Origin of the sequence: Streptomyces sp. NPDC059398, from assembly GCF_042751845.1 — a bacterium.
Lineage (GTDB): Bacteria > Actinomycetota > Actinomycetes > Streptomycetales > Streptomycetaceae > Streptomyces.
On the sequence record NZ_JBHYWP010000007.1, the window covers coordinates 66,327 to 107,318 of the forward strand.

The 40,992-nt window shown below is 70.9% G+C and carries 34 protein-coding genes; 23 read left to right on the top strand and 11 right to left on the bottom strand.

Annotation, left to right across the window (positions count from 1 at the left end; all coding sequences use genetic code 11):
• From ACFXBC_RS04770 to ACFXBC_RS04780, 3 genes are all read right to left on the bottom strand, one after another.
• Positions 1 to 903: saccharopine dehydrogenase family protein (locus tag ACFXBC_RS04770; RefSeq protein ID WP_385018689.1), on the bottom strand; the 903-nt coding region annotated here is incomplete at its 3' end.
• Positions 904 to 1,039: 136 nt separating this feature from the next.
• Positions 1,040 to 1,489 carry a hypothetical protein gene (locus ACFXBC_RS04775; protein WP_385018691.1) on the bottom strand — a complete coding sequence of 150 codons (450 nt, stop codon included), beginning with the start codon at positions 1,487 to 1,489 and terminating at the stop codon, positions 1,040 to 1,042.
• 15 nt (positions 1,490 to 1,504) lie between these two features.
• Complete coding sequence (locus ACFXBC_RS04780; protein ID WP_385018693.1) at positions 1,505 to 2,245, bottom strand: hypothetical protein; 741 nt, start codon at positions 2,243 to 2,245, stop codon at positions 1,505 to 1,507.
• A gap of 170 nt (positions 2,246 to 2,415) precedes the next feature.
• Here ACFXBC_RS04780 and ACFXBC_RS04785 point away from each other — a divergent pair, with 170 nt between their 5' ends.
• The 5 genes from ACFXBC_RS04785 to ACFXBC_RS04805 all read left to right on the top strand — a co-directional run bounded on the left by ACFXBC_RS04785 (position 2,416) and on the right by ACFXBC_RS04805 (position 7,851).
• Positions 2,416 to 3,135, top strand: coding sequence for a Crp/Fnr family transcriptional regulator (locus ACFXBC_RS04785; protein ID WP_385018695.1), 720 nt, complete (start codon positions 2,416 to 2,418; stop codon positions 3,133 to 3,135).
• A 201-nt stretch (positions 3,136 to 3,336) separates the two neighbouring features.
• Complete coding sequence (locus ACFXBC_RS04790) at positions 3,337 to 5,934, top strand: ATP-binding protein (protein WP_385018697.1); 2,598 nt, start codon at positions 3,337 to 3,339, stop codon at positions 5,932 to 5,934.
• Positions 5,935 to 5,945: 11 nt separating this feature from the next.
• Positions 5,946 to 6,251 (top strand): hypothetical protein, encoded by a 306-nt coding sequence (locus tag ACFXBC_RS04795; protein WP_385018699.1) that lies wholly within the window; start codon positions 5,946 to 5,948, stop codon positions 6,249 to 6,251.
• A gap of 137 nt (positions 6,252 to 6,388) precedes the next feature.
• Complete coding sequence (locus ACFXBC_RS04800) at positions 6,389 to 7,237, top strand: oxidoreductase (protein ID WP_385018701.1); 849 nt, start codon at positions 6,389 to 6,391, stop codon at positions 7,235 to 7,237.
• Positions 7,237 to 7,851, top strand: a complete 615-nt coding sequence (locus ACFXBC_RS04805; protein WP_385018703.1) for a TetR/AcrR family transcriptional regulator — start codon at positions 7,237 to 7,239, stop codon at positions 7,849 to 7,851. The genes ACFXBC_RS04800 and ACFXBC_RS04805 overlap by 1 nt, the downstream gene beginning before the upstream one ends.
• Before the next feature lie 41 nt (positions 7,852 to 7,892).
• On the opposite strand, the gene ACFXBC_RS04810 is transcribed toward ACFXBC_RS04805, so the two are convergent.
• From ACFXBC_RS04810 to ACFXBC_RS04820, 3 genes are all read right to left on the bottom strand, one after another.
• Positions 7,893 to 8,855, bottom strand: coding sequence for an SDR family NAD(P)-dependent oxidoreductase (locus ACFXBC_RS04810; protein ID WP_385018705.1), 963 nt, complete (start codon positions 8,853 to 8,855; stop codon positions 7,893 to 7,895).
• Positions 8,852 to 9,370 (bottom strand): nuclear transport factor 2 family protein, encoded by a 519-nt coding sequence (locus ACFXBC_RS04815; protein ID WP_385018707.1) that lies wholly within the window; start codon positions 9,368 to 9,370, stop codon positions 8,852 to 8,854. Before ACFXBC_RS04815 ends, ACFXBC_RS04810 begins: the two co-directional genes overlap by 4 nt.
• A gap of 177 nt (positions 9,371 to 9,547) precedes the next feature.
• Complete coding sequence (locus tag ACFXBC_RS04820; protein WP_385018709.1) at positions 9,548 to 10,129, bottom strand: TetR/AcrR family transcriptional regulator; 582 nt, start codon at positions 10,127 to 10,129, stop codon at positions 9,548 to 9,550.
• A gap of 162 nt (positions 10,130 to 10,291) precedes the next feature.
• On the opposite strand from ACFXBC_RS04820, the gene ACFXBC_RS04825 reads away from it, so the two are divergent.
• On the top strand, positions 10,292 to 11,431 hold the full coding sequence (locus ACFXBC_RS04825; protein ID WP_385018711.1) for a serine hydrolase domain-containing protein: 1,140 nt from the start codon (positions 10,292 to 10,294) through the stop codon (positions 11,429 to 11,431).
• A gap of 118 nt (positions 11,432 to 11,549) precedes the next feature.
• On the opposite strand, the gene ACFXBC_RS04830 is transcribed toward ACFXBC_RS04825, so the two are convergent.
• Positions 11,550 to 12,374 carry a C40 family peptidase gene (locus tag ACFXBC_RS04830; protein ID WP_385018713.1) on the bottom strand — a complete coding sequence of 275 codons (825 nt, stop codon included), beginning with the start codon at positions 12,372 to 12,374 and terminating at the stop codon, positions 11,550 to 11,552.
• Between the two features lie 877 nt (positions 12,375 to 13,251).
• Here ACFXBC_RS04830 and ACFXBC_RS04835 point away from each other — a divergent pair.
• The 15 genes from ACFXBC_RS04835 to recQ all read left to right on the top strand — a co-directional run bounded on the left by ACFXBC_RS04835 (position 13,252) and on the right by recQ (position 31,640).
• On the top strand, positions 13,252 to 13,611 hold the full coding sequence (locus ACFXBC_RS04835) for an NADH-quinone oxidoreductase subunit A (protein ID WP_385018715.1): 360 nt from the start codon (positions 13,252 to 13,254) through the stop codon (positions 13,609 to 13,611).
• Positions 13,612 to 13,629: 18 nt separating this feature from the next.
• Complete coding sequence (locus tag ACFXBC_RS04840) at positions 13,630 to 14,184, top strand: NuoB/complex I 20 kDa subunit family protein (RefSeq protein ID WP_385018717.1); 555 nt, start codon at positions 13,630 to 13,632, stop codon at positions 14,182 to 14,184.
• Entirely contained in the window at positions 14,181 to 14,903 is a 723-nt protein-coding gene (locus ACFXBC_RS04845; protein WP_385018719.1) for an NADH-quinone oxidoreductase subunit C, read from the top strand. Before ACFXBC_RS04840 ends, ACFXBC_RS04845 begins: the two co-directional genes overlap by 4 nt.
• The gene (locus tag ACFXBC_RS04850) at positions 14,903 to 16,246 is read left to right on the top strand and encodes an NADH-quinone oxidoreductase subunit D (protein WP_385018721.1); all 1,344 of its coding nucleotides are present in this window, start codon (positions 14,903 to 14,905) and stop codon (positions 16,244 to 16,246) included. Before ACFXBC_RS04845 ends, ACFXBC_RS04850 begins: the two co-directional genes overlap by 1 nt.
• A complete protein-coding gene (gene nuoE, locus ACFXBC_RS04855; protein ID WP_385018722.1) occupies positions 16,243 to 17,115 on the top strand; it encodes an NADH-quinone oxidoreductase subunit NuoE in 873 nt (290 codons plus the stop codon). Before ACFXBC_RS04850 ends, nuoE begins: the two co-directional genes overlap by 4 nt.
• The gene (gene nuoF, locus ACFXBC_RS04860; RefSeq protein WP_385018724.1) at positions 17,115 to 18,500 is read left to right on the top strand and encodes an NADH-quinone oxidoreductase subunit NuoF; all 1,386 of its coding nucleotides are present in this window, start codon (positions 17,115 to 17,117) and stop codon (positions 18,498 to 18,500) included. Before nuoE ends, nuoF begins: the two co-directional genes overlap by 1 nt.
• Entirely contained in the window at positions 18,497 to 21,013 is a 2,517-nt protein-coding gene (locus ACFXBC_RS04865) for an NADH-quinone oxidoreductase subunit G (protein WP_385018726.1), read from the top strand. The genes nuoF and ACFXBC_RS04865 overlap by 4 nt, the downstream gene beginning before the upstream one ends.
• A 35-nt stretch (positions 21,014 to 21,048) precedes the next feature.
• Positions 21,049 to 22,380 carry an NADH-quinone oxidoreductase subunit NuoH gene (gene nuoH / locus ACFXBC_RS04870; protein ID WP_385018775.1) on the top strand — a complete coding sequence of 444 codons (1,332 nt, stop codon included), beginning with the start codon at positions 21,049 to 21,051 and terminating at the stop codon, positions 22,378 to 22,380.
• Positions 22,373 to 23,014, top strand: a complete 642-nt coding sequence (gene nuoI, locus ACFXBC_RS04875) for an NADH-quinone oxidoreductase subunit NuoI (RefSeq protein ID WP_385018728.1) — start codon at positions 22,373 to 22,375, stop codon at positions 23,012 to 23,014. Before nuoH ends, nuoI begins: the two co-directional genes overlap by 8 nt.
• A complete protein-coding gene (locus ACFXBC_RS04880) occupies positions 23,011 to 23,874 on the top strand; it encodes an NADH-quinone oxidoreductase subunit J (RefSeq protein WP_385018730.1) in 864 nt (287 codons plus the stop codon). The genes nuoI and ACFXBC_RS04880 overlap by 4 nt, the downstream gene beginning before the upstream one ends.
• On the top strand, positions 23,871 to 24,170 hold the full coding sequence (gene nuoK, locus ACFXBC_RS04885; protein ID WP_129773108.1) for an NADH-quinone oxidoreductase subunit NuoK: 300 nt from the start codon (positions 23,871 to 23,873) through the stop codon (positions 24,168 to 24,170). The genes ACFXBC_RS04880 and nuoK overlap by 4 nt, the downstream gene beginning before the upstream one ends.
• Before the next feature lie 14 nt (positions 24,171 to 24,184).
• Complete coding sequence (nuoL, locus tag ACFXBC_RS04890) at positions 24,185 to 26,080, top strand: NADH-quinone oxidoreductase subunit L (protein WP_385018732.1); 1,896 nt, start codon at positions 24,185 to 24,187, stop codon at positions 26,078 to 26,080.
• A gap of 5 nt (positions 26,081 to 26,085) precedes the next feature.
• Entirely contained in the window at positions 26,086 to 27,657 is a 1,572-nt protein-coding gene (locus ACFXBC_RS04895) for an NADH-quinone oxidoreductase subunit M (RefSeq protein WP_385018734.1), read from the top strand.
• The gene (gene nuoN, locus ACFXBC_RS04900; RefSeq protein WP_385018736.1) at positions 27,654 to 29,306 is read left to right on the top strand and encodes an NADH-quinone oxidoreductase subunit NuoN; all 1,653 of its coding nucleotides are present in this window, start codon (positions 27,654 to 27,656) and stop codon (positions 29,304 to 29,306) included. The genes ACFXBC_RS04895 and nuoN overlap by 4 nt, the downstream gene beginning before the upstream one ends.
• 171 nt (positions 29,307 to 29,477) lie before the next feature.
• A complete protein-coding gene (recQ, locus tag ACFXBC_RS04905) occupies positions 29,478 to 31,640 on the top strand; it encodes a DNA helicase RecQ (RefSeq protein WP_385018739.1) in 2,163 nt (720 codons plus the stop codon).
• A gap of 276 nt (positions 31,641 to 31,916) precedes the next feature.
• On the opposite strand, the gene ACFXBC_RS04910 is transcribed toward recQ, so the two are convergent.
• The 4 genes from ACFXBC_RS04910 to ACFXBC_RS04925 form a co-directional block, all read right to left on the bottom strand.
• Positions 31,917 to 32,561 carry a GPP34 family phosphoprotein gene (locus tag ACFXBC_RS04910; protein ID WP_385018741.1) on the bottom strand — a complete coding sequence of 215 codons (645 nt, stop codon included), beginning with the start codon at positions 32,559 to 32,561 and terminating at the stop codon, positions 31,917 to 31,919.
• A complete protein-coding gene (gene fahA, locus ACFXBC_RS04915) occupies positions 32,558 to 33,784 on the bottom strand; it encodes a fumarylacetoacetase (RefSeq protein WP_385018743.1) in 1,227 nt (408 codons plus the stop codon). Before fahA ends, ACFXBC_RS04910 begins: the two co-directional genes overlap by 4 nt.
• A 514-nt stretch (positions 33,785 to 34,298) precedes the next feature.
• Positions 34,299 to 36,296, bottom strand: coding sequence for a CocE/NonD family hydrolase (locus ACFXBC_RS04920; RefSeq protein WP_385018745.1), 1,998 nt, complete (start codon positions 36,294 to 36,296; stop codon positions 34,299 to 34,301).
• A gap of 12 nt (positions 36,297 to 36,308) precedes the next feature.
• Positions 36,309 to 37,823, bottom strand: coding sequence for a peptide MFS transporter (locus tag ACFXBC_RS04925; protein WP_385018747.1), 1,515 nt, complete (start codon positions 37,821 to 37,823; stop codon positions 36,309 to 36,311).
• Between the two features lie 177 nt (positions 37,824 to 38,000).
• On the opposite strand from ACFXBC_RS04925, the gene ACFXBC_RS04930 reads away from it, so the two are divergent.
• Together ACFXBC_RS04930 and ACFXBC_RS04935 are read left to right on the top strand one after the other, a co-directional pair.
• On the top strand, positions 38,001 to 39,011 hold the full coding sequence (locus ACFXBC_RS04930) for a polyprenyl synthetase family protein (RefSeq protein ID WP_385018749.1): 1,011 nt from the start codon (positions 38,001 to 38,003) through the stop codon (positions 39,009 to 39,011).
• 443 nt (positions 39,012 to 39,454) lie between these two features.
• Positions 39,455 to 40,777, top strand: a complete 1,323-nt coding sequence (locus tag ACFXBC_RS04935; protein WP_385018751.1) for an outer membrane lipoprotein carrier protein LolA — start codon at positions 39,455 to 39,457, stop codon at positions 40,775 to 40,777.
• Positions 40,778 to 40,992: the final 215 nt, after the last annotated feature.

Below are 40,992 nucleotides of genomic sequence, written 5' to 3' on the forward strand. Positions count from 1 at the left end.
GCGGTCGCGGGGGGCGCGGGGGGCTGCGCGCCCGCGCGGGGGGGGGGGGGGTGGGGGGGCGGCCGCCACCCCGGCCACCCCGGCCAGCGCGCCCAGAGCGACCGGCAGCCGCCGGACCGCCGCGTAATGGCGGTAGCGGAAGTCCGGGCCGTACGTGTCGAGGGCGGCGGCCGAGCGGGCCACGACCTGCGGGTCGATGGTGGGCAGCGGGAGGGCCCAGGCGCCGACCTCGGGGGCGAACCTCGCCCCGACCGGCGTGGAGACGCGGCGGTCCGACGGCCGGGGCTCGACCGCACGGCGGTCACGCGCCGCGCGGACCGTCTGCCGTCCCCGGGAGAGCGCGGTGAGAGTGGAGGCGAGTGTTCCGCCGGACGGAGCGGCACTGGTGCGTACGAAACCGTCGACGCGCAGCGGCACGCCCTGCGGCAGCTGCCCGACCGTGAACTGCACACCGAGGTCGTGCGGAACGGAGTCGAAGCCGCAGGCGTGCACCAGCCGGGCTCCGGTCTCCAGGGCGCGGGCGTGGTGCCGGACGTAGGCGGTGTCGACGAACTCCGGCTCGCCCGCGAGGTCGACGTAGTCGGTCCCGGCGTCGGCGCAGGCGGCGACCACCCCCATGCCGTGGTCGATGTACGGGCCGACCGTCGTGGCGAGGACCCGGGTGGAGTACGCGAGTTCCCTCACGGTGGCGGGGTCGTGGACGTCCACATGGAGCAGGGGGACATCGGCCGCCGATGGCACGGTCTCCGCGATCCGGCTCCGCAGTCCGCGCAGAGCCTCGGCGTTGCGTCCGGCCAGTGCCCAGCGACAGTCGCCGGGGGCGTTGCGGGCCAGGTACTCGGCGGTCAGGGCGCCGACGAAGCCGGTCGCACCGACGAGGACGATGTCGTATGTACGGTCCATGGGCTCGCGCTCTCCTCAGCTTGCGGTTACCCAACGGTAAGGACCGGGTGGGGGCGCGACAAGCAGGCGGCTCACGACACCGGCAGGACCAGGCGGCTCACGGGGGCCCTGGTGTGTCACCGGGGTCCGGGCGGGCTCACCGGGGTCCTGGTGTGTCGCCTCGCCCCGGCCAGTGCACGGGCTGGTCGCCGCCCTGGACGGCGAAGACCGTGCCGGAGCCGTGGGCGGTGTTGGTCTGTTCGAGGTGTGCGTGGGCGGTCTCCCGGTGGCCGTCCGGCAGCGTGCGCCGTACCTCGTCCACCAGACGCGCGAGTGGCTCACGGCAGGACGGCTCGCTGCGGAGCAGGGCGTCCAGTTCCCTCGCCCACGAGCCGAGGACGGCCTGCCGTGCGGCGTCGCGCGCCGCGGCCCCCTCGATGAGCGCGGCGTGGCTGTCGAGCCGGGCCGTGATCTCCCGGCGCCGTCGGCCGGAGCGGCGGAACAGGTCGGTGAAGCCGTCGCGCACGGTCTGCCACAGGTCCGTGGTCATCGCGGTGACCAGGGTGGCCGCTCCGGCTGCCGCGAGTGTGGCCAGTTCGTCCTCCACGCCACTCCCCTTTCCTCACTCGGGTGTGCGTCCGCTGATGTGCTGGTTTCCGTTCTGGGTGGCGTAGACGACGCCGTGCCCCGAAGCCTTGTTGACCATCTTCGACAGACCGGCCGGGCGCTCCCGCGGTTGCGGCTCGACGGCCCGGCCCGGGGCAGCCGCTCCCCCCGTCGGAGCGGTTGCCCCGGGCAGATGCAGCCAGGCGTTCGCCGTGTACTCCTTCTCCGTGACGTCGACCTGCCGGAAGGACTCGGGGTCGATGCCCGGGTAGCCGTGCCGCACCGTCTCGTCGTAGAAGTGCTGGGAGACGAGGAGCGACGCGGGCACCGAGCCGGGCGCCCCGGCCAGGGCCTCCCGGGCGGGGCGGGCGTCGAGCAGCCGGGCGAGCACCTCCAGCGGCCCCCCGGCGACCCCGGCCCGTCCGAGCCACACATCACCGGCGTGCAGCGCCACCCTGAGGCGGATCCGTGTCGGGGCGGCGGCCGTCCGGTTGTGCGCGTGCAGCCGGACCACCAGTTCGTGGAAGAGCGGGTGGATCAGCCGGGACTTCGGCACGCACGCCGGGGCGACGATCCGGAGGCCGTCCCCGAGGTCGTCGACCCGGCACTCCCGCCAGTCGATTCCGCTCTCCTCCAACGCCTCCTGAAGGGTGATCAGAAGGACCTCGCGGATACGCAGCAGGGCCACGTCGCCCCGGCCCCCCGAGCGTTCGATGTCCACCGCCACCATGGGCCGGTACTCCAGTACTGCGTCCATACGTTGCGTTCCTCCCGGTGCCGCCGGCCCTGCCGGTCCTGCCGCGTCCCCCACTGTGCACCAGGCGTACGCCGGAGATCCCGTACCAGGAGGGGATGTGCTCAATCCGTATGCGCACCGGGGGTGTTGAGTGCCATGACTGGCGCTGCGCCCGGGTGCACACTGGTGCCGTGGTGAATCCTGCGGAGCGGCGGGCCGGGCGGAGACCGCGTGAGGCATGGGCCTGGCCGGCGGCGAGCGTGCTCGGGGGACTCCCGCAGGCCGCGCGCGAACGGCTGCTCGCGCTGGGGGCCCTCGCGCGCTACCCGGGCGGGCGGGTGCTGATCCGTGAAGCGGAGGAGAGCACGTTCCTGCTGATCCTGCTCGACGGGGTGGTCAAGGCGACCGGGCGCACCAACGACCACCGGGACGCTCTCCTGGCCGCCCGGATGGGGGGCGACCTGGTCGGCGAGTTCGCCGCGGTCGACGGGCGGCCACGGTCCGCGACGGTGACGACCTGCGGGCCGGTCATCGCCCGTGTCGTGACCCGGGCCGACTTCCTGGACTGTATGCGCCAGGACCGGCGGATCGCCCAGGCGGTCAATGAGTCGATCGTCGCGAAACTTCGGGTCGCGACGGGCCACCGTATCGACTTCACCGGCTGCGACGCCCCGACCCGGCTGGCCCGGGTGCTCCACCAGATCACCATGACCTACGGGGAGCGCACCGGCGCGGGCGCCGTCATCCGCTGGCCGATCACCCAGCCCGAACTGGCCACCCTCGCCGGTGCGGCGGAGCCCACCGTGCAGAAGGCGCTGCGAAGGCTCCGTGAAGCAGGTGTGGTGTCCACCGGTTACCGGACCTTCCGGGTTGAGAATCTCGCAGAGCTACGTCAACTCGCCTTCTCCTGAAGCCCGTACGGCGGCCTGAGTGTTCGGCGGAAAGCCGTCATAGGACGGTATCCGGGCGGCGGCAGGTCCTTAGCGTGACAGCGGTGACGGCCTTGGCCTCAGGGTGAGGTGAGGGCGGTGGACGAGAGTGACGGCAGCGGCAGCGGCAGCGGACGGCCGGGCACAACAGCGGGCGCAACAGCGGGTGCAATAGGGGGAGCGATGCCAGACACGGATCCGGACAGGGATGACAACACGCCGCCTGACAACACGCCGACTGGCCACACGTCGGCACCCGGCCGGCCGGGCGGGACGCACCGGATCGACATCGGCGGCAGCGTCACCGGCTCCGTGATCGCGGGCAACCACAACGTCGTCGTCGACGCGCAGCAGGGCTCGCAGGTCACCGTGCTGCTGGGTCCCGAACGGCCCCGCCCCGAGCGCAGGGAGCGGGCCGAAGTGCTGCCCCGGAGCCTGCCGGAACCGGTGGGCCGGGAGGAGGCGGCGCGGGCGCTGGCGGCGGCGGTCCTGGCCGGAGGACCGGTGCAGCTCTGGGGGCCGCCCGGGGTCGGCAAGACCACGCTGCTGCGGCACGCCGCGCGGCTGCTGCCGCCCGGCCCGGACGGGACGGTGTTCCTGGGCGGTGCCGACCGAGATATCGAGGACCTCGCCCAGGACGTGTTCGAGGCCTGCTACGAGGCCCCGGGATACGCGCCGAACCGGGCCGAACTGCGGCGGCTGATGGCCGGGGTGCGGGTGACGGTCTACGTGGACGACGCCGACCTGACCTCCGATCAGCTCCTGGAGCTGATGGATCTGGCCCCGCAGGCGGCCTTCGTCTTCGCCAGTGCGGAGCGGACGTTGTGGAGTGGCGGCACGGCGCTGGAGCTGTGCGGGCTGTCAGAGACAGACGGACTCGCCCTCCTGGAGCGGGAGTTGGGCGTCCCGCTGCCGGATGCGGACCGGGAGACCGCCGCCTCCCTGTGCCGGGCCGCCGGTGGTCTGCCGCTCCCTCTGCTGCGGGCGGCTGCCGTGGCGCGCTCCGGTCCGGAGGGCGGGGTCAGGCTCCCGCGTGTGGGTGAAGTGGCAGACCTGCTACCGGCGTTGCTCGGCCGGCTGGCCGGTGATGAGCCGGTGATGGCGGTGCTCCATCTGCTCGCGACCTTCGACGGGGCCGAGGTCGCTGCCGTACATGTGGGGGCGCTGACGGAGGTGGCGGAGCCCGGTGCGGTGTGCGACCGGCTGGTGGGCCTGGGGCTGGCGCGTCTCGGGGAGTACGGCTACGCCTCCGTGGCCGACACGGTGCCGGTGGTGCGCCAGCGGTTCGCCGCACCGTTCCCGGCCGACCGGCTGTGCGACCACTTCACGCGGTGGGCGGCGCTCCGGGAGACCACGCCGCAGGAACTGGCCGCCCACGGCGGGGTGCTGGCGAAGGTGGCCGAGGTGGCCGAGTCGGCGGGCCGCCCGGATCTGGCGGTGCGGCTGGCACGGGCCACGTCGCCGGGGCTGGCGCGTTCGCTCCGCTTCGGGGCGTGGGGGCGGCTGCTCGGCCGTGGCTGGGTGGCGTCGCGCGCCGCGGGCGACCGTCAGGCCGAGGCGTACTTCCTCCATGAGGAGGCCGTCCGGGCCCTGTTGACCGGCAAGCGGGTCGTGTACGCGGCGCTGCTGGCCCATGCGGCGTGGCTCGGCCATGAGCTGGCCGCCGGGGCGGGGAGCGGTGCCGGGGCAGGGGCCGGTGCCGGCGGTGGTGTGGGCGGTGCGGGTGTGGGGGCTGGCGGTGCCGGTGGTGGTGCGGGTGCTGGTGGTGGCGTGGGCGGTGCCGGTGGAGGAGTGGGCGCAGGAGCGGGTGCGGGGGCGCACGGGAGCGGTGCGGCGGCCGGGGTGGGGGGCCACGCGGGTGGTGCGGCCGGAGGAGTGGGCGCGCACGCGGGTGGCGGGCCGCCCTCCTTCGACGTCCACCACTACATGGGGCAGCACGGCTTCGGGTCGGCCCACTCCGGTGCGTCCGCCGGTCATGGCGCCCTGGCCCAGCCGTCGGTGGGCTCGGGGGGCGGCTCCTGGGGCGGGGCCCCCGGGCACGGGGCCGCGTCGGCGGCCCCGGGGCACGGAGGTACGACTGCGGCCTCGGGCCACGGCGGCGGTACCGCGTCGGGGCTCACCGGCCACGGCGGCGCGTCCGGTGCCACCGCTCACGCGGCGGGTGCTGGGGGCGGTTCCTGGGGCGGCGCCACGACAGCGTCGTCCGGTGCCACGACAGCGACGACGGCGGCGACGACGACAGCGGCGGCGGGAGCGGCCGGCGCGGGCATGAGCACCCTGGCCGTGACCATCGTCTCGTTGGTCGCCGCCTGTGCGCTGGTCGCAGGTGTGGGTTACGCCGTCAGCTCGCCGAGTTCCCCCCACGGGCAGTCGCGATCGGGCGACGCGCGCAACGGGGCGCTGCCGATCCCGTCGTTCTCCCTCCCGTCGGAGCTGACGGACACCTCGACGCCCACGGCCGACCCCTTCGCGCGCCCGGCGGGGTGCAAAGAGGAGACCGACGCCAAGCAGAGGTACTCCGGGACCATGGCGAAGGCACCGGTCACGAACCCGGGTGCCGATGAGGCGTGGGCCGCATCCACGGAACAGCTCTCCAAGGACCTGGCGGCAGCATCCGAGCTGGCGACCGACTCGTCGGTCAAGTCGGCGCTCCAGAAGGAGTCTTCCGACGAAGCGTCTCTCTCCCGTGCGATCACCCGTCATGACCAGGCGGCCCTGGACCAGTACGTGGACGCCACTGGCGACGACGACTCCGCGGTGACCGATCTCTGCTACTCGTAGGAGCCCCCACCGTGCCACCCTCACCACCGCAGCCGCAGCGCTCGTCGGGCGACGAGTTCACCGTCCGGATCGGCGGCGACGTGTCCGGCCCTGTCGTCGTAGGCCACGACAACCACGTCGAAGTGCACCACCCCGCCCCCGCGGCGCCACCCGTACCGGAACCGGCCCCCGCGACATCGACCCAGACCAATACGGCGAAGGGGCACGGCACGGTCTACGCCGTCACCAACGGCGACATGCACATTCACCAGGAACAGGAACAGGAACAGGCTCGGAATCGGGCTCGGGATCGGGATCAGACGGCCGAACGCCCCTGAGCGCCGTCTTCCTCCCCGGCCGGACTCCCGGCGACGCGGCATGAATCAACAGCGCGGCGATAAAAACCTGCACTGTGTAGACTTTCTGCTGAGGGAGCGGTCCCGCTCCTCGCCGTACCCGTCCCGGAGGGCGACACATGGAGAAGCAGAACTGGTTCATCACCGGCGTCAGCACCGGCCTCGGGCGCGCCTTCGCCGAGGCCGCCCTGGCCGCCGGGCACACCGTCGTCGGCACCGTCCGCGCGGAGAAGGATCTGCGGGCCTTCGAGGCGCTCGGACCCGGCCGCGCGCACGGCCGCCTGCTGGACGTGACCGACGACGAAGCCGTCTCCGGCGTGATCACGGAGGTGGAGCGGAGCGTCGGCCCCCTGGATGTCGTCATCGCCAACGCCGGTTACGGAGTGGAGGGCACCTTCGAGGAGACCCCGCCGGCCGAGGTACGGCGGCAGTTCGAGGTCAACGTGTTCGGCGCGGTGGCCACCCTGCGAGCGGCGCTGCCCGCTATGCGCAGGCGCCGCCGCGGGCATCTGATGGCCGTCACCTCCATGGGCGGGCTCATGGCCGTACCCGGTATGTCGGCCTACTGCGGCAGCAAGTTCGCCCTGGAAGGCATCCTGGAGGCGCTGGGCAAGGAGGTCGCCCAGTTCGGGATCCATGTCACAGCGATCGAGCCCGGCTCCTTCCGTACCGACTGGGCCGGACGGTCCATGACCCGCGCCGAGCGCACCGTCGACGACTACGACGAGCTGTTCACCCCCATCCGGGAGGCGCGGCGGAAGGCCAGCGGGAATCAGCTGGGCGACCCCGCCAAGGCCGGGGAAGCGGTCGTACGCATCACGTCGGCCGAGCACCCACCGGCCCACCTGGTCCTGGGCTCGGACGCGCTGCGCCTGGTCGCCGCCGCGCGTCAGGCGGTGGACGAGGACATCCGCGCCTGGGAGGCACTGTCCCGTACGACCGACTTCGCCGAAGGCGCTCAGCTCTGATGCCCGGTCACGACCCGGTACGCGGCCGCCGCGCCACCGAACGCAAGGGCGATGTCCGGGAGCGGGCCATCCTCGACACCTGCGAAGCCCTGCTGGCGCGGAAGGGCTACGACGCCATGACCGTCGGCGACATCGCCCAGGGCGCGGGCATCACCCGGGGCGCCCTGTACTTCTACTTCGGCTCCAAGCAGGAAGTGGTCGCGGCACTCGTGGCCCGGACCGTCGAGCATCTGTGGGAGCGGTCCAGGGCTGCCGCAGAGGCCGACGAACCGCGCCAGGCCATCGCGGCGGCCATGCGGCGTACGGTCGAGCTGTGGAACGACCACGGCCTGGTCATGCGCACGGCGATCGACCTGTCGTTGACGGTGCCGGAGATCGGGGAGCTGTGGAACCACACGGCGGACCTGTTCATCGCGGCCATCACCGCCGTCCTGGAACGAGCAGGCGTCGAGCCGGGGAGCGGACCGGAACAGGCGGCGGCGATGGCGGGCGCGCTGTGCTGGATGATCGAGCGGACCTTCTACCACGCCTCGCGGGAGTCCTCGGAGAAGGTGCGCGAGGCCGCCGCGACCTGCGCACACATCTGGCTGACCAGCGCCGGTCTGACCGGTTGAGGCGGGCCGTCAGTACGAGGGGCTGCCTCAACCGCCTGCCGTCAGTACAAGGGGCCGCCGCCGAAGGCCGCACGGTGTGAGGCGGCGCGTCGGCCGTCGGGCTCGGTCACCCCGTACTCCTCGGCGAGTTCTGCGACCACATACGTGTGCCCGCTGCGCTCCGGCAGCCGGCTGTCGTCCGCGAGGCGGGCGACGACCGTGCCGATGAACTCGGGCGATTCGGCGTCCGCCAGCCGGAACCCGGCCACCTCCCGCACTCCGGCCTCGACCAGCCCGTCCGTACGGACCAGGCCGGGCCAGAGGGAGAGCGCCGACACCCCCGTCGCGCGCAGCTCGTGCGCCATGTCGGCGGCCATCTTGTCCAGACCCGCCTTGGAGATGCCGTAGGGCACCGAGTGCAGCGGGGCCCGGGCGCCGAACGAGGAGATGTTGACGATCAGTCCGCTGCCGCGGGCCACCATGTGACGGGCCGCGTGCACCGATGCGACGTAGTGGGCGCGCAGCCCGATGCCGACCAGCGGTTCCCAGTCGGAGACGGGGCGGGTCCAGAACGGCTCGTCGAACCCGGCCATACCGTCGGGTGCCGCCCACACGTTGTTGACCAGCAGGTCAAGTCGGCCTCGTGTGCCCGTGATCCGCGCGACGAGTGCCTCGACCTGTGAGTCGTCACCGTGGTCGCAGCGCAGACCGATTCCCTCGCCGCCGGCCTCTGTCACCCGGCGGACGGTCTCCGCCTGCGGGCTGCCGGGGCCCGGCCCGCCCCGGCCGGTGACGTAGACGGTCCAGCCGTGGGCGCCGAGCGCGGTGGCGATACCCCGGCCGACGCCCTTGCCGGTGCCGGTGACCAGCGCGACGCGCTGGGCGGTGTTCCCGCTCTTCGCGGTCTCCGCGGCCGCACCGCTCTTCGCGGTCTCCCCGGCCGCACCGGTCTCCGCGGCCGCACCGGTCTCCGCGGCCGCACCGGTCTCCGCGGTCTCCCCGGCCGCACCGGTCTCCCTGGTCACTGAAACCCTCCCTGGTCGACGGCGTACCCCTGGGGCAGCGGGCGGCTGAGCGACCACAGGGTGCGGAAGTGATGCCTGGCCAGGCGCCATACGCCGTCCTCGACGACGTAACGGTCGTCGTACTCACCGCACATCACCCGCTCGGTCCCCTCGGCGAGGTCGAGCTGCCGGAAGCGCAGCGTCCAGCGGCCGCTGGCCTCGGTGGATGAGTGGAAGGTGATCCGCGGATGCAGACCGTGGTGCATGTCCAGGACGGTGTGGCCCTCGCTGCCACGGGCCAGCGCGATCCGGCTGAAGAGGGTGACGAGGTCGTCGACCGTGGCGAAGGAGCCCAGTTCGCCGTAGTCGATGTCGGCGCCCTCACGGACGAAACAGGCGCGGAACCCCTCGGGGTCCTTGTGGTCGCACGCGCGCAGGTAGCGGTACTTCAGCTCCTCGATCTCCTGCCGCGCCTCCAGCCGGGCAACACGCTCGGCAAGGCTCGGGCTCGGCGGGGCGGCGGACGGTGACGGCATCGCTGGCTCCCTCTCGGCGGTCGGATGGACCGGCCGCGACGGTAGGCGCCGGGCACGGTCCCGGGCCACCGTGGTTTCCCTGTCAGTGGGATAAGCGGAAGCGGAAGCAGGAACCGGAAGCGGCTACGGGGAGGGCGGGCGGCACGCTGACGACAGACCCCGATTACGGGACCGCCCTTAGCGCCGCCCTGCGCCCGGTTCCCGTGCCGGCAGGCCGCGTAGGAGCGTGTCGAGGAACAGCTCGTAGCGGGGGGCGCTGTCGCCCAGGCCGAGGGGGTGCTCCTGGACGGCCAGCCAGCTGACGACGGAGGTGATGAAGATGTACCAGCTCTGTTCGGCCAGCTCGGGGGAGACCCCGGCGTCGGTGAAGGCGGAGACGACGCTGCTCCGGAGCCGCCCGAAGGGCTGGGCGGTGTGACGGTGCGGTCGTGAGATACGGGTGGCGTAGCCCGGCAGGGCCAGGAAGCGGTCATGCATGCCCCAGGCGAGGTCCGCGAGCCAGGGCCGCCAGTCACGGTCCTGCGGGCCATCGGCGGGCAGGACGCGTTCCACCATGAACTCGTTGATGAGGTCGAACAGTTCGTCCCGGCTCTTGACCCAGCGGTAGAGCGCGGCGTGGGTGACCCCGAGGCCGGCGGCCAGCTCCCGCATGGTCAGGGTGTCGAGGTTCCCGGACGAGATGGCGGTGTCGACGATCAGCTCGCGGCTGATCTGCGCGGGGCGTCCCCGACGGGATCGGGTGGTCGGGGAATCGGCCATGGCCAGCACTATACGAGACCTCTCCGGCGGGATCCGGTGATGAGGATTCCGCCCGGACTGGACCCGCGCGGCTAAATAAGTAACCATTGGTTACTAAGTCGTCCGGGCTCGCGGGAACACCCGCCGGGCCCCAGACCGTGGAGAAGCCGGGAGGAACCGACGATGGACGAGAACGTGGTACGGGGCACGGTGGCCGACGGGTTCGGTCAGGTCCGTGCGGAGTTCGCCGCGGTCGCGGCCGGGGAGGGCGGCGACCACGCCGCACAGCTCGTGGCCTACCGGCAGGGGGAACGGGTCGTCGACCTGTGGACGGGGCCTGAGATCACCGGGGACTCGCTGTTCGGCGCGTACTCCGCGTCCAAGGGCGCCGCCCACCTGGTCGTCGCGTCACTCGTACAGGAAGGCGTGCTGGACCTGGAGCAGAAGGTCAGCCACTACTGGCCCGAGTTCGCGGTGGAGGGCAAGGGGGCCCTGGTGCTGCGCGAGTTGCTGGCCCACCGGGCCGGCCTGGTCGGCGCCGACGCGGGGTTCTCGGTCGGGGAACTCGCCGATGACCGGATCGTCGCCGAGCGTCTCGGCGCGCAGCGCCCGTACTGGCGGCCGGGTGCCGCGTTCGGCTACCACGCGCTGGTCATGGGGGCGCTCAGCGGCGAAGTGGTGCGCCGCGCCACCGGCCGCAGCGTCCAGGAGCTGTTCGCCGAGCGGGTGCGCGACGCGTACGGAGTCGATTTCCACCTCGGACTGCCGCAGGACCAGGAAGCGCGATTCATCAGCGCCCGGCCGATGGTGGTGACCCCCGAGCGGTCGGCCGTCACGGTGGCGTCCGCGAACTCCCTGTCCGGTATCGCCTTCAACCGCAACCACCCGCACAACCCGGAGGTGTGGGAGCTGCCGAACTTCCCCGTGGTCCGGGCCATGGGTACGGCCTCGTTCGGCGGGGTGGCGTCGGCGCGCGGCCTGGCCCGGATGTACGCGGTCACGATCGGGCCGGTCGACGGCTCGGCCGCACTGCTCGGGCCCGGGACGCTCGCGGCGGCCGGGCAGATCCAGTCCGTCGGCCACGACGTGGTGCTCGGTGAGCAGAAGGCGTTCACCATCGGGTTCCACGCCACCTCCGCGTACTACCCGCAGCTGGGCCAGGGCGCGTTCGGCCACAGCGGCGCGGGCGGTCAGCAGGCGTTCGCCGACCCGCGCAACGGCATCGCCTACGGCTACACCCGCCGCCGCACCCCCTTCCCGGCCGCCGCGGCCCCGGAGAACGCCCGCCTGATCCGCGCCCTGTACGAAGCCGCCGCACGGTGAGCGCGACCGCGGCCGCGCATGACGAAGGGCCGCCACCCCGAGCGGGGGAGTGACGGCCCTTCGGGCACACGTGAGAAGCGGCCCGGACGTCCGGACCCGGCTGCTCAGCCGTCCGGACTCAGAGGACGCGGACCGCGCCGGTCGGCTGGTCGTAGTCCATGGGGCGCTCGACCACACCGCTGCTCGGGTTCTGCGCGCCGACGAACTGGCCGCCGCCGACGTAGATGGCCACGTGGTACGCGCTGCCCGCGCTGCCCCAGTAGAGGATGTCGCCCGGCTGCAGGTTGCTCAGCGAGACCTGGCTGCCGGCCGTCGACTGGCCCTGGGAGACGCGGGGGAGGTCGACACCCACGCTCTTGTAGGCGGCCTGGACCAGGCCCGAGCAGTCCCAGGAGCTGGACCCGGTGCCACCCATGACGTACGCGTCGCCCAGGTGGGACTTCACGAAGCTGACGATGGAGGCGGCGGAGCCGGAACCCACCGAGGAGCTGGAGGAGCTGGACGACGTGCTCGCGGCCGTGGTGACGGCGTGCAGGGTCGTACGGGCGGATGAGCGCGAGGCGCGTGCGGCGGCCTCGGCCTTCTCCTTGGCCTCGGCCTTGGCCTTCGCTTCGGCCTTCTTCTTGGCCTCCGCCTTGTGCACGGCCTCGGTGTGGGCCCTCTTGGCCGCCTTGGCGGCGTCCTGGGCCGCGGTGTCCTGCTGGGCCTGCTGCTGCAGGTCGGACGCGACCTGCTCCGTGACATCGGCGACCTGGGCCGCGCTGAGGGTGGGCATCTGGATGGTGCTCTCGGTCACCGGCTCGGCCGCGTTCGCCGAACCAGCTGCACCCGCCACTGCGATGGTGCTGAGAACGCCACCGGCAACTCCGGCGCGGAGCGCGGTCCTGGCTGCGCTGCGCTGACGGGGCTTCCGGTGGCTGGGTATGTGAGCGGTGTGGGACATGAGCACTACCGCTATCAGTCATTCCGGGGTGGCTTCAACAAACGTGTGTTGCGCCACAGTTACGACTGGAACAGTCCATTCCGGTTGGCTGCGGCCTTTATTGACGCCGAAACGGGCAATACGGGCGCACGCGATCAAGGGCGTGATCATGGGCTTTCTGTAATACGCCCGAATTGCCCGACGCCTACCATCCGTTCACGAGGTTGGCCAAGCCCTGTTTCTCCGGCACCCGGGACGGGTGAGGCAGGTCACAGGTGCGCTGTGAACCGGGGGGTGCCGGTACTGCGTCCGCGGGCGCAGCCGTGAGTCCCCCTCTTCCGGGTGGTGTCCGGTGCGGTGTCAAGGCCGGTGTCCGGGCCGGTGTTCGGGTCGGTCCCCGGGTGGCTTCCGGTCGTCCTCTCACGTCACCTCCCGACTGCCGCCCGCGTCACTTCCCGGCCGCTCGTGAACGCGTGCACGCACCCCTCGCCGTCAGCTGAGTGATCACGGGAGCCGCCACGGGAGTGGCCGAAGGTGCGATATCACCCATCCGTGTCCATCGCCAATTTGCATGTACGGTCCACCACTTGATAGAGGCACACGCTCTCGACCAGCGGTAACACAGTGAGATGTCACGTCTCGTGACCACTCGGGCGCTTCACGTGTGAAGATCACCGGTCATCCGACTTGATGATCCTTCGTCAGGTGGTGGAGATCACAAAGGCGTTGTCGTACCCCGTGTCGCAGATCACAGACCGGCGGGCATAGGATGCGGGGCAGTCGGGCTTGTGACCTGCTTCACATATTCGCGATCTTCGTCAGGACGGCGGGGGAGCGAGGCGGACGAGCCGGCCCGATGCGGTCCAACGGTCAAGGACGACTGGAAGGAGCGAGGAGCGTGAATGCCTACGCGCCCATCCTCGTGCTCGGCGCCCTCGGGGCAGGGTTTGCGATCTTCTCCGTGGTCATGGCCACGCTTGTCGGTCCCAAGCGCTACAACCGGGCGAAGCTAGAGGCCTACGAGTGCGGTATCGAACCGACACCCACGCCGGCCGGAGGCGGCCGTTTCCCGATCAAGTACTACCTGACGGCGATGCTTTTCATCGTCTTCGACATCGAGATCGTCTTCCTCTACCCCTGGGCGGTCACCTTCGACTCCCTGGGGCTTTTCGGGCTCGTCGAGATGCTGCTCTTCGTGCTCACCGTCTTCGTCGCCTACGCGTATGTGTGGCGGCGCGGCGGTCTGGAATGGGACTGAGGGGCTGAGGAGCACACCATGGGACTCGAAGAGAAGCTGCCGAGCGGATTTCTGCTGACCACCGTCGAACAGGCCGCCGGCTGGGTGCGGAAGTCCTCCGTCTTCCCGGCCACCTTCGGCCTCGCCTGTTGCGCCATCGAGATGATGACGACGGGTGCGGGCCGCTACGACCTCGCGCGGTTCGGCATGGAGGTCTTCCGCGGTTCGCCGCGGCAGGCGGACCTGATGATCGTGGCAGGACGGGTGAGCCAGAAGATGGCGCCCGTCCTGCGGCAGGTCTACGACCAGATGCCCAACCCCAAGTGGGTGATCTCCATGGGGGTTTGCGCATCCTCGGGCGGAATGTTCAATAATTACGCAATTGTTCAGGGTGTAGATCATATCGTCCCGGTTGATATCTATTTGCCCGGTTGCCCACCGCGTCCCGAGATGCTGATGGACGCCATCCTCAAGCTCCACCAGAAGATCCAGGGCACCAAGCTCGGGGTCAATCAGGCCGAGGCGGCCCGTGAGGCGGAGGCGGCGGCCCTCAAGGCGCTCCCGACGATCGAGATGAAGGGGCTGCTGCGGTGAGCGGCGACGGAGAGCAGCGCGAAGAGAACGGCGCGGCACCCGCCCAGCGCGGCGAGACCGGTGAGGTCATCGGCGTACGCAAGGGGATGTTCGGCGCCCGCAACGGCGGGGACACCAGCGGATACGGCGGTCTCGTACGGACCGTGGCCATGCCCGGCGCGTCGAGCCGCCCCTACGGCGGCTGGTTCGACGAGGTGGCCGACGAGCTGGAGGGCGCACTGGAGGAGCAGGGGCTCGTCCCCGGCAACGCCATCGAGAAGACGGTCGTCGACCGGAACGAACTCACCTTCCACATCGACCGCGAGCACCTGCTGACCGTCGCGCGCACACTCCGCGACGACCCGGCGCTGCGCTTCGAGCTCTGCACCGGCGTCAGCGCGGTGCACTTCCCCGATGACAAGGGCCGCGAACTCCACGCCGTCCACCACCTGCGCTCGGTCACCCACGGCCGGCTGATCCGGCTGGAGACCGGCGTCCCGGACGCCGACCCGCACATCCCGTCGCTGGTCAGCGTCTACCCGACGAACGACTGGCACGAGCGCGAGGTCTACGACTTCTTCGGCCTCATCTTCGACGGCCACCCCGCCCTCACCCGGATCATGATGCCGGACGACTGGCAGGGCTTCCCGCAGCGCAAGGACTACCCCCTGGGCGGGATCGCCATCGAGTACAAGGGCGCCCAGATCCCTGCTCCGGACCAGCGGAGGTCGTACACCTGATGACCACTTCCAGCGAAGCCCCCCGCGCCTCGGCCGCATCGGCCCGCGAGACGACCGAGGGGACTGTATATACAGTCACCGGCGGCGACTGGGACGAGGTCGTCCAGTCCGCCGCCAAGGCCGACGACGAGCGCATCGTCGTCAACATGGGACCGCAGCACCCGTCCACCCACGGAGTCCTCCGGCTCATCCTGGAGATCGACGGCGAGACCGTCACCGAGGCCCGCTGCGGCATCGGCTACCTCCACACCGGCATCGAGAAGAACCTCGAATACCGGACCTGGACCCAGGGCACCACCTTCGTCACGCGCATGGACTACCTGACGCCGTTCTTCAACGAGACGGCTTACTGCCTGGGCGTCGAGAAGCTGCTCGGCATCGAGGAGCAGATCCCCGACCGCGCCTCGGTGATCCGGGTCCTCCTGATGGAGCTCAACCGGCTCTCCTCGCACCTGGTGGCCATCGCCACCGGCGGTATGGAGCTGGGCGCAACGACGATCATGATCTACGGGTTCCGGGACCGCGAACTCGTCCTGGACCTCTTCGAGCTGATCACCGGACTGCGGATGAACCACGCGTTCGTCAGGCCCGGCGGACTGGCCCAGGACCTGCCGCCCGGTGCCATGGACCAGCTGCGCGAGTTCCTCAAGGTGATGCGCAAGAACCTGCCGGAGTACGACAAACTCGCCACCGGCAACCCGATCTTCAAGGCGCGTATGCAGGACGTCGGCTATCTCGACCTGGCCGGCTGTATGGCGCTCGGCGCGACCGGCCCGATCCTGCGCTCCGCCGGCCTCCCGCACGACCTGCGCAAGTCCGACCCGTACTGCGGTTACGAGACCTACGACTTCGACGTACCGACCGCCGAGACCTGTGACTCGTACGGCCGTTTCCTGGTCCGCCTCGAAGAGATGCGCCAGTCGCTGCGGATCGTCGAACAGTGCCTGGACCGGCTGGAGCCGGGGCCCGTCATGGTCGCCGACAAGAAGATCGCCTGGCCCGCGCAGCTCGCACTCGGCCCGGACGGACTCGGCAACTCGCTCGACCACATCAAGAACATCATGGGCACCTCCATGGAGGCCCTGATCCACCACTTCAAGCTGGTGACCGAGGGGTTCCGGGTCCCGGCAGGACAGGCGTACACCGCCGTCGAGTCGCCCAAGGGCGAACTGGGCGTCCACATGGTCTCGGACGGCGGCACCCGCCCCTACCGGGTCCACTTCCGCGACCCGTCCTTCACCAATCTCCAGGCGATGGCGGCGATGTGCGAGGGCGGCCAGGTCGCCGACGTCATCGTGGCCGTCGCGTCCATCGACCCCGTGATGGGAGGCGTCGACCGATGACCGAAGCTCATGCGGCGGCTCCGGCGGCATCGGCCGCCCCGACGAGCCTGGGCATGCCCCAGCTCCCCGCCCCCGATTACCCGGCCGACGTACGCGCCAGGCTCGACGCGGACGCCAAGGAGATCATCGCCCGCTACCCGGGCAGCAGGTCCGCACTGCTCCCGCTGCTCCACCTCGTCCAGGCCGAGGAGGGGTACGTCACCCGCACCGGTGTCCGGTTCTGCGCCGAGGCGCTGGAGCTGACCACCGCCGAGGTCACCGCCGTCTCCACCTTCTACTCGATGTACCGGCGCAAGCCGAGCGGCGACTACCAGGTGGGCGTCTGCACCAACACGCTCTGCGCGGTGATGGGCGGCGACGCCATCTACTCCGCGCTCCGCGAGCACCTCGATGTGGGCGACGGCGAGACCACCGAGGACGGCAAGGTCACGCTGGAGCACATCGAGTGCAACGCGGCCTGCGACTTCGCCCCGGTCCTGATGGTCAACTGGGAGTTCTTCGACAACCAGACCGTCGAGTCCGCGAAGCGGCTCGTCGACGACCTCCGCGACGGCCGGCAGGCCACCCCGACCCGGGGCGCGCCGCTCTGCACCTACCAGGAGACCTCGCGGATCCTGGCCGGCTTCCCCGACACACGGGACGGAGCGGTCGAGGCGACCGGCGGCGCCGGGCACGCGTCGCTGGCCGGACTGCGGCTCGCCAAGGGCGAGGTACCGCAGCCGCGCGTCGTCGCCCCGCGCGGCGGAGCCACCAGGGAGACGCCGCCCCAGCCCGGCTCCGAACACCTCAGCTCGCACGACGCACCGCAGAAGACCTCGGCGTCCGACCCGGAGCACCCGGCAGGCCCCGTGACAGAGGAGGGGGAGTGATGAGCGTGGCAACCGAGCTCAACGGCAGCGGGAACGGCGAGGGCGACGACGGCACCAGCCCCGAGAAGCTGCTCACCCCGGTCCTCTCGGCCTTCTGGGACCAGCCGGAGTCCTGGACCCTGGAGACGTACAAACGCCACGACGGGTACGAGGGGCTGAAGAAGGCGCTCGCCATGGCGCCCGACGACCTCATCGCCTACGTCAAGGACTCGGGCCTGCGCGGGCGCGGCGGGGCCGGCTTCCCCACCGGGATGAAGTGGCAGTTCATCCCGCAGGGCGACGGAAAGCCGCACTACCTCGTCGTCAACGCCGACGAGTCGGAGCCCGGGACCTGCAAGGACATCCCGCTCCTCTTCGCCAACCCGCACTCCCTCATCGAGGGCATCGTGATCGCCTGCTACGCGATCAGGTCGTCGCACGCCTTCATCTATCTGCGCGGCGAAGTCGTCCCCGTACTGCGGAGGCTGCACGAAGCCGTACGCGAGGCGTACGAGGCGGGCTACCTCGGCAAGGACATCCTGGGCAGCGGACTCGACCTCGAAGTCACCGTGCACGCGGGGGCCGGCGCGTACATCTGCGGTGAGGAGACCGCGCTCCTCGACTCCCTGGAGGGCCGCCGCGGCCAGCCCAGGCTCCGGCCTCCCTTCCCCGCTGTCGCCGGGCTCTACGCCTGTCCCACTGTGGTGAACAACGTGGAGTCCATCGCATCGGTTCCCGCGATCCTGAACCGGGGCAAGGACTGGTTCAAGTCGATGGGCACCGAGAAGTCCGCCGGTTTCACGCTGTACTCGCTCAGCGGCCATGTCACCAGCCCCGGACAGTACGAGGCACCCCTCGGCATCACGCTGCGCCAGCTGCTCGACATGAGCGGCGGGATCCGCCAGGGCCACCGGCTCAAGTTCTGGACGCCGGGCGGCTCTTCGACGCCGATGTTCACCGACGAACACCTCGACGTACCGCTGGACTACGAAGGTGTGGGCGCCGCCGGATCGATGCTCGGCACCAAGGCGCTCCAGTGCTTCGACGAGACGACCTGCGTGGTGCGGGCCGTCACCCGGTGGACCGAGTTCTACGCGCACGAGTCCTGCGGCAAGTGCACACCGTGCCGCGAAGGGACGTACTGGCTGGTCCAGTTGCTCCGCGACATCGAGGCCGGGAAGGGCGTGATGTCCGACCTCGACAAGATCAACGACATCGCGGACAACGTCAACGGCAAGTCGTTCTGCGCGCTCGGCGACGGCGCCGCCTCACCGATCTTCTCCTCGCTCAAGTACTTCCGCGAGGAGTACGAGCAGCACATCACCGGCAAGGGCTGCCCGCTCGACCCGGCCCTGTCGACCGTCTGGGCCGACGAGCCCCGCCACACCTCGGAGGTGAACGCATGACAGTGACGACAAACAGTGCTCCCTCCGGGGGCGGCGAGGCCGCGGTGCCGCCCGAGGACCTGGTGTCGCTGACCATCGACGGCATCGCGATCTCCGTCCCCAAGGGGACCCTGGTCATCCGCGCCGCCGAACAGCTCGGCATCGAGATCCCGCGCTTCTGCGACCACCCGCTCCTCGACCCCGCGGGCGCCTGCCGCCAGTGCATCGTCGAGGTCGAGGGCCAGCGCAAGCCGATGGCCTCCTGCACCATCACCTGCACCGACGGCATGGTCGTCAAGTCGCAGCTGACCTCGCCGGTCGCCGAGAAGGCCCAGCACGGTGTGATGGAACTGCTCCTCATCAACCACCCGCTGGACTGCCCGGTCTGCGACAAGGGCGGCGAGTGCCCCCTGCAGAACCAGGCGATGTCGCACGGCAACGCGGAATCCCGGTTCGACGGCAAGAAGCGGACCTTCGAGAAGCCCGTACCGATCTCCACCCAGGTCCTGCTCGACCGCGAGCGGTGCGTGCTGTGCGCCCGCTGCACCCGCTTCTCCAACCAGATCGCCGGCGACCCGATGATCGAGCTGATCGAGCGCGGCGCGCTCCAGCAGGTCGGCACCGGTGAGGGCGACCCCTTCGAGTCGTACTTCTCCGGCAACACCATCCAGATCTGCCCGGTCGGCGCGCTCACATCGGCGGCCTACCGGTTCCGCTCCCGCCCCTTCGACCTGGTGTCGTCGCCCTCGGTGTGCGAACACTGCGCGGGGGGCTGCGCGGCCCGCACCGACCACCGGCGCGGCAAGGTCATGCGGCGGCTCGCCGCCAACGACCCCGAGGTCAACGAGGAGTGGCTCTGCGACAAGGGCCGCTTCGCCTTCCGCTACGCCCAGCGCCCGGACCGGCTCACCACACCGCTCGTACGCAACGAGGACGGTGTCCTGGAACCGGCGAGCTGGCCGGAGGCGCTGGAGCGGGCCGCGAACGGCCTGGCGGCGGCGCGCGGCCGGGCCGGGGTGCTGACCGGTGGCCGCCTCACCGTCGAGGACGCCTACGCCTACGCCAAGTTCGCGCGCGTCGCCCTCGACACCAACGACGTCGACTTCCGCGCCCGGGTGCACTCGGCCGAGGAGGCCGACTTCCTCGCCGCCCGTGTCGCGGGCCGCGGCCGGGATCTCGACGGACAGGGTGTCACCAACACCTCGCTCGAACAGGCTCCGGCCGTCCTGCTCGCCGGATTCGAGTCCGAGGAGGAGGCGCCCGGCGTCTTCCTGCGGCTGCGCAAGGCGCACCGCAAGCACGGGCAGCGCACCTTCTCGCTCGCCACCCACGCCACCCGCGGTCTGGAGAAGGCGGGCGCCACCCTGCTGCCCGCCGCGCCCGGCACCGAGACCGAGTGGCTGGACGCCATCGCGGGCGGGGTCGGTCTCGACGCCGACGGGCAGCGGGCCGCCGAAGCCCTGCGTACGGAGGGCGCGGTGATCGTCGTCGGCGAACGGCTCGCCGCCGTGCCCGGCGCACTCACCGCCGCCGTCCGCACCGCGACCGCCACCGGCGCCGCCCTGGTCTGGGTGCCACGCAGGGCGGGCGAGCGCGGTGCGATCGAGGCGGGCGCGATCCCCGCGCTGCTGCCCGGCGGCCGGCCCGCGACCGACCCGCGGGCCCGTGAGGAGGTGGCCGCGGTCTGGGGCGTACGCGAACTCCCGCACCGCTTCGGCCGGGACACCGGACAGATCATCGAAGCGGCCGCCACCGGCGAACTGGGCGCCCTGCTCGTCGCCGGGGTCGAGACCGCGGACCTGCCCGACCCGGCGCGCGCCGAAGAGGCGCTCGACAAGGTGGGTTTCCTGGTCTCGCTGGAACTGCGGCCGAGCGCCGTCACCGACCGGGCCGACGTGGTCCTCCCGGTGGCCGCGGCCGCCGAGAAGGCGGGCACCTTCCTCAACTGGGAAGGCCGGGTAAGGCCCTTCGAGGCGTCGCTCAAGCCCGAGCAGATGACACGCACCCTGGCCCCGGCCGACTCACGGGTGCTGCACATGCTCGCCGACGCGTTGGACGTCCATTTCGCGATGCCGGACATCAAGTCCGTACGCAACGAGCTGGACCGGCTCGGCGCCTGGACCGGACAGTACGCCGCCGACCCGGCGGGCACGTCCGCCCCGCTGCCCCGCCCGTCCGAGGGCGAGGCCGTCCTGGCCGGCCACCGGCTCCTGCTCGACCAGGGGCTGCTCCAGCAGGGCGACGACGCGCTGGCAGGCACCCGGCACGCGGCCGTCGCCCGGCTGTCGGCCGCGACCGCCGGGGAGACCGGCGTCAAGGACGGAGACCTGCTGGCCGTTTCCGGCCCGGCGGGCGACGTACAACTGCCGCTCCGCGTCACCGAGATGCCCGACCGGGTGGTCTGGCTCCCGCTCAACTCGACGGGCGGCGGCGTCCTGCGCGACACCGGTGCCCGCCCCGGTGAACCGGTGCGGATCTCCGCCGCACCGCCCGCACCCGCCGCACCCGCGGCCACGACGGAGGTGGAGGCGTGACGAACTACTACCTCGCAGCGACCGAGGACCTGTCGATGTTCGGCCGGGACCCCTGGTGGCTGGTTGTCATCAAGGCCGTCTTCTGCTTCGCCTTCCTGATGATCACCGTGCTCTTCTCCATCGTGTGGGAGCGCAAGGTCGTCGCCTGGATGCAGCTGCGCATCGGCCCCAACCGGCACGGCCCCTGGGGCATGCTCCAGTCCCTCGCCGACGGCATCAAACTGATGCTGAAGGAGGACCTGGTCGTCAAGCGGGCGGACAAGTTCGTCTACGTCCTCGCGCCGGTCGTCGCCGCGGTGCCCGCCTTCATGGCGATCGCGGTGATCCCCTTCGGCCCCGCGGACAACGAGGTGTCGGTCTTCGGACACCGTACGACGATGCAGCTCACCGACCTGCCGATCGCGATGCTCTACATCCTCGCGGTCGCCTCGGTCGGCATCTACGGCATCGTCCTGGCCGGCTGGTCGTCCGGGTCGACCTACCCGCTGCTCGGCGGGCTCCGCTCCTGCGCGCAGATGATCAGCTACGAGATCGCGATGGGCGCCGCCTTCGCCTCCGTCTTCCTCTACTCGGGGTCGATGTCGACATCGGCGATCGTGGACGCACAGAAGGACCGCTGGTTCATCGTGCTGCTGCCGGTCTCCTTCATCATCTACATCGTCACGATGATCGGGGAGACCAACCGCGCCCCGTTCGACATGCCGGAGTCCGAGGGCGACCTGGTCGGCGGCTTCAACACCGAGTACTCGTCCATCAAGTTCGCGATGTTCATGCTCGCCGAGTACGTCAACATGGTCACCGTCTCGGCGGTCTCCGCGACCCTCTTCCTGGGCGGCTGGCGGGCCCCGTGGCCGGTCTCCACCTTCTGGGAGGGCGCGAACCACGGCTGGTGGCCGATGCTCTGGTTCGTCATCAAGGTCCAGCTCCTCCTCTTCTTCTTCATCTGGCTGCGCGGCACGCTCCCACGGGTGCGCTACGACCAGCTGATGAAGCTGGGCTGGAAGGTCCTCATCCCGGTCTCCGTGGTCTGGCTGATGCTGGTGGCGACCGTACGGGCGCTGCGCAACGACAACTACGACTACTCCCGGATCGTGCTCTACGGAGCCGGGGCCGTCGTGGCCATCCTGCTGCTCTCCTTCGTCTACGACATCTTCCGCGACAAGCAGGAGAAGCAGGGCAGGGCCGCGGAGGAGGCGGCGGGCCCCGGACCGGCCTTCGACCCGATGGCGGGCGGCTACCCCGTACCGCCCCTGCCGGGACAGACCCTTCCGCCGGTACCCCGGCGGCGCTCACGCACCCAGCGAGAGCTGATTGTCAGTGGCGGCGTGGACACTGTGAGTGACGGAAAGGAGGCCGGTGATGTCTGACCGCTCTACTGGGGCTTCCGGGGACGACGCCCCCAAGACTCCTTGGCAGAATCCGGTGGCCGGCTTCGGCGTGACCTTCAAGGCCATGTTCAAGAAGCGGCTGACCGAGCAGTACCCGGAGCAGGAGAAGACGACGGCGCCGCGCTTCCACGGGCGGCACCAGCTCAACCGCCATCCGGACGGGCTGGAGAAGTGCATCGGCTGCGAGCTGTGCGCCTGGGCCTGTCCGGCGGACGCCATCTACGTGGAGGGCGCGGACAACACCGAGGAGGAGCGCTACTCCCCGGGCGAGCGGTACGGCCGCGTCTACCAGATCAACTACGCCCGCTGCATCCTGTGCGGACTCTGTATCGAGGCCTGCCCCACCAGGGCGCTGACGATGACCAACGAGTTCGAACTGGCCGACAGCAGCCGCGCCAACCTGATCTACACCAAGGAGCAGCTGCTCGCCGGGCTGGACGAGGGCATGGTCGACTCACCGCACTCGATCTTCCCGGGCACCGACGAACAGGACTACTACCGCGGCCTGGTGACCGAGGCCGCCCCCGGCACGGTCCGCCAGACCGCCGTGTCCAAGGGCGAGACGGCGGCCGAACCGGGCGACCGGACACCGGACGAGGGGGCGAGGGCGTGACTTACCTGACCTCCACCGGTGAGGCCGTCCAGTTCTGGGTGCTGGGCACGGTCGCCGTGATCGGCGCGCTCTCCACCGTACTGATGCGGCGGGCCGTGCACAGCGCGCTGAGCCTCGCCGGGACCATGATCATCCTTGCGGTGTTCTACCTGGCCAACGGCGCGTACTTCCTGGGCATCGTCCAGATCGTCGTCTACACCGGCGCGATCATGATGCTCTTCCTCTTCGTGGTCATGCTGGTCGGCGTCACCGCGGCCGACTCGCTCAAGGAGACCATCAAGGGCCAGCGCTGGCTCGCGGTGCTCTGCGGGATCGGCTTCGGCGTGCTGCTGATCGCGGGGATCGCCAATGCCTCGCTCAAGAGCTTCACGGGCCTCGGCAAGGCCAACGCGAACGGCAATGTGCAGGGCCTCGCCGCCCTCATCTTCACCAAGTACGTCTTCGCCTTCGAGATCACCGGCGCGCTGCTCATCACCGCGGCCGTCGGCGCGATGGTGCTCACCCACCGGGAGCGCACCGAACAGGCCAGGACCCAGCGGCAGATGTCCGAGGACCGCGTCCGCAGCAAGCAGCTGCCGCCGCTGCCCGCGCCCGGTGTCTACGCCCGGCACAACGCGGTGGATGTCGCCGGACTGCTCCCGGACGGCACCCCCTCGGAGCTGACCGTCATGCAGACGCTGCGCCAGCGCGGCCAGATCCGCGATGTGTCGAGCGAGGCCATGGCGAACCTCAGGGCGCTGGAGCAGCGCTCCGAGGAGCGGCTCGGCCGTACGTCGGGCCACGGCCACGACGCCGTGGCCCCCGACGACGGCCCGGCCGGCCGTGACGGGCTCGACCGGGAAGAGGAGGAGGCGAAGTGAATCCGGTCAACTATCTGTATCTCGCCTCGTTGTTGTTCACCATCGGTGCGGCCGGGGTGCTGATCAGGCGGAACGCGATCGTGGTGTTCATGTGCGTCGAGCTGATGCTCAACGCCTGCAACCTCGCGTTCGTCGCCTTCTCCCGTATGCACGGAAACCTGGACGGCCAGATCATCGCCTTCTTCACGATGGTCGTTGCCGCCGCCGAGGTCGTGGTCGGGCTCGCGATCATCGTGTCGCTCTTCCGCTCCCGCCACTCGGCCTCGGTCGACGACGCCAGCCTGATGAAGCTGTAAGGGGTCGCTGAACAGTGGAGAACCTGATTGCGCTGCTGATCGCAGCGCCTTTGCTCGGAGCGGCGGTGCTGCTCTGCGGCGGGCGGCGGTTCGACCGTGCCGGCCATCTGCTCGGCACGGTGTTCGCCGCCGCGTCGTTCGTCCTGGCAGCCGTCCTCTTCGTGAACATGCTGGGGAAGAACGCGGACCACCGCACCCTGCACCAGCACCTGTTCAGCTGGATCCCGGTGGGCGGCTTCCGGGCCGACGCCGCCTTCCAGCTCGACCAGCTGTCGATGACCTTCGTCCTGCTGATCTCCGGTGTGGGCACGCTCATCCACATCTACTCGATCGGCTACATGGAGCACGACGAGCGGCGCCGCCGCTTCTTCGGCTATCTGAACCTCTTCCTCGCGGCGATGCTGCTGCTGGTCCTCGCCGACAACTACCTGCTGCTGTACGTCGGCTGGGAGGGCGTGGGCCTCGCCTCGTACCTGCTGATCGGCTTCTGGCAGCACAAGCCCAGTGCGGCGACGGCGGCCAAGAAGGCCTTCATCGTCAACCGGGTCGGTGACATGGGCCTGTCCATCGCGATCATGCTGATGTTCACCACCTTCGGGACCTTCGCCTTCGGTCCGGTCCTGCACTCCGTGGGCGGCGCGTCCGAGGGCAAGCTCACCGCCGTCGGACTGATGCTCCTGCTCGCCGCCTGCGGCAAGTCGGCCCAGGTGCCGCTGCAGTCCTGGCTCGGTGACGCGATGGAGGGCCCGACCCCGGTCTCGGCCCTGATCCACGCGGCGACCATGGTGACCGCGGGCGTCTACCTCATCACCCGCTCCGGGGCGATCTTCAACGCGGCGCCCACCGCGCAGCTCGCCGTCGTGGTGGTCGGCGCGGTGACGCTGCTCTTCGGGGCGATCGTCGGTTGCGCCAAGGACGACATCAAGAAGGCTCTCGCGGGCTCGACCATGTCGCAGATCGGCTACATGATCATGGCGGCGGGCCTCGGCCCCATCGGATACGCCTTCGCGATCATGCACCTCGTCACCCACGGCTTCTTCAAGGCCGGGCTCTTCCTCGGCGCCGGATCGGTCATGCACGGCATGAACGACGAGGTGGACATGAGGAAGTACGGCGGCCTGCGGAAGTACATGCCGGTGACGTTCGTGACCTTCGGCCTCGGCTATCTCGCGATCATCGGCTTCCCCGGCCTCTCCGGCTTCTTCTCCAAGGACAAGATCATCGAGGCCGCCTTCGCGAAGGGCGGCACCGAGGGCTGGATCCTCGGCGGAGCCGCCCTGCTGGGCGCCGGTATCACCGCGTTCTACATGACCCGGGTCATGCTGATGACGTTCTTCGGCGAGAAGCGCTGGGTGCCGGACGCGGAAGGCCACGAGCCGCACCCGCACGAGTCGCCCAGGTCGATGACCATCCCCATGATCATCCTGGCCTTCGGCTCGGTCTTCGCCGGTGCGTTCTTCGGGATCGGCAACCGCTTCCTGCACTGGCTCGAACCCGTCACCGGCCACTCCGAGGGCAACTCACCCATCGGGGCCGGCGTCGTCACCGCCGGGACGATGGTGGTCCTGGTCATCGGCGTCGCCATCGCCTGGCTCGTCTACGGACGCAAGCCGGTGCCCGCGGTCGCCCCCAAGGGCTCGCTGCTCACCCGCGCCGCCCGGCGCGACCTGCTCCAGGACGACTTCAACCATGTGGTCCTGGTCCGCGGCGGCGAGCACCTCACCCGGTCGCTGGTCTACCTCGACCACTCCCTGGTGGACGGCGTCGTCAACGGCACGGCCGCATCCGTCGGCGGGCTCTCCGGCCGGCTGCGCAGACTGCAGAACGGCTACGCCCGCTCCTACGCGGCCTCGATGTTCGGCGGCGCAGTGATCCTCGTCGCCGCGACCCTGCTGATGAGGGCGGTCTGATCACCATGTCCTTTCCTCTCCTGACGGCGACCGCGGCGCTCCCGGCGATCGGTGCGATCGCTACCGCCGCCGTCCCGGCCGCACGGCGCACCGCGGCGAAGTGGCTCGCGCTGCTCTTCTCGCTCGGCACACTCGCCCTGGGCGCCGTCCAGCTCGTCCGCTTCGACCCCGGCGGCGCCCGCTACCAGCTCACCGAATCGCACGCCTGGATCAAGGACTTCGGCGTCCGGTACGAGCTGGGCGTGGACGGCATCGGGCTGGTGATGCTCGCCCTGACCGCCCTGCTCATCCCGTTCGTCATCCTGGCGGGCTGGCACGACGCGGATCCCCTGGAAACGCACAGCTCGCGCTGGCGCCCCACACAGGGCTTCTTCGCCCTGATCCTGGCCGTGGAAGCGATGGTGATCCTCTCCTTCGAGGCCACCGACGTCTTCCTCTTCTACATCCTCTTCGAAGCCATGCTCATCCCGATGTACTTCCTCATCGGCGGCTTCGGGGACCGGGCGCACGCGGGCGGCGACGAGGCGGCGGCCACCCAGCGCTCGTACGCGGCGGTCAAGTTCCTCCTCTACAACCTGGTCGGCGGACTCCTCATGCTGGCCGCGGTCATCGGGCTCTATGTGGTCGCGGGGAACTTCTCGCTCCAGGAGATCGCCACCGCACGGGCCAACGGCTCACTGCACATGGCGACCAGCACCGAACGCTGGCTCTTCCTCGGCTTCTTCTTCGCCTTCGCGGTGAAGGCGCCGCTCTGGCCGCTGCACACCTGGCTGCCCAACGCCATGGGCGAGGCGACCGCCCCGGTCGCCGTGCTGATCACCGCGGTGGTCGACAAGGTCGGCACCTTCGCGATGCTGCGCTTCTGCCTCCAGCTCTTCCCGGAGGCCAGCAAGTGGGCCACCCCGGTGATCCTGGTGCTCGCGCTGATCAGCATCGTCTACGGCGCGCTCCTGGCGGTCGGCCAGCGCGACATCAAGCGGCTGATCGCCTACGCCTCGGTTTCGCACTTCGGCTTCATCATCCTCGGCATCTTCGCGATGACCACCCAGGGCCAGTCGGGCGCGACGCTCTACATGGTCAATCACGGGATCTCGACGGCCGCCCTGATGCTGGTGGCCGGCTTCCTGATCTCGCGGCGCGGCTCGCGGCTCATCGACGACTACGGCGGGGTGCAGAAGGTCGCCCCGGTCCTCGCCGGGACCTTCCTGATCGGCGGTCTCGCCACCCTGTCACTGCCCGGACTCTCCCCGTTCGTCAGTGAATTCCTGGTCCTGGTCGGCACGTTCAGCGCCTACCCGGCCGCCGGGATCGTCGCGACGGTCGGCATCGTGCTGGCCGCGCTCTACGTCCTCGTGCTCTACCAGCGCACGATGACGGGCCCGGTCAGGGCCACGGTGCAGGGCATGGCGGACCTCAAGGTCCGTGAACTGGTCGTCGTACTGCCGCTGATCGCGCTCCTGGTCTTCCTCGGCGTCTATCCGAAGCCGCTGACGGAGATCGTCGACCCGGCCGTGAAGCACACCATGTCCGACGTCCAGAAGAAGGACCCCCAGCCCACCGTGGAGGCCGCGAAGTGAGCGCAACAGCTGTCCACAGCCTGTGGACGACGCAGGCGGCGAGCCCCATCGGCAAGATCCCCACCCCGCACATCGAGTACGCGCAGCTCACCCCCGTGCTGATCGTCCTCGGCGCCGCGATGCTGGGCGTCCTCGTCGAGGCCTTCGTGCCGCGCAAGGGCCGCTACTACGCCCAGGTGTTCCTCACCGTCGTCGCGGTGGTCGCCTCCTTCGCCGCGGTCGTCGCACTGGCCGCCGGCGGGTACGGCTCGACCAAGGCACACATCGCGGCGATGGGCGCGGTCGCGGTCGACGGGCCCGCGCTCTTCCTGCAGGGCACCATCCTGCTGGCCTCGCTGGTGGCGGTCTTCACCTTCGCCGAGCGCAGGCTCGACCCGGAGGTGCACGGCAACCGTACGGACTCCTTCGCCGCGCAGGCCGCTTCCGTACCGGGCAGCGACAGTGAGAAGGAAGCGGTCAGGGCCGGGTTCACCACCACCGAGGTCTTCCCGCTGGCGCTGTTCGCCATCGGCGGCATGCTGGTCTTCCCCGCTGCCAACGACCTGCTGACGCTCTTCGTGGCGCTGGAGGTCTTCTCGCTGCCGCTCTACCTGCTCTGCGCCGTCGCCCGCCGCAAGCGGCTGATGTCGCAGGAAGCCGCCGTGAAGTACTTCCTGCTCGGCGCGTTCTCCTCGGCCTTCCTGCTCTTCGGGATCGCCCTGCTCTACGGGTACGCGGGCTCCGTCTCGTACGCCAGGATCGCCGACGTGGTCGACGGCACCGTGCAGAACGTCGACCCGGCGCTCGCCGACACCATGGGCAACGACGCGCTGCTGCTCATCGGCGGCGCGATGATCCTGCTCGGGCTGCTCTTCAAGGTCGGCGCCGTGCCGTTCCACATGTGGACCCCGGACGTCTACCAGGGCGCGCCGACCCCGGTCACCGGCTTCATGGCGGCGGCCACCAAGGTCGCCGCGTTCGGTGCGCTGCTGCGGCTGCTCTACGTGGTGCTGCCGGGGATGCGCTGGGACTGGCGGCCGGTGATGTGGGCCGTCGCGATCATCACCATGCTGGGCGGGGCGATCGTCGCGATCACCCAGACCGACATCAAGCGGATGCTGGCCTACTCGTCCATCGCGCACGCCGGGTTCATCCTGGCCGGTGTCATCGCCACCACACCGCAGGGCATCAGCTCGGTCCTCTTCTATCTGGTGACGTACTCGTTCGTGACGATCGGCGCCTTCGCCGTGGTCACGCTGGTACGGGACGCGGGCGGCGAGGCCACCCACCTCTCCAAGTGGGCGGGGCTCGGGCGGCGTTCACCGCTGGTGGCGGCGGTCTTCGCCGTCTTCCTGCTGGCCTTCGCGGGTATCCCGCTGACCAGTGGGTTCAGCGGGAAGTTCGCCGTGTTCAAGGCGGCGGCCGACGGCGGGGCCGGCGGTCTGGTCGTGGTCGGTGTGATCTCGTCCGCCATCGCCGCGTTCTTCTACATCCGGGTCATCGTGCTGATGTTCTTCAGCGAGCCGAAGGCGGACGGCCCGACCGTCGCCGTGCCGTCGCCGCTGACGATGACGACGATCGCCGTGGGGGTCGCGGTCACGCTGGTGCTGGGGCTCGCCCCGCAGTACTTCCTTGACCTGGCGGGCCAGGCGGGATCCTTCGCCCGGTAGCCGTACGTCCGCACACGATCTCCGCCGTCGTACGCCGCTGTGTCCGGGGATGTCGGTGCGGGACCCTATCGTGGCAGGAGTGAGATGCGGCGGCCGTGACCGGTGGGAGTGACCGGCCGCCCGGGAGAACGGCGCGACGGGGGACGGACCGATGGAACGCGGGGCGGAACGATGAGCGGGAGTGGCGAGGCAGTGGCCGAGCATACGGAGCAGGCCGGGAGCACGGAGCAGGCCGGGAGCACGGAGCAGGCTGGGCGGACCGCGTCTGCGCGGGGCGCGGAGAGCGAGGCGCTCAGCACTCTGCACCGGGTCTTCGGCTACGAGGCCTTCCGTGGCGAGCAGGAAGAGATCATCGGGCAGGTGGTGGACGGCGGGGACGCCGTCGTGCTGATGCCGACCGGTGGCGGAAAGTCCCTCTGCTACCAGATTCCCGCCCTGGTCAGACCAGGTACCGGCGTGGTGATCTCGCCGCTGATCGCCCTGATGCAGGACCAGGTGGACGCGCTGCGCGCCCTCGGTGTGCGGGCCGGCTTCATGAACTCCACGCAGGACTTCGACGAGCGCCGCACCGTGGAGGCCGAGCTGCTCGCGGGCGAGCTGGACCTGCTCTATCTGGCGCCCGAACGGCTCCGGGTCGACGCCACGCTCTCCCTGCTGAGCCGCGCGAAGATCTCCGTGTTCGCGATCGACGAGGCGCACTGTGTCGCCAGCTGGGGGCACGACTTCCGCCCCGACTACCTGGCGCTCTCACTGCTCGGCGAGCGCTGGCCCGACGTCCCGCGCATCGCCCTGACGGCCACCGCCACCCGCGCCACGCACCAGGAGATCACCGAGCGGCTCGGGATGCCGGACGCCCGGCACTTCGTGGCGGGCTTCGACCGGCCCAACATCCAGTACCGGATCGTCCCCAAGAACGACCCGAAGAAGCAGCTGCTCGCCTTCCTCAAGGAGGAGCACGCGGGGGACGCGGGCATCGTCTACTGCCTCTCCCGGGCCTCCGTCGAGCGGACCGCCGAGTACCTCTGCAAGAACGGCGTGGAGGCCGTGCCCTACCACGCCGGGCTCGACGCGGGCACCCGCGCCGTCCACCAGTCGCGCTTCCTGCGCGAGGACGGCCTCGTGGTGGTCGCGACGATCGCCTTCGGGATGGGGATCGACAAGCCGGACGTCCGGTTCGTCGCCCACCTCGACCTGCCCAAGTCGGTGGAGGGGTACTACCAGGAGACCGGGCGCGCCGGGCGGGACGGGCTGCCGTCCACGGCGTGGATGACCTACGGGCTCCAGGACGTCGTACAGCAGCGGAAGATGATCCAGAGCGGTGAGGGCGGCGAGGCGTTCCGCCGCCGGGCCGCGGCGCATCTCGACGCGATGCTGGCGCTCTGCGAGACGGCGGACTGCCGCCGCGCCCAGCTCCTCCAGTACTTCGGCCAGGAGGCGGCGGCCCCCGCCTGCGGGAACTGCGACACCTGCCTCACCCCGCCCGAGACCTGGGACGGGACGGTGGCGGCGCAGAAGGTGCTGTCGACGGTGGTGCGGCTCGAACGCGAGCGCAGACAGAAGTTCGGCGCGGGCCAGATCGTCGACATCCTGCTGGGCCGCCGGACGGCCAAGGTCATCCAGTTCGACCACGACCAGCTCTCCGTCTTCGGTATCGGCGAGGACCTGTCGGAGGCTCAGTGGCGCGGTGTGGTGCGGCAGTTGCTGGCACAGGGTCTGCTGGCGGTCGAGGGTGAGTACGGCACGCTGGTGCTGACCGGGACCAGTGGTTCGGTGCTTTCGGCGGAGACCGAGGTCCGGCTGCGCAAGGAGCCGGAGAAGCCGGTGGCGGTCAGGGCGGCCAAGGGGGAGAAGAAGTCCAGGTCGGCTGCCGTGGCGGCCGAGCTGCCGGCCGAAGCGGTGCCGGTCTTCGAGGCGCTGCGGAGCTGGCGCGGCAAGCAGGCCAAGGAGCAGGGCGTCCCGGCGTATGTGATCTTCCACGACGCGACACTGCGGGAGATCGCCACGGTGCGGCCCGGCACGCTCGGTGAGCTCGGCGGGATCGGCGGCCTCGGCGAGAAGAAGCTGGCGACGTACGGGGAGGGCGTGCTCGGCGTGCTGGCCGAGCTGGCCGAGCTGGCGGGTACGGGGGCGAGTGCGGGTGCGGACGCGGATGTGACCGCACCGGCATCGTCCGCCTCGTCCGCGCCGTCACCGGGGGCGGCCCGGCCCGGCGGCCCCGGCCCTTCGGCCCCGGCCCGACCCTCCGCCCAGGGTGACCCGGAGGACCCGGGCGCCTGGGACGAGCCGGACTTCGCGGATCACCCGGACGATCCGGAGGCGTTCGGCGGGGCCTGAGCCGGGGAGGACGGAGGAGGCGCGCGGGGGGTGGGGCCGGGCGCCCGCAGCCGTGGCCGCCCCGGGGACGCTCGCCGCCTTGGCCGCCCGCAGCTGCCTGGGTCCAGCCAGTCGCCGTCTTGACGGCCAACCGCAGTCACCGGTTGGCCGACCACCGGCTCTTGGGCCGGCCAACTGCCGCCCCCGGCCGGCCGACCGGCCCTGGGGCCGGCCAACTGCCGCCCCGTCAGCCGCCGGCCCGGGCGGGGCAGCGGCCGACCGCCACCCCGCTCCCCGTCACCCCCCGCCGCTCCGGTTGGCGCGGTCGCGTTGGATGGTGCGGTGGACCGCGTAGGCCGCCCACTCCTCCTTGACCAGGTGGCGCATCGCCGAGCGGGACTTCCAGCCGTCCCTGGCGGCGATCCGGGAGAGGCCCACCGCCGAGACGAGCGCCGCCAGGGCGCGGCTGCGCGGGTCCGGGAAGCCGGCCGCCTCCGCCGTCAGGAAGCGGTCGCGGGCCTGGGCCGACCAGTTCAGCGGGCCCGCCGGATGGCGGTGGTAGGGCAGCAGCCCCGCGAGGCGGTGCGTCTCACGGGTCAGTACGTCCCCGTCCACCAGGTGGTCCAGATACAGCCCCTCCACCGTGCGGCCGGACCGCCGGATCCAGTAACGGGCGCCGACGCCCCCGCCGGACTTCCGCTTCTCCGGGGCCGGCAGCAGCTCCAGCACCCGCCCCAGCACCGGATCGTGCGGCAGCAACGGCTGGTCCACCGTCACCTTGCCGCGCGCCTCGGAGATCCGCCCCTGCAGCTCCAGTTCGGCCAGGGCCGCACCGGCCATCCCGAACTCCAGATAGCGGTTCCGGCAGAACGGCTTGCCCCGGCGCGGGTCCAGGGCGAGGAGCAGCAGCTCCTCGGGGAGCGTCGGCGCTTCCTGGCTCATCGCGCGGGCACGATCCTTCCGGTCACCTCACCGAGGCCGACCCGGGTCCCGTCGGGCCCCGGCGCCCAGGCCGTCATCGTCACCTCGTCGCCGTCCTCCAGGAACGCCCGCTTCCCGTCGTCGAGTTCGAGAGGCCGGGTGCCGTTCCAGGTCATCTCAAGGAGTGAACCGCACTGCTCGGGCGAAGGGCCGCTGACCGTGCCCGAGCCGAACAGGTCCCCGGTGCGGAGCGAGGCGCCGTTGACGGTCGTATGGGCCAGCATCTGGGCAGCCGTCCAGTACATCCCGGCGAAGGGCGGCTCGGATACCGGCTGTCCGTTGACGCTGACCGTGATCCGCAGGTCCAGGCCGCCCGCTTCCTCGGCCGTCGCGTCGTCCAGGTAGGGCAGCAGGGGCAGTTCGCGGGCGGGCGGCGCGGTCCGTGCCGCGTCCAGTGCCTCCAGCGGAGTCACCCAGGCCGAGACCGAGGTGGCGAAGGACTTCCCGAGGAAGGGGCCCAGCGGCACGTACTCCCAGGCCTGGATGTCCCGCGCCGACCAGTCGTTGAGCAGCTGGAGGCCGAAGACATGGTCCCGGTAGCCGGAGAGCGGGACCGGCTCGCCCTGCCGGGACGGGACGCCGACGACGAAGCCGACCTCCGCCTCGATGTCGAGCTTGACCGAGGGCCCGAAGACCGGCGCCGGGTCCGACGGCGCCTTGCGCTGCCCGGAAGGACGTACGACATCGGTGCCCGACACCACGACCGTGCCGGAACGGCCGTGGTAACCGATCGGCAGATGCTTCCAGTTGGGCGTCAGCGCCGCCGAGTCGGGCCGGAAGATGCTGCCGACGTTCGTCGCGTGGTGCTCGCTCGCGTAGAAGTCGATGTAGTCGGCGACCTCGTACGGAAGGTGCATCGTGACGCCCGCCACCGGGTGCAGCAGCGGCTCTATGACCGGCCGGTGCGCCGGGACGGTCACCCAGGCGGTCAGCGCGCGCCGCACATCGCGCCACGCCGTACGGCCCGCCGCGAGCAGCGGGTTGAGCGTGGGGTGTGCGAGCAGCCTGCTGTACGGGGAGCCGAGCGCGGTCGCCGCCGCCCCCGCGTCCAGTACATGGCCGCCGATCCGCACCCCCACCCTGCGCCGGCCGGGATCCTCAAGAGTGGAGAAGACTCCGTACGGCAGGTTGTGCGGGCCGAAGGGGTCGCCTTCGGGGAGGTCGAGCGGGCTCTGCTCAGGCATGGGGTGCTGCCTCGCTTTCAGGTCTGTGGACAGCCCCACGGTACGGGGGCGGGGCGCGCCGCGTCAGCCGCTGAAAGGTTCAGGGGCGTCCCGCCATTTCAAGCCCGTCCGGCGCTTGAGGACACCGGGGGCCGGGGGCTCGCCCCGGCTTCGGGAAGGGGCGGGGAGGGGACAGGCCCGCCGCAGGCGCTCACCCGCACCACGTCCCGGCCGCATCACAACCCACCCGCACCACGCCCCGGCCGCATCACAACCCACCCGCACCACGCCCCACCCGCACCACGCCCCACCCGCACCACGCCCCGGCCGCATCACGCTCCCCGAGCACTGCCCTCCCCGGAGCACCACACTCCACGCCCCGGGCCACCCACGTTTTCGGCCCCTCGGCACCACGCCCGGACAAGGGCCACGCCCCCAGGCACCACGCCCCGGGCCGGGCCCCGTCCCAGGCACCACGCCCTCACGCGCCACCCCGGAGAGGAGGAAGGCGAGAGGAAGAGCGGCCCCATCCCCCCTACCCCGCGATACGCGGAATCCGTTTCTCCCAGCTCCGCCGGAAGACCACCTCGTCCCCCTCCTGGCACACCACCTCGCTCGACGTGATGAAGTCCTGGGCGTCACAGGTGATCTCGGACCGGGTCCGCACGCGGGCGTCCCAGCCGGTCTCCGGGCGGTGCAGCCGGATCGACCAGTCCGAGCGGGTGCGCGCCGACAGCGGATCCGCCTCGTTGATCGTGTACGTCTCCAGCGCGTCCTCGCTGAACTCCAGGCCGTCCGGGTAGATCCGGGTACCTCCGTACCTCGGGTCCACCTCAAGTCGCCAGTCGCCCTTGGCCACATCGCGTACGACAAGACGCTCCGGGCGCTCCTCCGGGTTGTCCGGGTAGACCACCGCGAGCGGCTCCGACTGCTCGGGCTCGTCGAAGGTGATGTGGTCATCGGTGTGCGCGCGGACCGGGAGTTCCATGGTCGAGGCCGCCGGGTCCAGGATCCAGCCGTGCGCCGAGTCGGGCTGCGGCCAGATCCACGGCCAGTACGCGGAGGAGACCGAGAGGCGGATGCGGTGGCCCGGCGGGAAGGTGTGACCGACGCCGTTCAGCTCGAAGGTGAGCGACTCGGTGGTGCCCGGCTCCCACGGATCCGACCGGTCCCGGCCGTGCCGCGCCGAGAAGTTGAGCGCCCCCCGGGTGACCAGTGTGGACGCCCCGTCCGGCGCGACGTCGCAGAGCCGGGCGATGACCTGCCCGGTGGGGACGTCGGAGCGCACCGAGAGATGCACCTTCGCGCGGCCCAGGATCTCGATGGCGGCCTGGCGGACCGGGAATTCGAAGCAGACGGACTTCGCGTCCTCGTCCCGCTGGTCGGGCGGCAGATCGGAGTCGTTGCCGAACGGGAAGAACCGCCCGGCGTCCAGACCGGTCTGCATCGGTGACCTGACCTCCATCGGGTCGCCCTGGAGCGCGTACGACACCGGGGTGACCTGCGGCGACGGCCAGGCCGTATCACCGACCCAGCGGCCGGGCAGCTCCGGGTAGACCGTGGCGGGCGGGTGCGACTCGCTGATCCACGAGCGCAGCAGCGGCTCGGCCATCACCCCGTTGTCCTCGCCCTTGAGGTGGTGGTCCCACCAGCGCAGGGTCTCCTGGAGGAAGCCGATCGCGGGTCCGGGCGGCAGCCCCCGGTCCGGGTACTGGTGCGACCACGGGCCGATCAGCCCCCGTACCCGCGACGGGTCGAGGTTCCCGACCAGCCGCAGGACGGTGTCCCGGTACGGGTCGTGCCAGCCGCCGACGGCCAGGACGGCCGGCTGGACGGCCCGGTAGTCCTCGCAGACGCTGCCGTGCTTCCAGTAGTCGTCGCGCGTCTGATGGGCGAGCCAGGTGTGGATGAACGGCTCGACGGCCTCAAGACGGTTGAGCCACATGTCCCGCCAGACCGAGCCGACCTGCGCCGGGTCCGGGGGGCGCGACACGAAGGCGAGCATCGTGGCCGCCCAGGCGTGCATGTCGACGGCGAGCACCGAGCCGCCCATGTAGTGCACGTCGTTGTCGTAGCGGTCGTCGGCGGAGCAGACCGTGACGATCGCCTTCAGCGGCTCCGGGGCCAGGGCCGCGATCTGGAGCGAGTTGAAACCGCCCCAGGAGATACCGAACATCCCGACCTTGCCGGTGCACCACTCCCTCCCGGCCAGCCAGTTCACCACCTCGACCCCGTCGGCCAGCTCCTGGGCGTCGTACTCGTCACCGGGCATGCCGGTCGAGTTGCCGTGACCGCGTACGTCCACCCGGACGGACGCGTAGCCGTGGCCCGCGTACCAGGGGTGCCGCTGCCAGTCCCGCGGTGCCGTCCAGTCGGACAGCCGGTACGGAAGGTATTCGAGCAGGGCGGGGACCGGTCCGGCCGCGTTGACCGGGCGCCAGATCCTGGCGTACAGCTGCGTGCCGTCCGCGAGCGGGATCCAGACGTCCTCGCGGCGGGTCTCGTACGGGAATTCGGTGCGGATTCGGGCCACGGCAGGCGCTCCTCAGTGGACGGGGTGCATGGTGCGCCTGAGCCAGGGGGCGGCGGCGACGACCGCGAGCCCGGCGACGACGGCGACGGCGCCGTTGACTCCGAAGTACGCCGGGTCGGAGACCTCGCCGTACAACTTCACGATCTGCGCCTGGACGCCGTTGGCCAGGGCGAGGGACAGGAACCAGAGCGCCATCGTCTGGCTGGCGAAGGCGGCGGGCGCGAGCTTGGTGGTGGCGGACATGCCGGAGGTCTCGACGAGGATGTCGCCGAGCCCGAGCAGCGCGTACGAGCCGACGATCCACCAGACGGACATCAGCCAGTCGCTGCCCGTGCGGCCGGACGTGGCGGGGACCATGATCAGGAAGGAGAGCCCGCCGAGGATGGTGCCGATCGCGATCTTGTTGGAGGCGTGCGGCTGGTGCCGGCCCATCCGGACCCAGACGGCGGCGACCACCGGGGCCAGCGCCACCTCGAAGGCGCCGAGCGCCGACGCGTACCAGCCGGCCGGGAAGTGGAAGCCGAAGATGTCCGTCCTGGCGTTGGTCGACGCGAGCAGGATCATCGTCGAGTACGCCTGGAAGAGGATGAAGTTGAAGACCACCGAGGCGAGGAACAGCACGATGTAGGGGCGCAGATGAGCGCGTTCGGGCCTGGTCACGCGGGGGCTGCGGAACATCACGGCGAAGAAGACGACCGGCGCGATCACCGAGACGATGGTCAGCGCGTCGACGGTGCGGTCCAGCGTCAGCCAGCCGGAGAGCCCGAGGACCACGGCGACCACGGCGACGGCCAGCACGCCGCCGACGATCATCCGGACCGCACGGCGCATCGCGGCCGGCGGCAGCGCCTGCTCGGCGCGCTCGGTGCGGCCGGCGATGGTGCGGCGACCCAGGACGTACTGGATCAGACCCAGCGTCATCCCGACGGCGGCCGCCGAGAAGCCCCAGTGCCAGCCCTCGTGGTCACCCAGCCAGGCGGTGACCAGGGGGCCGAGGAAGGCGCCGATGTTGATGCACATGTAGTAGAGCGCGAAACCGGCGTCGCGGCGCTGGTCCTCGGTCCGGTACAACTTGCCGACCAGGGTGGCGACATTCGGCTTCAGCAGCCCCGTGCCGAGCGAGATGAGCCCCAGACCCACCCAGGTCATCCCGGCCGTCGGGACCGCCATCGAGTAGTGGCCGAGTGCGATGAGGATGCCGCCGCCGAGTACCGCGCGGTACGAGCCGAGGATGCGGTCGGCGAGCCAGCCGCCCGCCACCGAGACCAGATAGACCAGCGTGCCGTAGGCGGCGGAGATGGAAGCGGCCGCCCCCGGCGACATGCCGAGACCGTCCTGGTCGACCGCGGCCGTGAAGTAGAGGACGAGGATGGCCTGCATCCCGAGGAACGAGAACCGCTCCCAGATCTCCAGTCCCGACAGGGTCGCCAGACCGCGCGGCTGGCCGAAGAACGAATGGTCGTCGCCCGGCTCCGGCGGGGGCTGGGACGGTGGTGCGAGTCCCGGCTGCGGCTCTGTTCCGGACAAAGGTACTGCTCCCATTCAAATCGAGTTGTTTTGAACATACCGGTCACGCCCGGCATGTGCTCGGGGTGGGCGGGCAGGCGCTCATGGTGATCGAAAGAGGACCGGATACGCTGACTTGAGTGCGGACAGCGACACATCGACAATCCGTGTGATCGTCAGCAGACAGGAGATCCCCTCGTGACCGTCGTCGAGCCATTCGGGCTGAACGTGCGGGACCAGGCACTTGAGGCCGATGTCCAGGCCGGATTGGCGGCTGTCGAGGCCGGGCTGCTCGATGCCACCAAGAGCGACGTCCCTTTCATCACGGAGGCCGCGCAGCATCTGGTACGGGCGGGGGGCAAGCGCTTTCGTCCGCTCCTGGTGATGCTCGCCGCCCAGTTCGGTGACCCGTATGCGCCCGGGGTCGTACCCTCCGCCGTCGTGGTCGAACTGACGCATCTGGCGACGCTCTACCACGACGACGTCATGGACGAGGCGGAAGTGCGCCGCGGGGTCCCCAGCGCCAACGCACGCTGGGACAACTCGGTCGCGGTCCTCACCGGCGACTTCCTCTTCGCACGCGCCTCGCACATCCTGGCCGACCTGGGGCCGGAGGCCGTACGGATCCAGGCCGAGTCGTTCGAACGCCTGGTCACCGGCCAGATCCTGGAGACCGCCGGCCCGCGCGACGGGCACGACCCGGTCAGCCACTACCTCGATGTCATCGCGGGCAAGACGGGATCCCTGATCGCGGTCTCCGGGCGGTTCGGCGCGATGATGTCCGGCGCCGACGAGAGCGTGGTGAACATCCTCACGCAGTACGGCGAGCGGCTCGGTATCGCGTTCCAGCTGGCCGACGACGTACTGGACATCGCGAGCGACAGCCACGAGTCGGGTAAGACACCCGGCACGGACCTGCGGGAGGGCATCCCCACCCTGCCGGTGCTGCGGCTGCGCGCCCAGGCCGCCGAGCACGGCCGCCCGGACGATCTCGCCCTGGTCGAGCTGCTGTCGGGCGATCTGACGGACGACGCCCGGCATACCGAGGCGCTGCGGCTGATGCGGGCCCACCCGGCCCTGGAGCAGGTACGCCAGGACACCGTGCGGTACGCGGAGGAGGCGCGGGCCTCACTGGCGCCGCTGCCCGAGTGCTTCGCGAAGACGGCGCTTGAGGAGCTGTGCGGCGCGGTGGTGCACCGCGTGGGGTGAGGGTGTCGGCTCGATGTCAGTGGGCTCGACGCCAGCCGGCCCCCGATATCAGTCGGTTCGGTGGCAGTCGGTTCGATGTGAGTCGGTTCGATGGCGCAGGACCCGGTCGCGTGTCAGCGGCCGGGTCCTCTGCTGTTCTTCGGGTGCTGTCCGGTGGGCGCCGTCCGTCGAGACCTGTCGGTTGGGCCGGTCGCACGGGGCGGGTCCTTCGGACGGGTGGCCCCTTCCCTGCCGGGCGCTCCCCCTACGGGGCGGTGCGGGTCGCCCGTGGCGCCTGTCATACCGCAGCAGTAGGCGCAGTTGCTCCCGGGGGCTGACGCTTACCGTCCGGGAATTTGGTGAGATGGACGGCACCACACCCCACCGATTCGGGTGAGAATGGCGGCGCGGGGTGGACAAGCGTGACCGTACGGATCGCCGCCGATCACGGAGGTAGGGCACACATGGCACCGAACGACAGTGCAGAGGGCACCGGAAGCGCACAGGACACCGGAGAGGCCGGGAACTCCGCCGCGGGCCGCCGGAAGGCCGCGCGTTATCTCGTCCCGGTCGGAGTGGCGGGGGTGGCGGCCGTGACGATCGGTCTCGTACCCGCACTCGCCAGCTCGGGCGACCCCAGCCTGCCGAAGATCTCGGCGCAGCAGCTCATCGCGAAGATGGCCGCATCGGACACCCAGCAGCTGTCCGGCACGGTGAAGGCCGACGCGGACCTGGGCATCCCGTCACTCGGCGGCCTGGCCGGCACCTTCGGCGGGGGCATGGGCGGCAGCGGTGGTGACGGCGGCGGCAGCGGCGGATCGAGCGCGTCGCCCCAGTCCAAGCTGATGGAGCTGGCATCGGGCACGCACACCCTGCGGGTGGCCGCGGACGGTCCCGACAGGCAGCGGGTGTCCATCCTGGACAGCGCGGCCGAGTACAGCCTGATCCACAACGGCCGGCAGGTCTGGGCGTACGACAGCAAGTCGAACGAGGTCTACCACGCGAAGGCCCCCGCCCGGGCGGGCGGCTCGGCGGGCGGCCGCGAGGACCGTACCGACAAGCTCCCGGCCACCCCGAAGGATCTGGCCGAGCAGGCGCTCAAGGCGGTCGGCCCGACGACATCGGTGAGCGTCGACGGCACCGAACAGGTGGCGGGCCGTGACGCGTACCAGCTGCTCATCAAGCCGAAGCAGTCCGGTTCCACGATCGGTTCGGTCCGGGTCACGGTGGACTCGAAGACCGGCACTCCGCTGAAGTTCACGCTGACGCCGAGCAGCGGTGGCAAGGCCGCCATCGACGTGGGCTTCACCAAGGTCGACTTCGCGAAGCCCGCGTCCTCCGCCTTCTCCTTCACTCCGCCGAAGGGCGCGAAGGTGACGGAGGGCGCCGCCCCCGGGGCCGGTACGCACCGCTCTCCGCAGGGTCCCGGGAAGGACCTGAAGTCCGCCTCGCCGGAGGACTTCAAGGGCCTGAACATCATCGGCAAGGGCTGGACGTCGGTGGCCAGGATCGACACCGGCAGCGGCAAGGGCATCGGCGGCATCGGCGGTGGCACCGGCGGGCTGGGCGGATCCACGGGGAAGAGCGGCTCCGCCGGACAGGGCGGCTCCGCCGCGGACGCGCAGAAGTTCCTCAGCTCGCTGGGAGACAAGGTGACCGGCTCGTTCGGCTCGGGGACGGTGTTCCACACCCGGCTGGTGAACGCGCTGATGACCGACGACGGAAAGATCTTCGTCGGGGCGGTCGACAAGGGCGCACTGGTCAAGGCGGCCAACACGGCCAAGTAGGCCCGACTCGGCCAGTAGGCCCGACACGGCCAGCAGGCCCGACACGGCCAAGTAGGCCCAACACGGCCAAGTAGACCCGACTCGGCCAGCAGGCCCGACACGACGGCGGGTCCGGCACACGCCCCTGGGGGGGCCCGCCCCCCCCGGGGTTGTATGCGCCCGGGGGCCCGGGGGCGGGCCCCCCCCGCCGGGGGGCGGCGCGCCCGGGCGGGGGC

Bases quoted from the DNA above. Each gene is read 5' to 3' on its own strand.
- ACFXBC_RS04895 (WP_385018734.1), top strand. From the start codon at position 26,086: ATGTCCTTTCCTCTCCTGACGGCGACCGCGGCGCTCCCGGCGATCGGT.
- ACFXBC_RS04830 (WP_385018713.1), bottom strand. From the start codon at position 12,374: ATGTCCCACACCGCTCACATACCCAGCCACCGGAAGCCCCGTCAGCGC.
- ACFXBC_RS04910 (WP_385018741.1), bottom strand. From the start codon at position 32,561: ATGAGCCAGGAAGCGCCGACGCTCCCCGAGGAGCTGCTGCTCCTCGCC.
- nuoE (WP_385018722.1), top strand. From the start codon at position 16,243: ATGACCGAAGCTCATGCGGCGGCTCCGGCGGCATCGGCCGCCCCGACG.
- ACFXBC_RS04805 (WP_385018703.1), top strand. From the start codon at position 7,237: ATGCCCGGTCACGACCCGGTACGCGGCCGCCGCGCCACCGAACGCAAG.
- ACFXBC_RS04935 (WP_385018751.1), top strand. From the start codon at position 39,455: ATGGCACCGAACGACAGTGCAGAGGGCACCGGAAGCGCACAGGACACC.
- ACFXBC_RS04850 (WP_385018721.1), top strand. From the start codon at position 14,903: ATGACCACTTCCAGCGAAGCCCCCCGCGCCTCGGCCGCATCGGCCCGC.
- ACFXBC_RS04865 (WP_385018726.1), top strand. From the start codon at position 18,497: ATGACAGTGACGACAAACAGTGCTCCCTCCGGGGGCGGCGAGGCCGCG.
- ACFXBC_RS04790 (WP_385018697.1), top strand. From the start codon at position 3,337: ATGCCAGACACGGATCCGGACAGGGATGACAACACGCCGCCTGACAAC.
- recQ (WP_385018739.1), top strand. From the start codon at position 29,478: ATGAGCGGGAGTGGCGAGGCAGTGGCCGAGCATACGGAGCAGGCCGGG.
- nuoF (WP_385018724.1), top strand. From the start codon at position 17,115: ATGAGCGTGGCAACCGAGCTCAACGGCAGCGGGAACGGCGAGGGCGAC.
- ACFXBC_RS04800 (WP_385018701.1), top strand. From the start codon at position 6,389: ATGGAGAAGCAGAACTGGTTCATCACCGGCGTCAGCACCGGCCTCGGG.
- ACFXBC_RS04780 (WP_385018693.1), bottom strand. From the start codon at position 2,245: ATGGACGCAGTACTGGAGTACCGGCCCATGGTGGCGGTGGACATCGAA.
- ACFXBC_RS04840 (WP_385018717.1), top strand. From the start codon at position 13,630: ATGGGACTCGAAGAGAAGCTGCCGAGCGGATTTCTGCTGACCACCGTC.
- fahA (WP_385018743.1), bottom strand. From the start codon at position 33,784: ATGCCTGAGCAGAGCCCGCTCGACCTCCCCGAAGGCGACCCCTTCGGC.
- ACFXBC_RS04825 (WP_385018711.1), top strand. From the start codon at position 10,292: ATGGACGAGAACGTGGTACGGGGCACGGTGGCCGACGGGTTCGGTCAG.
- nuoH (WP_385018775.1), top strand. From the start codon at position 21,049: ATGTTCGGCCGGGACCCCTGGTGGCTGGTTGTCATCAAGGCCGTCTTC.
- nuoI (WP_385018728.1), top strand. From the start codon at position 22,373: ATGTCTGACCGCTCTACTGGGGCTTCCGGGGACGACGCCCCCAAGACT.
- ACFXBC_RS04820 (WP_385018709.1), bottom strand. From the start codon at position 10,129: ATGGCCGATTCCCCGACCACCCGATCCCGTCGGGGACGCCCCGCGCAG.
- ACFXBC_RS04815 (WP_385018707.1), bottom strand. From the start codon at position 9,370: ATGCCGTCACCGTCCGCCGCCCCGCCGAGCCCGAGCCTTGCCGAGCGT.